Below are 55,293 nucleotides of genomic sequence, written 5' to 3' on the forward strand. Positions count from 1 at the left end.
GCGGCAAAAGGAAATCTTCGTGCGGCATTTCAACGCGCCGCGCATCGACCAGCATTTGCGGATCTCGGTCGGCACCGACGCCGAATGCGACATACTGCTCGACGCTTTGCGCGGCATTTTCAGCGCTTACGTCGGATAACGGAAACGCCGCCCCCAAAAGAAAACGGCGAAGGCCCGCAGGCCTTCGCCGTTTTCTTTTGCGCGTCTCCCGCGAACGTCAGGTGCCCTTGGCGGCCTGCAACGCGTGATATTTCGCCATCAAACCTTCGGGCGTTTCCAAGTGGTTCGGGTCACGCGGAATGCACTCGACCGGACACACCTGAACGCATTGCGGCTCGTCGAAATGACCGACGCACTCGGTGCACTTCTTCGGGTCGATCACATAGATTTCCGGGCCCATCGAAATCGCGTCGTTCGGGCACTCGGGCTCGCAGACGTCGCAATTGATGCACTCGTCGGTAATCATCAGGGCCATGCCGCCACCAACTTTGCTAGAGAAAACAATACATTATAGCTTTTTCGCCCCCGCACGGCCGTGCAATCCCACGCCAGGATCATGGACGGCTGCGCTTCTCGGCCAGGTAGCCTTCGTCGCAAACTGGTTGGCATATGCGCTGTTCAACGCCAACTGGATGCTGAACATGCCATTCGACACGCGGGAATTGCCGGGCTGTTTCGGCAACAAGGCCAGCAGTGCCTTCATCACGTACAGAATGATTAGCGCGCCGGCCAGATCACCCACAAACATCGTGAAGAAGCTTTCGAACCAGTTCTTCGTCGTACCGGCCAGCGCGAACCACAGGTGGTGAAACAGCGTATTTGCTCCCGAATAGGCGACAGCCAGAACAAGCAGCCGCTTCGGCGTCAGGTTCGTCAGCGATGCGCGCAGATCGAAATACTCGAGCGCAAACCTGTAGACCAGATACGGTGCCAGTGACCCAAGCAAAGCGCCTGCTATTGCACGCACCGGGTCATGCGGAAACCAGTACAGAAAGTCTGTAATCAGTCCGGCAAGCAGCAGGCCGAGTGCACCATCGAACCCAACCAGCAACGTGCTGAGAAGCCGAACACCAGACGGCAGGAAAATCCAGTTGACGCCTCGCACGAAAGACGTGTGCGTAAACACCTCCTGATTGATCCACAGCGACGCCAGGAACGCGATCAGGGTCCCAGCGATCGACCAAAAATGCAAACGTAAGCTAGACATTGCGGTGAGCCATCCTCGGTTGCTTTTGCCGAATGCATCATAGCGTGCCCGTATGGCGTTCCGCGAGCACAAGCAGCAGGCTTTCGGTCACAGATATCGTGACGCTCACGGAAAAAATTTCTCGAGGCCCTCAAGTTCTGCGCGACGCGACCGAAAACCCATGTATAGCTTTATGCCCGGCTCGACAAGCATGCAGAGCCGCGTCCATATTGATATGCTTTTTATAGCGATGAATCTGAGAGAACAGGCTGGAACGGAACGCGCTATCCGGACGAACCGGTGGCTATCGGCACGCCGACCAGTAGGCCGCCCGCCTGCTGCATGGCTCGCGTGCTATCCCGTCTTTCAAGATGCGTTGCTCGGCTGCGAAACAAGGTTGGGGGCGCTTCCTGACTTCGTCAGGCGCGCTGCTTTGGAAAGGCTGGGTGGCTCCAATTATTCGTGTGTGCCCACTTCAGTACTTGATGAAGTCCGCGCCTCTTACCTGGAACTTCGCAGCACATGCGTCGCAGAAGAAGTACGTCGATACCTGTCTGATACCGAGGACAGTCTGCTGGCGTCACACGAATCGTCGGACGCCCTTGAAACCCTGGCGGCGGGAATGCCGCGGATGCTGGTTCCGCCTGTCGCTCGCCCTCCGTGTCTGCTGAGTTCTGGCAACGGAATGTTTCTCGGGGGCTGGGCGCGGTTTGTTGCGTACTGGTGTCGGAAAGACCCAACGATTCCGCTACTCGCGGTAGATTGGCCGATCCTCTACGAGCACGTAGCGCCCTACAGCCTTCGCCACTTGATCGACGATCCTGGTTTTGCATCGACCGGTTGAATCCGCCTTCGGAAAGCAGCCAATCGTCCTCCAGCGACGGCTCGAGTTGATCACCCGCACGAACCTTGGCAACGCGCGACTGTATCGTTATAGTTTTTGTAACGGCCAAACCTGAGAGAAATGGTTCGCGTGGAACTCGATGTGCGTGAAGACTTCCTGGTTGATCCCGAGCGACAGCGCGAACGCGATGGCCGTGCCCGCGACCGGGAGCACACCCAAACGTAAGCTGGACATGGAGATAAAATAGAGAAGCCCGGTTGTCGCAGGGCATCAAGGTTCGCTTTCCGCGCTCGGGTGAGCGGCGTTTTCGTTGGAGCGATGGTCATGAGCCGCCCTGCTGATATCTATCTTCGATTTCTTCAATTGACCGAAGCACTGCGAGGTCTTCCCGCACTTCCCGCGCTCGATCCGCTCGAAGAAAAGATCCTGGAGTTCGTTGCTCGCATGAGGCAAAAGAACGAACGCCTGTCGGTTCGAGACATGATGGCCCAAAGTGCGCTGGGGTCGCCGGCTACCTTGCATGCCCGTATCACGTCAATGCGCGAAAAGGGCTGGCTCCTGCTCAACGACACCGAAGACGCTCGCCGCAAACAGGTCGAGCTGACGCCCGCGGCCCTCCGGCACTTCGACAAACTTGCCGAGGCGTTCACGAAAGCTGCGAAGGGAAGCTGACATTGTTCTGCTTCGGTTAAGCCGGCACTATCCGGTTAGGAAAAACTCCTCATTCCTCTTGCAATGCCCGTCTAGTTGCTCCGCTCCGGCAATTCCACGTATGCGGCACCTGTCACCCTGTTGAAATCCATCGTACCGTACTGGTGCGCTTCGTCAGTTCATACTCGGCGAATTGGACAAAGGTATATCGATTGCCCACGCCCGTGACGTTTTCCGGATAGGGTCCCGTAGGAACCTGACAAGCCGGCGTGACTATTGATGATCGCCCCGTTTGCAATGAAGAGACAATTCTTGTTCTTCGCATCATCATTGACATCGCAGCTTGCGCGAACCATCGAATACACCGATGCCCGTGCATAACGACAGGATTGACGTTCGCCGCCAATACGGCTCGCCAACATTACTTGGAACAGCCGACCGATGCACCTGGCGCCGATCACCGAGGCCTGGCCGGTCTTGATCCGTCAAAACCGGCATTCGCGCGACTCAGGCTCAGGTCCCCTGAGCGCCGTCCTGCGGATCCAGCGAAGCGACCTTCTCCTTCAGCCATTTTTCGACGGACGGGAACACGAACTTGCTGACGTCGCCGCCCAATTGCGCGATCTCGCGCACGATCGTGCCCGAGATGAACTGATACTGATCGGACGGCGTCATGAACATCGTCTCGACGTCGGGTAGCAGATAACGGTTCATGCCCGCCATCTGGAACTCGTACTCGAAGTCCGACACCGCGCGCAGCCCCCTGACGATCACCCGAGCGTTGTTGGTCCGCACGAAGTCCTTCAGCAGTCCCTTGAAGCTCATCACCTGGACGTTCGGATAGTGGCCGAGCACCTCATGCGCAATCGCGAGGCGCTCCTGGAGAGTGAAAAACGGCTTCTTGGCACGGCTGTCGGCCACACCCACCACCAGCGTGTCGAAAATGCTCGACGCGCGCCGAACGAGGTCTTCGTGACCGCGCGTCAGCGGGTCGAACGTGCCCGGGTACACGGCGACTACCATGAGACTTCTCCTCTCTTCAGACAAAAGGGCACGTCCGGGCGACGCATTTCGCACCGGCGCGGATGACGATAAACCGCCCGGCCCTTTTTTGGAACGCGCATTATTCCTTATTTTCGCGCTGCAGCAAATGAAAGTGCACAGCGCCCGCTTTGCCCTGCCGAACGAGTTCCCAGCCTGACAGCGGCTCGTGAGCGGCCGGTTCGAGCGCTTCGCCGGCCTCGACATAAAGATAGCCGCCGGCGCGCACGAGCGGCACGGCCACCGCGAGCGCCTTGCCGAGCAGGTCGGCATCGAACGGCGGATCGAGGAACACGACGTCGAATGAGCCTGGCGCGAGACTCGCCGCAAGACGCAGGCCGTCCGCCTCGGCGATTTCGATCATGCGTGCATCGAGCCGCTGCTGGTTTGCGCGCAACTGGCCGGCAGCGCGCGCATGACGCTCCACCATCAGTACGCGAGCGGCGCCGCGCGACGCGGCCTCGAAGCCGAGCGCCCCACTACCAGCGAACAGATCGAGGCAGTGCTGGCCGTCCAGACGCTGGCCGAGCCAGTTGAACAGCGTTTCGCGGACGCGGTCGGGCGTCGGGCGCAAGCCGTCCAGATCGAGCACGGGCAGCGGCGTGCGTTTCCAGTCGCCGCCGATGATGCGAATGGCATGCGGTTTGCTACTTTTGGACGAAGCGCCAGCGGCGCGTGAAGGTGCTAAACGAGGCATGCAGTATCGTGCAGTTTCAGCTAGGTGATGAACACGCCCGCGGCGTCGATGCGCGCGGGCCGGAGCGCTCACGTTACCACAGGGGTGGCGCGCGTCCAGCCTGGCCGAGCGGCCAATACGACGCGCCGCAGCACGCCTGATAAAATGTGCGGCTGCCAGCGCCCCGCCTTTTCGCATCCCGGCGCTGCCCACCGCTTCGCCGGTCCCGTGCCGGCTGCGCGCATCGGCGCGCTCTCCCATACGTCAGATCATGTTCAGCTTTTTCAAACGATTCAAGGGCTCGAAAGAGTCCGATACCGCCGCAGACGAATCGCTAGCGGCGCAAGACGGCGCGGCACCCGAGGCCGAGGCCGCGCCCGTTGCGCCCGCCGAACCGATCGAGCCTACCGCGCCCCCCGTTTCTGTGGCCACGACGATCATCGAGCCGCAGCCCGAGCCGCCAGACGCCATGCTCGACACCGTCGAAATCGTCCCGCCGCCCGTGCAGGATGCCGGCGCGAAGCGCTCGTGGCTTACGCGTCTGAAGAGCGGCCTCGCGAAAACCAGTTCGAACCTGACCGGCATTTTCGTCGGCACGAAGATCGACGAGGACCTGTACGAGGAACTCGAAACCGCGCTGCTGATGTCTGACGCCGGCGTCGAGGCGACCGAATTCCTGCTCGAAGCGCTGCGTGAGAAAGTGCGCAGCGAACGCCTGACGGCCCCCCAGCAGGTCAAAACCGCCTTGCGCACACTGCTCGTCGAGTTGCTCAAGCCGCTCGAAAAATCGCTGATGCTCGGCCGCGCGCAGCCGCTCGTGATGATGATCGCCGGCGTCAACGGCGCGGGCAAAACCACGAGCATCGGCAAGCTCGCGAAGCATCTGCAGAGCTTTGACCAATCGGTGCTGCTCGCCGCCGGCGACACGTTCCGCGCCGCCGCGCGCGAGCAACTCGCCGTGTGGGGCCAGCGCAACAACGTGACCGTGGTCGCGCAGGAAAGCGGCGACCCGGCCGCGGTGATCTTCGACGCGGTCGGCGCCGCGCGCGCGCGCAAGATCGACGTGATGATGGCCGACACGGCCGGCCGCCTGCCCACGCAACTGCATCTGATGGAAGAACTGCGCAAGGTGAAGCGCGTGATTGGCAAGGCGCAGGACGGCGCGCCGCACGAAGTGCTGCTCGTGATCGACGCGAACACCGGCCAGAACGCGCTCACACAGGTCAAGGCGTTCGACGACGCGCTCGGGCTCACCGGCCTGATCGTCACCAAGCTCGACGGCACCGCGAAGGGCGGCATCCTCGCGGCGATCGCGCGGCAGCGGCCGATTCCGGTGTATTTCATCGGCGTCGGCGAAAAGGTCGAGGACCTGCAGCCGTTCAGCGCGGAGGAGTTCTCGGACGCGCTACTGGGCGGCTGATCGCGTGATCGTTGCGGCGCTCGGCGCTCGCGGCGAACCAAAGGAAAAGGGCACTCCGCGGAGCGCCCTTTTTTTCGTTTCAAGCTGCCCTCGACGTGTCAGCGATCCCGGGCTCACTCCGCGTCCGGCTGCACGCCCGGCGCCGCGCGCGCGAACGCATCGAGTTGCATCGCGTGATCGTAGATGCGCTGGATCGTCGGAAACTTTGCGGTGTCGACCTTGAAGCGCTGCGCGTTGAATACCTGCGGAATCAGGCACGCGTCGGCGAGTGTCGGTGCGTCGCCGAAACACAGTTTGCCGGTGCGCGCGTCGCCGGCAAGATGCGTCTCCAGCGTCGCGAAGCCCGCGTCGATCCAGTGCCGGTACCACGCGTCCTTCGCGTCGTCGTCGACTCGCAACGTGTGCTTCAGATAGCGCAGCACGCGCAGATTGTTCAGGGGATGAATCTCGCACGCGACCTGCAGCGCCACCGAGCGCACATACGCGCGATCGAGCGGTGCCTTTGGTAGCAGCGGCGGCTCGGGATGCGTCTCCTCGAGATACTCGATGATCGCGAGCGACTGCGGCAGCAAATGACTGCCGTCGGCGAGCGTCGGCACGATGCAGTCGGGGTTGATCTTGCGATACGCGGGCTTCAGCTGCTCGCCGCCTTCGCGCACGAGGTGCACGGGTACGTAGTCGTACGACAGGTTCTTCACGTTCAGCGCGATGCGCACGCGATACGACGCCGAGCTACGGAAATAGCTGTAGAGCTTCATGTTGTCTGCCTCCTCCACCTGCACGCAAGCCGTCTCAGACGACGCGCACGCTGAACTCGCCGAGCCCGTCCACGCCGCCCTTCATCAGGTCACCCTTGACGACCGCGCCGACGCCTTCCGGCGTGCCGGTGAAAATCAGGTCGCCAGGCCGCAGTTCGAACAGCGTCGACAGATACGCGATCGTCTCGGCCACCGACCAGATCAGCTGCGACACATCCGCGCGCTGCTTGTCCTCGCCATTCACCGACAGCCAGATCTCTCCTTTGCCGATGTGACCAACCGTCGAAGCCGGATGGATCGGGCCGAGCGGCGCCGAGTGATCGAAGCCCTTGGCGGTATCCCACGGACGACCCATTTTCTTCGCTTCGCCTTGCAGGTCGCGGCGCGTCATGTCGAGACCGAGCGCGTAGCCGTAGACGTGATCGAGCGCGCGGTCGACGGGGATGTCTTTGCCGCCCTCGCCGATCGCCGCGACCATTTCCATTTCGAAATGGACGTTCCTGGTCTGCGACGGATACGGGAATTCGCCGGTCGTGCCCGGCGCGACGTACACGATCGCATCGGCCGGCTTCGTGAAGAAGAACGGCGGCTCGCGGTCCGGGTCGTGGCCCATTTCACGCGCGTGCGCCTCGTAGTTGCGCCCCACGCAGTAGATGCGGCGCACCGCGAACTGCTCGCCCGACCCCACGACCGGCACCGCGACCTGCGGTGCCGGTGCAAATACGTAACTCATCCCGTTCTCCGTTTTCCGATGTGCGCCGCCGAGGCGGCGAGAAACATCGAGTGTAACCCGCGGCACGGCGCGGAGGCGTGTCAGGCGGCCCGTCGCGCGCCACTGCGTGCCCGCTTCGTTGCTGTTCGCCCGCTCGCCATAGATGCGATACTCACACCGAACTGTTCCCCGAATGGCGTAGCGAACCGCCAGGCGCGGCACGCCACCCGCCTCTTGCGCACGATGACCGACTCCACCGATACCACTTCTTCCTTCCCCTGGGCCCGATTCATCAAGGAAATCGGCCGCGGCCCGAATGGCGCCCGCGCGCTGACCGCCGACGACACGCGCTCGCTCTACACCGCGATGCTCGACGGCCGCGTCGACGATCTCGAACTCGGCGCGGTGCTGCTCGCGTATCGCGTGAAAGGCGAAACCGCCGACGAACTCGCCGCGATGCTGGCCGCCGCGCATACGTCGTTCGAGCCGGTGCGGCTGCCGCACGGCGCGTTTCGGCCGGTGTCGATTCCGTCGTACAACGGCGCGCGCAAGCAGCCGAACCTCGTGCCGCTGCTCGCGCTGCTGCTCGCCCGCGAAGGCGTGCCGGTGCTGGTACACGGCGTCACCGAGGATCCGGGTCGGGTGACGAGCGCGGAAATCTTCACACATCTGCGCATCGCCCATGCGCAGTCGCACGCGCAGATCGAAGCTGGACTTGCGGAGCGCCGCGTCGCGTTCGCCTCGATCGACGTACTGGCGCCCAAGCTCGCGCGCCTGCTCGCGCTGCGCCGGCGCATGGGCGTGCGCAATTCGACGCATACGCTCGTGAAGCTGCTGCAGCCGTTCGCGCCCGCGGGATTGCGGCTCGTGAACTACACGCATCCGCCGTATCGCGACAGTCTCACTCAGTTGTTCGTCACGCATCCCGATGCGGCCGTCGGCGGTGCGCTGCTCGCGCGCGGCACCGAAGGCGAGGCGGTCGCCGATACGCGCCGCCAGGTGCAGGTCGACTGGCTGCATGACGGCATCTGCGAGACGCGGCTGCCGCACGAGCGCTCGTCGCCCGATGCGCCCGAAGTCGAGCTGCCCGAAGCGCGCGACGCGGCGACCACGGCCGCCTGGATCGACGCCGTGCTGCGCGGCGAAGCGCCGGTGCCTGGCGCGCTCGAGCGGCAGGTCGAGCTGATCGTCGATATCGCGAAGACGGCGGCCTGACGGCCGCGGGTTGACAGGCCAACGCACGCCGTCATACATTTGGCCTCATGCGTTCCCTTCCGAACACCCTCCGAATTATCTCCGGCCGCCTGGCGCGGCCCCTATCGCTACGCCTGGCGTAAGTCTCGCGTAGCGCCGCGCGCTGGCAGCTCCGGTTGCCGTCGGCGGTCCTCCCCGTAGTTCCCGCAGTTTCGCTTCACCCCCGTCGTAGTTCTCCACAACCTGTCGTCGTTTGCATTCGTCCGTTTACCGCGCGGACGATGCGAGAGGATCACATGTACGTTGCATGGGCAGCATCCGCAGCGTGCATGCGTGAACAGTCGGCCAACCGCTCGACGTCGCCACCCTCCGCCGACGACACCACGAATGAGGCACCTCACCATGTTGCGCAACCCCGCTGAAAAGTACCGCCCTTTTCCCGCCGTCCGGCTGACCGGCCGCAAATGGCCGAGTCGCACGGTCGACGCCGCACCCGTCTGGATGAGCACGGACCTGCGCGACGGCAATCAGGCGCTGATCGAACCGATGAACGCTGCCCAGAAGCTCGAGTACTTCGAGATGCTGGTCGCGATCGGTTTCAAGGAAATCGAAGTGGGCTTTCCGTCGGCGTCGCAGACCGATTTCGACTTCGCTCGCAAGCTGATCGACGAGCAACGCATTCCCGACGACGTCACGATCGAAGTCTTCGTGCCGTCGCGCGCGGAGCTGATCGCACGCACGTTCGACGCGCTCGAAGGCGCGCCGCGCGCGATCGTGCATCTGTACAACGCGATCTGCCCGTCGTTCCGGCGCATCGTGTTCCAGCAGTCGAAGGATGAGATCAAGGCGCTTGCCGTCGAAGGCACGGGCCTCATCAAGGAACACGCGCAGGCGCGGCCGGGCACGCGCTGGACCTTCCAGTACTCGCCCGAGACCTTCAACACGACCGAGCTGCCGTTCGCGCGCGAGGTGTGCGACGCGCTCGCGCAAACGTGGCGGCCTACGCGCGATCACAAGATGATCGTCAACCTGCCGGCAAGCGTCGAAGCGGCCACGCCGAACGTGTTCGCCGACCAGATCGAATGGATGCATCGCAACCTCGGTTACCGCGACAGCATCGTGCTGTCGGTGCATCCGCACAACGATCGCGGCACCGCCGTGGCCGCGGCGCAGCTCGCGCTGCTGGCGGGCGCGGATCGCATCGAAGGCTGTCTGTTCGGCAATGGCGAGCGCACCGGCAACGTCGATCTCGTCACAGTCGCGATGAATCTCGACGCGATGGGTATCGACAGCGGTCTGGATTTCTCGGATCTCGCGACGATCAGGCGCGTGGCGGAACGCTGCACGCGGCTTCCGGTTGCGGCGCGGCATCCGTATGCGGGAGAGGTAGCGATGCGCGGCACGCGCGAGGCGCGCGACGCGGATGCCGATGTAGACGAGCACGGCGCAAACAGCCGCGACAAAGCTGGCGAATGCGCGACCGCGTGAATTCGCGTTGGGCCTCGAGCCTGCTGCAGCGGAGTGCACACCCGCATTCCGCTGCCGCTGGAGACGCGCTCACGAGGCGCGCCCGCCCGATGAGAATCTCACTCGAGCGCGCAACGGGTCGCCTGCCACGCGATCAGTCGCCACTGCCCGTCTTCGTGCGTGTGAATCGCGGTATAGGCAATCGGAAACAGGAGCGCGCCGTTGTTGGCCTCCATCTCGATCAGCGCGCGGCCCGTGACGACGTAGGTCTCGCGCCCGGCCGGCAAGACATCCTGCGACTGCACCTCGATTTGCCGATAACGACGGCGCCCCGCGGTGATCCCGTCGATGAACTGCCGCTTCGTCTCGCGCTTGCCATTCGTATGGACGTAGCTCACGTTGTCCGCGAGCAGCGTGTCAAGCGACTGCCCATCGCCATCGACCATCGCGCGAAAACGCTCTCGCTCGAGCCCGCGAATCGCTTCGATCATCTTTGCCGCCATTGCAGAGCCCCTCGAACACCGCGAGCCGCAGGCGGCCACGGTCAGAAGTGATATTGCAAATATAGCTGGCTGAAATTTATACCAGGATTCGGCTCTTTGATACCGCCATTGGAGACATGCTGGAAGCGGTAGCCGGCGACATACTGCTCACGAGCGCCGAACTGCAACCCGACGCCCGCCATCTCGGCGAACTGGAACGAGGTGCCCAACGTGAAGTCGGAAGAAATGCGCGGGCTGGTCAGCAGCCGGACGCCGGCACCCACCTCGATGAATGGCCGCACCGAACCCGACGACCTGATGAAGCGGATTACCGGCGTCACGCCGATCTCGCCGATGTTGTCATGAACGTTTCCTTCACTGGTGTGCCACCACGCGACATGCGCCTCGCCGAGCAGCGCGAAATGCCAGTCGCCGATCTCCCACCAGGTCAGGTTTGGATCCCAGACCACGCCGAGATCGAGCGTCCTGACGTGATGGTCGCCGACGCCGGCGGCCACCTGCACGCCGAACTGCTCAGCTTGGGATGCGCCCGCCGCACCCAGCAGAACGGCAAACGTGCTTTTTAGAGTAAGCCCACGCACCACAAGATTCTGCCTGTTCATCCGCCCCCCATACTGCCGGGTATTAAGCGAGCGCCCCCTTTATTCCAAGCACGAATTCAAGAGCAAGTATTTCCCAGATAATGCCCCACGAACAGCAATTATTCTCTTAAAACGGGACGATATCAGTCAAACATGAGCCTGCAAGCGCTCCTGGCAGTACTTTGTACAGGTCCAACGCGCAAGGCAAATAGAGCGTATGATGGCTATCAGAAGTCAAAACTCAATAGGATTTTCGGGAACTCGGATGCCCCTGCGACCTCTAAGTATTAGCACTCGGTAGATCCGAGTGCTAACATCCATCGCTGGAGTCGTTTACTGAGTACGCTATTGTCTGATTCCAAAGGAGCTTCACACGTGAGCCATGCAATGACCCTTCCGAGTACTTTGAGCCCGTCGTCGGCTAAGGCCGCTCCGGCAGGTGCACTGGCGCTCTCGCATTCCTCGCTGCTGTCTGGTCACCTCGGCAACATCGACGCCTACATCCAGGCGGTCAACCGGATTCCGATGCTGACGCCGGCGGAGGAACGCCAGTTCGCCACCGAATTGCGCGAACACGACAATCTGGAGGCTGCGCGCCGCCTGGTGCTGTCGCACCTGCGACTCGTCGTGTCCATCGCGCGTAACTACCTCGGTTACGGGTTGCCGCACGCCGATCTGATCCAGGAAGGCAACATCGGCCTGATGAAAGCGGTCAAGCGCTTCGATCCCGAGCAAAACGTGCGCCTCGTGTCGTACGCGATGCACTGGATCAAGGCCGAGATCCACGAGTACATCCTGCGCAACTGGCGCATGGTGAAGGTCGCCACCACCAAGGCGCAGCGTAAGCTGTTCTTCAACCTGCGCAGCCACAAGCAGGGGCTTGGCGCGTTCACGCCGGACGAGATCGAAGGTCTCGCGACGGAGCTGAACGTGAAGCGCGAAGAGGTCGCGGAGATGGAGACGCGTCTGTCGGGCGGCGATATCGCGCTCGAAGGTCAGGTCGAAGACGGCGAGGAGTCGTACGCGCCAATCGCCTATCTGGCCGACTCGCATAGTGAGCCGACTGCCGTGCTGGCTTCGCGTCAGCGCGACCGGCTGCAAAGCGACGGCATCGCAAGCGCGCTCGACGCGCTCGATCCGCGCAGCCGCCGCATCATCGAAGCGCGCTGGCTGAAGGTGGCCGACGATGGCTCGGGCGGCTCCACGTTGCACGAGCTGGCCGACGAGTTCGGTGTGTCGGCCGAACGTATCCGCCAGATCGAAGCCAGCGCGATGAAGAAGATGCGCGGCGCGCTGACCGAATACGCGTAAAGCGTCGAAGCCATGCGCGCGTCAATTGTGTCCCGCCCATGACATAGGTAAAAACGACACGCGTTAATCGATCGCGCCATTTAGCGACCATCGCGCTCAAGTCCCGCCCTCGCAAGACGGCGGGGCTTTTTCATTCTTTTCGCCCTTTCTTGCGTCCCCGCGGCCGCGCATTCGCGACGGCCTATCCGCAAGCCGGCCTGTCGAGGCCGGTAAGCGTTTCTTGACGTATCGCAAGTCCGGTAGCAATACTGCACAGACGCGGCAAGTTTCGCGACGTGTTGCCGCATGGCTAAACCTGAGCGCGCGAGGTTCACCTCCTACAATCGGCATGCATTCGCCAGACTGCCTGACGGCCAGGGCGGTCTGGATCCAGCCGGACTCACCGGCGTGAAGTCGTCTTCGACCGATCATGACCATAGCCCTGAATCGCAGCAGCACTGTCCGGTCGCGCTTGCGCGGCCGGTTCACCAGGTGGGTGCGCGGTCCAACGCTGGCGCGCGATATCGCCATCATCCTCGCCATCAAGTTCGTCCTACTGATGGCGCTCAAGTACACATTCTTCAATCATCCACAGGCGCAGCACATGATGCTGCCGCCTGAGCAGGTCGCGCAGGCGCTGCTGTCGGTGCCCGCCCCGCATCCGTCTCGAGGTGATCAACATGCCCGTTAGCGAAGTCGTAGAACTGTCGCGGTTCCAGTTCGCCATCACGGCGCTTTATCACTTTCTGTTCGTGCCGCTCACGCTCGGTCTCGCCTGGTTGCTCGTCATCATGGAATCGGTCTACGTGATGACCGGCAAGCAGATCTACAAGGACATGACGCAGTTCTGGGGCAAGCTATTCGGCATCAACTTTGCAATGGGCGTCGCGACCGGCCTCACGCTCGAGTTTCAGTTCGGCACCAACTGGGCTTATTACTCGCATTACGTCGGCGACATTTTCGGCGTGCCGCTCGCCTTCGAAGGGCTGATGGCGTTCTTCCTCGAATCGACGTTCGTCGGTCTGTTCTTTTTCGGCTGGAACAGATTGTCAAAAATCCAGCATCTGATCGTCACGTTCTGTGTCGCGCTCGGTTCGAACCTGTCGGCGCTGTGGATTCTGATTGCCAACGGCTGGATGAACAATCCGGTCGGCGCGAAGTTCAACTATCAGACGATGCGCATGGAGCTCGACAGCATCGGCTCGGTGATCTTCAACCCGGTTGCACAGGTCAAGTTCGTGCACACGGTATCAGCTGGATACGTGACCGCGGCGATGTTCGTACTCGGCGTGTCGTCGTGGTATCTGTTGAAGCGCCGCGACACCGAGTTCGCGCTGCGCTCGTTCGCGATCGCCGCCGGCTTCGGCCTCGCGTCGGCGCTGTGCGTGATCGTGCTGGGCGACGAATCCGGCTATCGCACCGGTGAAGTCCAGCAGATCAAGCTCGCCGCGATCGAATCCGAATGGGAGACCGCGCCCGCGCCGGCACCGTTCACGATATTTGGCATCCCCAATCAGAAAGAGCAACGCACCGACTATGCGATCCGTGTGCCGTACGCGCTCGGCATTATCGCGACCCGCTCGCTCGACGAACCCGTGGTCGGCCTGCGCGACCTGATCGCCCAAAACGAAGGTCGCATCAAGGACGGCATGCTCGCCTATTCGGCGTTGCAGCGGTTAAAGGGCGGCGACTCCAGCGACGAGGCGCATGCGGAGTTCGACAAGTACAAGGACGATCTCGGCTACGCCCTGCTGCTCAAGCGGTTCACGCCGAACGTCATCGACGCGACGCCAGACCAGATCGCCGCGGCGGCACGAAGCACGGTTCCGCCGGTGTTGCCACTGTTCTTCTCGTTCCGCACGATGGTCGGCCTTGGCCTGCTGTTCCTCGCCACCTTCGTGCTCGCCTTCTGGTTCTGCGCGCAGCGCACGTTGCTGCTCGAAAAGCGTCGCTGGTTTCTGCGCTGGGCGGTCATCGCGATTCCGCTGCCGTGGCTCGCCGCCGAGCTCGGCTGGATCGTCGCGGAAATGGGCCGCCAGCCGTGGAGCATCGCGGGCATTCTGCCGACCAACCTGGCCGCGTCGACGCTGACGCCGCGCGATCTGTATCTGAGCATCGGCGGCTTCGTGCTGTTCTACACGGGGCTGTTCGTCATCGAGATCATGCTGATGTTCAAGTACGCGCGGCTCGGCCCTTCGTCGCTGCATACGGGCCGCTATCACCACGAGATCGGACAGCCGGTGACGCAGCCACTGTCGAACACGGCCGCATGACGCACCGCTGCACCGCCCCGGAGGAGGAACCCATATGGACTACGCAGCTCTCAGACTGATCTGGTGGGTGTTGATAGGTGTACTGCTGATCGTCTTCGCGCTCACCGACGGCTTCGACATGGGCGCAGCGATCCTGCTGCCGTTCATCGCCAACACTGACTCCGAGCGACGCATCGTCGTGAACACGGTCGGCGCGACGTGGGAAGGCAACCAGGTCTGGTTCGTGACCGCGGCCGCGGCGATGTTCGCCGCGTGGCCGCTCGCCTACGCGGCATCCTTCTCAGGCTTCTACTTCGCGATGCTGCTCGTGCTGTTCGCGCTGTTCTTCCGCCCGGTCGGCTTCGACTATCGCGGCAAGCGCGAGGATCCGCGCTGGCGCAACGCGTGGGACTGGGGCCTCTTTATCGGCGGCTTCGTGCCGGCGCTGGTGTTCGGTGTCGCGTTCGGCAATCTGCTGCAAGGCGTGCCGTTCTCGTTCGATACCGATCTGCGCGTCACCTATCACGGCAGCTTCTTCGGCCTGCTCAATCCGTTCGCGCTGCTGACGGGACTCGTCAGCGTGTCGATGCTGGCCGCGCACGGCGCCGCGTTCGTCAAGTGGAAGACCGATGGGGTGGTTCACGAGCGCGCGTCGAAGGCGCTGCGGCTCGCGGCGCTGTGCACGGTGGTGCTGTTTCTCGTCGCGGGTGCGTTCGTCGCGACGATGATCGGCGGCTATCAGATCGTCGACGCGCCGCCGCTCGACGCCGTCTCCAATCCGTTGATGAAGACCGTGATCGGCGCGCCGGGTTTGTGGCTGAACAACTACGCGCTCTACCCGTGGATGGCGATTGCGCCGCTCGCGGGTCTCCTCGGCGGGGTGCTCGCGGTGCTGCTCGCGCGTTCGCGCTTCGAGGCGACGGCGTTTCTGTCGACGTCGTTGATGATCGTCGGCTTGATCTTGACCGCGGGCTTCTCGATGTTCCCGTTCATCATGCCATCGTCACTCGACGGCCGCAGCAGCCTGACCATGTGGGATTCCACGTCGAGCCGCCTGACGCTCGAGATCATGCTGTTCGCCGTCATCGTGTTCCTGCCGATCATCCTGCTCTATACGGGCTGGGTGTATCGCGTGATGCGCGGCAAGGTGACCGCCGCGGCGATCAAGGAAAACCACCATTCGATGTATTGACCGGCACGACGCTTCAACAGCAAACAGGAGTTGGCGATGTGGTATTTCAGCTGGATTCTCGGCGTTGGCGTCGCTCTGGCGTTCGGTGTCGTCAATGTGATGTGGCTCGAATCGCGCGAGGTGGCGCGCTCGGCAAAGCGAGGGACTCGCTAGGGTCTGTTTACATATGGAACGCACGTGCGTTGCCGCGAGAAGGGCCGCTCGCAAGGACTGCGACGCCGCGAATACTCGACGTATTCGCAAGGAGCATGACGCAGCGAGCGGCCCTTCTCGCGGCAACCCCATTGCCTGAATTTCATTCCAGGGGAATGCCCGCTATCGGCCGCATGGCGGCGTCGTGCGTCGCTCACGTGGCGCGGCCACGCAGCGCTCCTTACTCCTTGCCCTGCGGCCGATAGCGGGCATTCGCACGTGCGTTCCATATGTAAACAGACCCTAGGCGCCACGCTCTGGTCGTAAACGCGAAAGCGGCACCTTGGGACCAGGTGCCGCTTTTTTATTGGCGTGCTGCGATCGCCGTGCAACTCAACAGCGCTCGACAGCCATCAACCGATCACGCCGGCACCGGCGCCGCGCCCGCGCCGCCGCCTTGCGACGACAGGCGCTCGGCCAGCTTCTGCGCATAGCGCTGCGCGGCCTCGCCGACGACGATATGGAACGTGTCGGTCGACACCCACGCGGTATCGAGCGTCGCGAGGCGCTGACGATCGACCGCCGACGGATCGCGCACGACTACCCGCAGACGCGTCGACGCGACCGCATCGAGCGACACCACGTTGCCCGCGCCGCCGAGCACGGCGAGCCAGCGCAGCGGATCGGGATCGAGCGGACCGCCTTGCGCGTCATCGGCGTGCCCAGCGTTTCGCGCGACCGGCGCGGCAGCGGTAGCCGCCGCGGCAGCAGCCGGCGCCGATACAGCAGCACCCGCCGCCTTCACCGCGTCGCCCTGACCCTGCGCGATCGCCGTACGCATCTCATCGGCGATGATGTCCGCCTCCGGTCCGATGATCACCTGCACGTTGTTCGTGCCGCGCTTGAGCACACCGCGCGCACCGATCGACTTCAGTTCGCTTTCCGAGACCTTCCCCGTATCGACCACAGACAGACGCAGACGCGTCGTGCACGCATCCACGACCGACAGATTCGCCGCGCCACCGAGCGCCGCGATATAGCGCTGTGCACGCGGCACGGCCGCACCAGCCGCCGGCGCGACGAAACCGCCCGCCGCGAACGACTCGACCTGCTCGTCGGCAGCGGCGGGCTCACGGCCCGGCGTCGCCATGTTGAACTTACGGATGAAGAAGCGGAACAGACCGTAGTACACGACCGAGTACACGATGCCGAGCGGAATCGCCCACCAGCCCTTCGTCGACAGACCGAAGTTCAGCACGTAGTCGATGAAGCCCGCCGAGAACGTGAAGCCGAGGTGAATCCCGAGTGCCGAGCAGATCGCGAGCGACAGACCCGTCAGAAGCGCGTGGATCGCATACAGCACCGGCGCGAGGAACATGAAGCTGAACTCGATCGGCTCGGTCACACCGGTCAGGAACGACGTGAGCGCCATCGAGAACAGCAGGCCGAACACCATCGCGCGACGCTCTTTCGGCGCCTCGTGATACATCGCGAGACATGCGGCCGGCAGGCCGAACATCATCACCGGGAAGAAGCCGGTCATGAAGGTGCCCGCGGTCGGATCGCCAGCGAAGAAGCGGTGCAGGTCGCCCGTGACGGGCGCACCGCCCGCCGGCGTGAAGGTGCCGAATACGAACCACGTCAGCGAGTTGAGGATGTGATGCAGGCCCGTGACGAGCAGCAGCCGGTTCAGCACGCCGAACACGAAGGCGCCGAGCGCGCCGGCCGTCGTGAGCCAGTGGCCGGCCACGTCGATCGCGTTCTGCACCGGCTCCCACACATGCCCGAATACGATGCCTAGCACCACGCAGACCACCCCTGTCACGATCGGCACGAAGCGTTTTCCACCGAAGAACGCCAGGTAGTCGGGCAGCTTGATGTCCTTGTAGCGGTTGTACAGCAGCCCCGCGACGATGCCCGCGATGATCCCCGACAGCACGCCCATGTTGAGCTTGTCGTTGATGTCCTTCATCACCGCGATCTGCACCAGATAGCCGATCGCGCCAGCCAGACCCGCGACGCCGTTGTTGTCTTTCGCGAAGCCGACCGCCACGCCGATCGCGAACAGGAGCGGCAGGTTGTCGAAGATCGCGCCGCCCGCATCGGCGATCATCTTGATGTTGAACACGTCGGGCTGGCCGAGCCGCAGCAACAGGCCGGCCACCGGTAGCACCGCGATCGGCAGCATCAGCGCGCGTCCCAGGCGCTGAATCTTCAGAAACGGATTTCCATCCATCGGTATCTCCAATTTTGTCTCGTAGGGGTAGGTCTTGGTTGAGTGGTGCAGCTATACGGAGAATCGCGCCGCGCGTGAAGGCAGACGTGCTGCCGGGCGCACGGCGTGCGGGTTCTCAAATTCGTTAGTGTTTCAATCGAGGGGCCACGTGGCGCGGCTTGCGGCTCTGACCGCCTGCGCCGAGTCGAGCGCTAGCGCATCGCGGGCGCGCTGGCGACACAGCTGATAGTCGAGCGTGCGCACGCGTGCCTTGATGCCTGGCACGGAGACCGGATCGACCGACAGCTCGGTCACACCGAGGCCCACCAGCAGCGGCATCGCGAGCGGGTCGCCGGCGAGCGCGCCGCACACGCCAACCCATTTGCCGTGCTTCGCGGCACCTTCGACGGTCGCCGCGATCAGGCGCAGCACCGCCGGATGCAGGCCGTCCGCCTGCGCCGCGAGATCGGGCTGGCAGCGGTCCATCGCGAGCGTGTATTGGGTCAGGTCGTTGGTGCCGATCGACAGGAAATCGGCGTGCTGCGCGAGCTGATCGGCGAGCAATGCAGCCGACGGCACTTCGATCATCACGCCAACTTCGACCGGCTCCGATCTACCCGCTTCGCGTGCAAGTTCGTCGATACGCTTGCGGATGCGGATCAGTTCGCCCGCATCGGTGACCATCGGCAGCAGGATGCGCACGGCGCCGACCGGACGCACCGCGAGCAGGCCACGCAGCTGGTCGTCGAGCAGATCGGGGCGCACCTGCGCGAGGCGCACGCCGCGCAGGCCGAGCGCGGGGTTCGCCTCGGGCGGCAGCGTCAGATAATCGACTTCCTTGTCCGCGCCGACGTCGAGCGTGCGGATGATCGCGGTGCGGCCGCGCAACGCATCGACGATCGCCTGATAGCTGTGGCGATGCTCGTCCGCGCTCGGCGCGGCCGGGCGGTGGATGAACAGCAGCTCGGTGCGCAGCAGGCCGACCGCGTCCGCGCCGTTGTCGACCGCGGCGTTCGCGTCGTCGAGTGTGGCGATGTTGGCGGCCACTTCGATCGCGCGGCCGTCGGAGGTCGCCGCTGCCTGCTGCGACGTGCGGCGATCCGCTTCGCGCACGTCGGCGAGGCGGGCGCGTTCGCGTCGCGCGCGTTCGACGTCGAGTTCGGTCGGCGCGAATTCGAGCCGGCCGGTGCTCGCGTTCACCACCACCTGAGTGCCCTCGGGTATCGCATGCAACGCGTCGCCGAGCGCGACCAGCGCCGGAATGCCCGCCTGACGCGCGAGAATCGCCGCGTGCGAGGTCGCGCCGCCGCGTGCCATCACGAGCGCGGTCACGCGCGTGCGATCGAGCGACGACAGATCCGACGGCGTGAATTCGTCGGCCGCGAGCACCGCCTCGTCCGGCAGGGTGCGAGCCGCGCTGCTCGTGTAGCCGAGCGCGCGCTGCACGCGCTTTTCGATGTCGCGCAGATCGGCGGCCCGCTCGGCGAGCAGTGCGTCCTCCACATTACTCAGGATGCCTACTTGCGCGCGGATCGCTTCGCGCCACGCAAAACCGGCACTCTTGCCGAGGCTGATCAGATCGCGCGCGGCGTCGAGCAGTGTCGGATCTTCGAGCAGCACGCGATGCACCGCGAAAATCCCCGCCTCGCCGACCGAGCCGCGTTGCGACGCATCGCGCACGATCGTGTCGAGATCGGCGTCGACGGTCGCGATCGCCTTGTCGAGCAGACGGCTTTCCGCCGCCGACGTGCCGCTCGCCTGCTCCGGCGGCTCGAGATCCGCGTCGTCCCAGCGCACCAGCTTGCCGAGCGCGATGCCCGGCGCGGCGCACACGCCCGCGAGCGTGTTCGGCGCGAGCGGCTCGCCCGCGGCGGGCGCCGCAACGACTGCCGCCGGTGCGGCCGCTGGCCGCGCCGCTTTCTGTTCGCGCTTCGGTTCGACCTCGCCGTGCGCTTCGCGCATCAGTTCGTCAGCGATTGCATCGACCGCCGCCTGCGCGTGCGGACCGACGCCGAGCAACTCGACGCTTGCGCCTTCGCCGGCACCGAGTCCAAGCAGACCCACCACGCTTTCGATCGGCGCCTTGCGCCCGTCGTAGCGCACCTCGACCCGTGCGTCGAAGCGGCGCGCCGCTTCGCGCGCCCGCGCCGCGGGCCGCGCATGCAGGCCGCCCGCATGCGTCAGCGTGATCTGCCGGCGCGCTTCGTCCATCACCTGCGCGGCGCTCGCCTCGCGCACCGCGTCGTGGCTGACGCCCTCGCGCGCGCGCAGTACCAGCAGCGGCGTTTCGCCGGCCTTGACATGCCCGTTCGGCGCCCGCTCGATGACCTCGAACGCATCCGAATTCGCAATCGCGATCACCGAGACGAGGCTCGGCGCATTCAGCGCGATCTGATCCAGATCGAACTCGATCAGCACGTCACCGGCGCGCACCTGCGCGCCCTGCTCGACCATCGGCGCAAAACCCTTGCCATTCAGTCCGACAGTGTCGATACCGATATGCAGCAGAATCTGCGCGCCCTCGGCGCTCTCGAGCGTTACCGCGTGGCCGGTGCGCGCGAGATGCGTGACGACGCCGTCGCATGGCGCGACGAGCCGACCCTCGAGCGGATCGACGCCGATGCCGTCGCCGAACATGCCGCCCGAAAACACCGGGTCCGGCACCTTCGCGAGCGGCACGACCGGGCCGGTCAGCGGTGCAAGCAAAACAATGTGATTCTCGGAATGGCTCATCAGGTTGGACTTCTCGACACGTCGCATCGTCATTCTCGTCAGTGAGTTTCGGTGACTTTGTTGAGATGGCGAGGCGCGTCGGGATTGCGCCCGCGCGCGGCGGCAAGATCCGCGGCCATCACGTAAAAGGACAGGATGGCGGCGATCGGATCGAGCGCTGCGTGTGCGGTGGCGACGAGCGGCAGCGAGGCTTGCGTGACGTCATCGGGCGCCGCGAGCAGCACGCGCGCGCCGCGCGCGCTCATGTCGTGCGCGAGTTGCAGCAGACCCGCCTGCTCCGGGCCACGCGGCGCGAACACGAGCAGCGGATAGTCGCGGTCGATCAGCTCCATCGGACCATGACGCACTTCCGCGCTCGAAAACGCTTCGGCCTGGATGCCGGAAGTTTCCTTCAGCTTCAGCGCGGCTTCCTGCGCGATCGCGAGGCCAAGACCGCGGCCAATCACGATCATCCGTTCGATACCGCGCAACTCGTTCACGGCCATCGACCAGTCGAGCCGGCCCGCGCGTTCCAGCGCGTCGGGCAGCGTATTCAGTCCATCGAGCAACGCGGCGTCGTTCTGCCAATGCGCAACCAGCTGCGCGGAGATCGACAGCATGGCGATATAGCTCTTGGTCGCCGCGACGCTCAGCTCGGGACCGGCTACGAGCGGCAGATGCCATTCGCACGCGTCGGCGAGCGGCGAGCTCGGTGCGTTCACGGCGGCGACCGTCAATGCGCCGGCCGCGCGCAACGCGTTCATCGTGCCGACGAGGTCGGGGCTCTTGCCCGATTGCGAAAACGCGAGCGCAAGCTGGTCGCGCACCTGCAGCGGCGCCTGCTGCAGCGTCGCGACCGACATCGGCAGCGACGCGACCGGCACGCCGAGGCGGCTCATCGTCAGGGATGCAAAGTAGCTGGCGGCATGGTCCGAGCTGCCGCGCGCGACGGTCAGCGCGACATGGCGCGGCTGTTGCGCGAGCTTCGCGGCGAGCGCCGCGACGCGCGAGGTGTCCTTGAGCTGCTCGGCTACTGTTGCGGCGGACTCGAGCGCTTCCTTAAGCATATTCGACAATGGCTTCTCCTTCGACGTAGGTCGCGCTCAGCGCCAGCTCGCGGTCGAATACGACCACGTCGGCCCACGCACCGCGCGCGATGCGGCCGCGGTCCTCGATGCCGAGATAGTCGGCGGCGTAGCGTGACAAACGGTGGGATACATCGGCGATCGGCAGGCCGATCGAGACGAGATTGCGCAGCGCCTGATCCATCGTCAGCGTGCTGCCCGCGAGCGTGCCGTCGGCCAGACGTACGCCGCCGAGGCACTTGGTTACGTGCTGGCTGCCGAGGCGGTATTCGCCGTCGGGCATGCCGGTGGCCGACGTGCTGTCCGTCACCACATAGAGGCGCGGAATCGCGCGCAGCGCGGTGCGGATCGCCCCCGGATGCACGTGCAGCAGGTCGGGAATGATTTCGGCGTATTCGGCGTGCGCAAGCGCAGCGCCCACGAGGCCAGGGTTGCGGTGATGCAGCGGCGACATCGCGTTGAACAGATGCGTGAAGCCGCACGCGCCGTGCTTGAGCGCGGCGACCGCGTCGTCGTAGGTGCCGAGCGAATGGCCGAGCTGCACGCGTACGCCGCGCGCCGCCATCTCCGAGATGATCTCCATGTGGCCGGCGATCTCGGGCGCCAGCGTGACGACGCGGATCGGCGCGATCGACAGATACCTGAGCACCTCGTCCAACACCGCCGATACCGCCGCGTCGGGCTGCGCGCCGAGCTTGCCGGGGTTGATGTACGGCCCTTCCAGATGCACGCCGAGCACGCGCGCGCAGCCCGGCGTGCGCACCCGCGTGACATTGCCGAGCCCGGCGACGACGTTCATCAGCTCGTCGCGCGGCGCGGTCATGGTCGTTGCGAGCAGGCTCGTGGTGCCGTAGCGCGCATGCGTGCGGGTGATCGTTTCGATCGCGTCGCCAGCTTCCATCACGTCGGCGCCGCCACCGCCATGCACGTGCAGATCGATGAAGCCGGGCAGGATGTACGGTGCGTCGTTCGTCGTCGGATCGACGCGCTCGCCGGACAGCGTCGTGATGCGGCCGTTTTCGTATTCGAGCGTGCCGTGGATCCACCCTTCGGTGGTAAGTATGTTTCCGGTCAGCATGAGTCTCTCTGGTGCGTGATACGTATGCGGCAAATGGCGTCCGCCGGACTTGCGGCCTGCGAGGGCCGCGCAGCTCAGGTGCGCAATTCAGCGACGAAGTCGTAGTAGTCGTCGCGGCAATAGGTGTCGGTCAGCTCGATTGCGCGTTGATCCGCGCAGTAGCCGATCCGGGTGATGACCAGCAGCGCGGTGCGCGGTTCGATGTCCATCAGCGCGGCGATTTCGCTCGACGCGTTGACTGCGCGGAAGTGCTGCAACGCGCGCACGACCGCCGCGCCGCGCTGCTCGAGATAGCTGTACAGCGAGTCGCCGATCACGAGCGGATCAGGCACGATCGCGACCGGCAGCGCCGAATGTTCGACCGCCATCACGATGCCGTCCGCGCGCCGCAGCCGCCGCAGGCTCGTGACGGCCGCGCCGGGTGACAAGCCGAGGCGCAGCAGCTCGTCGCGATTGGCGGCGCGCACGTCGCGTTCGAGCCAGACCGAATCGGGCCGGAAACCGCGCTGCTGCATCTTCTTCGTGAAGCCGGTGAGACGCGACAGCGGATCTTCGACGCGCGGCGTGATGAAGCTGCCCGCGCCGCGCGAGCGCCGGATCAGCCCCTGCTCGACCAGCAGTTCGATCGCCTTGCGCGCGGTGACGCGCGACACGCCGATCGCGTCGGACAGCGTACGCTCGGAAGGCAGCGCCTCGCCGGCCGACCAGACGCCGCAATGGATCGCCGTCGCCAGGTTGCGCGCGAGCTGCAGGTAGAGCGGCGTGACGTTGCGCACGTCAGGCATCAATGCGGACCAGCGAGTTTCCATGGGGCTCCAAGGACGCCGCGAGCAGTACAGCCCGGAAAATTGAGAGCCCATTATATAACCAACATAATACCAGTCAACGGACTGGTTCCATGCCGGTCCGGATCGCCGGAAAGCCTTGCTGAGTGCGGATCACAGCGGTATTCAACGGCTCCGTCGGAGGGATTTGCAGACCAGGGACTTTCCCGCATCGCACGCATTTGACGATACCAGCGAGTCGTTATCGGCTCCTGGTGGTATCAACAGCCCAAATAATCAATACCTATTTAATACCAGTTGGTGTCTCGCGGCGGTGGAGTGGCTTTGTAAATAAGGGTCGTGCCGATATAGTGCGCTGTACCGACCATAAAAAGTCCCGGGGAGCCGCCCTTGACAGATTCCGAGGCGCTGCGGCGCGCTCAGGCCGTCCGCCATTTCAATCGCTTCTATACCCAATGCATCGGTGCCCTGCACGAGCATCTGGCTCGAAGCGAGTTCTCGCTGACGGAAGTGCGCGTGCTGCACGAGCTATCGCGCGCCCGCGCGCAGACCGCGTCGGTGCTCGGGCGCGCGCTCGGGCTCGATAGCGGCTATCTGAGCCGCCTGCTGACCAGTTTCGAGCGACGCGAGCTGATCACGCGCCGTCCATCCGACACCGACGCACGCCAGTCGCTGATCGCGCTCACCGAGCACGGCCACGCGATCTACGCGCCGCTCGACGCCGCCGCCATCCATGAAGCACTCGGCCTGCTCGACAGACTCAGCGCGCTATCGCAGGAGCAGTTGATCGCCGCGATGAAGCTGATCGAGCGCCTGCTCGGCGACAAGCCGAAGCACGAGCTCGTGGTGCTGCGTCAGCCGCGCGCCGGCGAATGTGGCTGGCTCGTGCATCGTCAGGCGCAGTGGTTCGCCGCGCAGTACGGCTGGGATCACACGTTCGAGGGCTTGCTCGCGCGCGTCGTCGCCGAGTACGCGCAGCGCAACGATCCGCTGCGCGAGAAGTGCTGGATCGCCGAACAGGAGGGTCTGGTGGTCGGCTCGGTTTGCCTCGTCGGGGTCTCGACGACGGTCGCGGGCGTGCGCCTGCTGTGGGTCGAACCGGACGTGCGGAAGCTCGGCATCGGCACGCAGTTGCTCAGCGAATGCGTGCGCTTCGCGCGGCGCGCGGGCTACACGAAGCTCACGCTGACCACCGCGAGCGCATTGGCGGAGCCACGGCGGCTTTGCGAGCGCGCTGGGTTCGAGTTGGCCGGCAGCGCCGCGCAGCGCCGCTTCGGCCAGGATCTGACGATCGAAAGATGGGAGCTGGAACTATAAAAAAAGCACGCGCCTGTACGGCGCGTGCCTTTCCTGATGCCATGCGGCTGCGCTTGCGATCGCGCTGAACGCGTCGCTTAGAACGACGGCACCGTCGAACCCTTGAACTGCGTCTTGATGAACTGGCGCACGTCTTCCGACTGATACGCCGCGACCAGCTTCTTCACCCATGGCTGATCCTTGTCCTTCGCGCGCACGGCGATCAGGTTCGCGTACGGGCTGTGGATGTCTTCGAGCGCGATCGCGTCCTTGGTTGGCTGCAGGGCGGCGGCCAGCGCGAAGTTCGTATTGATGACGGCTGCGTCGACGTCGGCGAGCGAACGCGGCAGTTGCGCGGCGTCGAGCTCGACGAACCTGATCTTCTTCGGATTGTCGACGACATCGAGCGGCGTCGCGTTGTTGCCGCCCGTGGCCGCGCCGTCCTTCAGCTTGATCAGCCCTTGCGCCTGCAGCAACAGCAGCGCGCGATTTTCGTTCGACGGATCGTTCGGCACCGCGACCTTCGCGCCCTGCGGCAGGTCCTTCAACGACTTCAGCTTCTTCGAGTACGCGCCGAGCGGCGAGATGTACGTGAGGCCCGCGTTGACGAGCTTGTAGCCGCGCTGCTTGATCTGGCTATCGAGGTACGGCTGGTGCTGGAAGCTGTTGGCGTCGAGGTCGCCCGCGTCGAGCGCGGCGTTCGGCTGGATGTAGTCGTTGAACTCGACGACCTTCACGTTCAGGCCTTCGCGCTTCGCGACCTTGGTGACGACTTCCCAGATCTGCGCGTCCGGGCCGCCGATCGTGCCGACCTTGATGACCTTGTCGTCGGCGTGCGCGCCGAAGCTGGTCAGGATCGCCGCACCGGCGACGACTGCGGTGAGGGCTTTGAGGATATTTCTGCGCTGCATGTGATTCTCGCTGTTGCGGTTCGACGTTTGAGTCGATGGCTCCGATCGATGTCGGAGTCGGATGAAATGGGCGGCGCTCCGGTTCGTGCTGGCGCGCCGTCGGCCAAGCCCAAAATTGTTTCATATGGGCGGCAAGTTGGGAAATACCCTTACCGCATATGGTTATGCGGAGCGCAAGCGCAATGGCTAGCGCAACGCAAAACCCGCGGCTGACCGATAATCCAGAGCCGTAGCCGCGCACGGCCCACTCACCCGCCCCTGAGAACGACCATGTACGTGATCAACCTGATCTACACCGCCCCGCTCGATCGTATCGACGACGCGCTCGACGCGCATCGCGCGTTTCTCGCGGAGCAGTTCGACGCGGGCATCTTCGTCGCGGCCGGGCCGAAAGTGCCGCGCGACGGCGGCATCATCCTCGCGGTTCGTATCGAGCGCGACAGGCTGGATCGCATTCTCGCGAGCGATCCGTTCGCCCTGCAACAGCTCGCGCGCTACGAGGTGACGGAGTTCAAGACGACGCGTCTCGCGCCGGGGCTGAATTTGCCGATTCCGGTCTGAGCGCGAGTTGCGAAGAGGGGAGGGATGCGGGGAGGCGTGAGCGGCGCCGCTTTAAAAAGCCGCCTGCGATGCGCGTCAATCAAGCAGCAGCTTGATGTCATGGACCCATGGTGTCGCGCCTTGGCCATCGCGCGCGAACAGACGCAGCTTGCCGTCCGTGTCGAACACATAGCTCGCGGCCGTGTGGTCCATCGTGTAGCTGTCGGGTGTCTTGCCCGGGACCTTCGCGTAGTACACGCGGAAGTCTTTCGCGACCTTCGCGAGCTGCTCTTCGCTGGCGGGACGCAAGCCCACGAAGCTCGGATTGAACGCCGGCACGTATTGCGCGAGCAACTGCGGCGTATCGCGCTCGGGGTCGACGGTGACGAACAGCACCTGCACGCGCTTCGCGTCCTCCGGACCGAGTTGCTGTAACGCCTGTGACAGCTCGGCCATCGTCGTCGGGCAGACGTCCGGGCAATGCGTATAGCCGAAGAACAGCACGACGACCTTGCCTTTGTAGTCGGCAAGCGTGCGGATCTTGCCGGACGTGTCGGGCAACGAGAAATCGCTGGCGAATTGCGTATTGCCGGTGATGTCGAGATTCGTAAAAGCCGGCGGCTGCTTGCCGCAACCCGTCATCAGCAGTGTGCCGCCCAGCGTCGCGCCGAGCGCGCAAGCCATCACAGCGGCGCGCGCAATGCGCGCAAAGCGATTGTTGAGCATGGTGTTACGCGCCTATCACGACGCGCGCGTAGTGGTCGATCAGCAGCGCGGCGAACAGCAGCGACAGATAGACGATCGAATAACGGAAGGTTTTGCGCGCGAGCTCGTCCGAATACTCCCGGTAGATCTTCCACGCATAAGCGAGAAACACGGCGCCGAGCAGCACCGCCGACGCGAGATACACGGCGCCGCTCATGCCGGAGATGAACGGCATCAGCGTGACCGCGAACAGGATGATCGTGTAGAGAAGGATATGCAGGCGCGTGTACTTTTCGCCGTGCGTGTTCGGCAGCATCGGCAGGCCGGCGTTTTCGTAGTCCTTGCGGCGATACAGCGCGAGCGCCCAGAAATGCGGCGGGGTCCACACGAAGATGATCAGCACGAGGATCCACGCGTCAGCGGGCACGTGGCCCGTTACCGCGGCCCAGCCGAGCGCGGGCGGCATCGCGCCCGACGCGCCGCCGATCACGATGTTCTGCGGCGTGGCTGGCTTCAGCAGCAGCGTATAGATAACCGCATAACCGACGAACGTGGCGAGCGTGAGCCACATGGTCAGCGCATTGGCGAACGTGTACAGCGTCCACATGCCGAGGCCGCCGAGCACGGCCGAGAACAGCAGGATCTGCGGGGTGGTGATTTCGCCGCGCGCGGACGGACGCCACGACGTGCGGCGCATTTTGGCGTCGATCTGCTGCTCGACGAGGCAGTTGATCGCGAACGCGGCGCCGGCCAGCAGCCAGATGCCGACCGTGCCGCCGATCAGTACGGTCCATGGCACCATGCCCGGCGTGGACAGGAACATGCCGATGACCGCGCAGAACACCGCAAGCTGCGTAACACGCGGCTTGGTCAGTGCGAGATATTGGGAGACCCGGCTGCCGGGCGTTTGGGAGAGTGTTGTGCTGTCCATGTGAGTCACGCTGGCGCGGCTTCGCGCGCAGGGAGCGCGGCGCGGCCGGGACGGCTATAAGCGACCCGAAAGTTTAACATAACGAGCAGCAGCAGCAGGATCGCGGCCCCGCCGTTATGGGCGACCGCAATCGGTAACGGCCATTGCAGCACGATGTTCGACAAGCCGGTGACGAACTGGATCAGCACCACCAGCAGCACGCCGTTGGCGGGTCGCCGCAGTGACTCGAAGCGGCGCATCTTCAACGCGAACCACACCAGATAGGCGATCACAGCGAACGCGAACGTGCGATGCGTCCAGTGAATCGCGACCAGCGCATCCTGCGTGATCATGTCTCCGTCGCCGGTCATGCCGAGCGCGCGCCACAGGTGGAAGCCGTGCGCGAAGTCCATCGGCGGAATCCATTGGCCGTTGCAGGTCGGGAAGTCGGTGCACGCGAGCACCGCGTAGTTCGTGCTGACCCAGCCACCGAGCGCGATTTGCAGTACCAGCAGCGCGAGACCCGCGAGCGCGGCCACGCGCCAGCGCGCGGCCTCGGGCTCGTAGGCCGGCAGCGGCGTCAAGCGCGCCGCGAGCCAGCCGAGCGTGCCGAGCAGCGCCAGGCCGAGCAGCAGATGCGTGGTCACGATGATCGGCTGCAGCCTCATGGTCACGGTCCACGCGCCGAACACGCCCTGCACGACGATCAGCAGCAGCAGCGAAGTCGGCCACCACGGCGACACATGCAGCGGACGACGCTTGATACGCGCCGTCCAGGCAATGATCGTCTGCGCGATGATCAGCACGCCGATCGCCATCGCGAAGTAGCGATGGATCATTTCGATCCACGCCTTCGTCATGCTGACGGGGCCGCTCGGCATCGCCTGATAGGCCGCGGAGATCGCCGCGTGCGCGATGAACGGCGACGACGTGCCGTAGCAGCCGGGCCAATCCGGGCAGCCGAGGCCCGAATCGGTGAGGCGCGTGAAGCCGCCGAACATCACGAGATCGAGCGTCAGGAAGGTGGTGAGCCAGACCAGCTTGCGGAATTTGTTGTCGTCGGCCTTGACCCACACGTAGGACAACGGCAGCAACGCGATACACAAGCCGATCAGGCCCAGTTGCAATACGAACATCTCATTTACCCAGGTTGCGGCGTCAGCCGATGGTCGACCATTTGAGCAGCTTGGTCAGGTCGCCTTTGATCTTGCTCGGGTTCGCGTCTTTCGGAAAACGCATCATCAGATTGCCGTTCGGATCGACCAGATAGATGTGGTCGGTGATCCGCGTGCCGGTGTCGGCGGGCAGCCACGCGGCGAGCTGCGCCGGATCGGCGATCAGCATGTCGGTGTTGGGGTAGGCGGTTTGTATCACGTCCGCGACCTTGTCTGCATCGGTGCGCAGCCACACTTCCATGACGCGATCGCGTTCCGGGCCCTGAGCTGCGCGGATTTGTCGCATGAAGTAGAGCTTCGTCACGCAGGCTTGGTCGCACGCGCTGTTGTCCACCGAGATCATGAGCCAGCGGCCATGCAGCGAGGCGAGCTTCAGCGGCTTGCCGTCCGCGCCGGTGACCATGAGCGAGTCCGGGATCGGCCGTTGCGGCTCGATCAGCGCGCCGTAGTTCGTGCTGCCGCCGGTCGGCTTCACGACGAAGTACATGAAGTACGAGATCGCGATCGGCGCCGCGCAGATCACCGCGAGCAGCAGCAGCACCCAGCGGCCGCGCCGCCACGAGCCCGGGCCGTTCGGTTGGCCGGGCATCGCTTTGGCCGCGGCGGGTTTGCCGCTGGATTTGCCAGCTTCCGGCGAACGGGGAGTTTGAGTCGACACTACAGAACCTCTTTCAATGTTTGGACGGCGGCGAGCCGTGCCTTGCGTTCCTCACGCGCCCGGCGCGTGCTCTTTTTTGCCCGCGCGGCGCGCCGCATACAGACCGAAGGCGAGCGCGGCGGCGGCCATGCCCCACCACTGCAGCATGTAGCCGTAGTTGCGCTCGACGCCGGTGGTCGGTGCGGGCCAGTCGCGCACCAGGCCGTCGCCGGCATCGCCGGTCTGCTGGATCACGAACGATTGCAGCGGCAGCCCGGTCTCCGCGGCGTACGAGCCGACATCGAGATTCTGCCGGATCAGGCGATGCGCGGCCGATCCGCCCTCGCCGAGCTCGAACGCGCGCGACGCGTCGGCACGCGCAATCCCTTCGATCTCGACCTCGCCCGGCGGCGTCGTGTACGGCGCGATGGTCTCGCGATTGCTCAGGTTGCGCGGCAGCCAGCCGCGATTGACGAGCACGTAACCGCCGTCGGCGAGTTTAAAAGGCATCACGACGTAAAAGCCCGGCTGATCGTTATACGGACGATTATCGAGGTACACGACCTTGTTCGTGACGAAAGTGCCGCGCGCTTTCACGCGATGAAACTCGACGTCCTTCAGCGCGAGCGGCGCCGCGCTGACCGGCAACGCGGGCGCGTTCTCGAACTGCGTGATGCGCGCCTCGAGCGCTTCCTTCTGATGCGCGCGATCGCGCTGCCAGAAACCGAGCCGCATCGTCACGACGACGACCAGCAGGATCAGCAGCGCGGGAATCAGGCGAAACTTCATTGCTGGCGCTCCGGCATCGCGCTCAGGGCCGCCGGGAACCTGCGGCAGACGCCCGTTCGCGGTGCGATAATGAATGTCTTGCCACTGCGCTTTCCGGTTTCAGTTGGTTCCATGCACATTATCGTTCCCATCGCCTTTGCTCTCATCATCGCCAGCATGGTGTCGGCGCTGTATTTCATGATGCACGACAAAGGCAAGACCAAGCGGATGGTCTGGTCACTCGCCACGCGGGTGGGCCTGTCGATCTCGCTGTTCCTGTTCATCCTGTTCGCACACTGGATGGGCTGGATTCAGTCGACTGGGATTCCGTACGGGCGCTGACGCTCGCGGATAGGTCGCCGCCGCATCCCTTCAGCGGCAAATTTTTCTCGCCGCCAAACAAAACGCCGCCCTGAGAGGTCGAGGGCGGCGCTGCATTCAGCCTTGCATACTGCTCGTGCGCGCCGCCTGAACGGCGTTGCGCGCACGGATCTGGCCGCATTACAGCCAGTACACGACGACGTACAGCCCGAGCCACACGACGTCGACGAAGTGCCAGTACCAGGCCGCGCCTTCGAACGCGAAGTGATGTTCCGGCGTGAAGTGGCCGCGAATCAGGCGCACCAGCACAACGGAGAGCATCGTGCCGCCGAGGAACACGTGAAAGCCGTGGAAGCCGGTCAGCAGGAAGAACGTCGAACCGTAGATGCCCGAAGCCAGCGTCAGGTTCAGCTCGTTGTACGCGTGGAAGTATTCGAAGCCCTGCAGGAACAGGAAGCTCACGCCCAGCACGATTGTCGCCGCGAGCCACGCAATCGCCTTCTTGCGATGGTTGTCGCGCAGCGCGTGGTGCGACACCGTCAGCGTCGCACCCGACGACAGCAGCAGCGCCGTGTTGATGGTCGGCACCGGCCACGGCTGCATCGACTTGTAGGTGCCCACGAGTTCGGCCGGGCCGTTGTTCGGCCACACCGCCGTGAAATCCGGCCAGATCAGTTTGTAGTCGAGGCTGCCGAGTTGATGCAGCGCGATTTCGCGGGCATAGAACAGCGCGCCGAAGAATGCGCCGAAGAACATCACTTCGGAGAATATGAACCAGCTCATGCTCCAGCGGTACGACCGGTCGACGTTCTTGCCGTACATGCCGCCTTCCGACTCGGCGATCGCGTCGCCGAACCAATGCCACAGCGTAAAGAGCAGCCACAGCAGACCGATGAGCACGCCAAGCGGCGCCCAGGTATGGTCGTTGATCCAGGCCGCAAGCGATCCGAGCATGACCAGCAACCCCGTAGCGGCGCTGATCGGATGCCGCGACGGATGCGGTACGAAATAGTACGGGCTCTCGTTTTGACCGCTCATTCTTGATTCTCCACTTCAGTCCAGTTGTTCCGGAATCTCCGGCTGTATCTTCGGCGGCGCGTCGATACCGCACCGCTTCTCTCTAATTCGTGGGCTCTTCTCTGCTGTGCTGTGCCCTGCTACTGCCTCAACCGACCACGAGGTGCACGACCAGAATCAGCACCCCGATCAGAACCGCCGCGCCGATCAGCGCCGCCACGATCACATGCAGCGGGTTCAGTTGCGTCGCGTCCGCCTCGAGATCGCGGCGCTTGCGCACGCCGAAAAACGACCAGAACACCGCGCGCATCGATTGACCGAAACTGCTCTTGCGCGGACTGCCGCCGTTATCGTTCATCTCGCTTCGTTTTCCTTCGTTCGTCCGCGGCTCGCGCCGTCAAATCTGCTTCAGGCCGGCTTCGCGGGAGTGGCTGCCGCGCTGGTCACTGCATCGTTCACTGCATTCGCCTTCGGCGCCGCATCATCCGCGCTAGCCGCCGCCGGCGTGTTCAACTCGAAAAACGTGTACGACAGCGTGATCGTCTTCACGTCCTTCGGCAACTTCGGGTCGACGACGAACACCACCGGCATCCGCTTCGTCTCGTTCGCGTTCAACGTCTGCTGCGTGAAGCAGAAACACTCGATCTTCCTGAAGTACTCGGTCGCCTGCTTCGGCGCGTAGCTCGGAATGGCCTGCGCACGGATCGTGCGCGACTGCTCGTTGCTGACGTCGTACATGACCGTCGTTATTTCGCCCGGATGCACGTCGAGACTGCGCTGCTCCGGCTTGAAACCCAACAGGCCCCGCGCGTTCGCATCGAATTCGATCGAAATCGTGCGGCTCATGTCGACCTGCGTATTCTTCGCCTCGCGCGCTGAAACGTCGCGCTGCACGAGGTTGTTCACGCCGGTGATCTGGCAGATCGCGCGATACATCGGCACCAGCGCGAAACCGAAACCGAACATCATCAACGCGACGACGAACAGCTTGATCAGCATCGAACGGTTGAAAGAGCGGTCGGCCTCGGCCGGCGGTTGCGTCGACATCTGAATCCTCAACAAACCTGCATACGGACTGCGAATGCGGCGTTAGCTGAACCAGCACTGCTTCAGAATCGCGCTCGCGAAAAACACCGCGGCGATCGCGAACATCACCAACCCTATCCGCCTGTTGCCCGCGCGAATCTGCTCCGGCGTACGTCTTTCCTGTGGATTGCGCGTCATGCTCGACTTTCCGAGTACGGTTCTTGACTGGCGAGGCCGCCGCGCGAAGCGCCGGAGTCCGGTGGCGGCATGTCGCGCCGCCGGAACCCGGCACCTCGCCGGGATAGGCTTACTCGACGGTCGGCGGATGCTCGAACGTGTGGAACGGAGCCGGGCTCGGCACGGTCCACTCGAGGCCCGTTGCGCCGTCCCACGGCTTGTCGCCCGCCTCGACGAGCTCACCACCGCCACGGTAGGCCGGCAGCGCCACCGCGAACAGGAAGTACACCTGTGACAGACCAAAGCCGAACGCGCCGATCGAGATCACCTGGTTCCAGTCGGTGAACTGCGCCGGGTAGTCGGCATAACGACGCGGCATGCCAGCGAGACCGACGAAGTGCATCGGCAGGAACGCGAGGTTGAAGAAGAACATCGACGCCCAGAAGTGGATCTTGCCGCGCGTTTCGTTGTACATCCAGCCGGTCCACTTCGGCGACCAGTAGTACCAGCCGGCGAACAGCGCGAACAGCGACCCCGCCACCAGCACGTAGTGGAAGTGCGCGACCACGAAATAAGTGCCGTGATACTGGATGTCGAGCGGCGCCATGGCGAGCATCAGACCCGACAGGCCACCGAACGTGAACACGATCAGGAAGCCGACCGCGAACAGCATCGGCGTTTCGAACGACAGCGAACCGCGCCACATCGTCGCGACCCAGTTGAACACCTTCACGCCGGTCGGCACCGCGATCAGCATCGTCGCGTACATGAAGAACAGCTGCCCCGTGACCGGCATGCCGGTCACGAACATGTGGTGCGCCCAGACCATGAACGACAGGATCGCGATCGATGCCGTTGCGTACACCATCGAGCTATAGCCGAACAGCGGCTTGCGCGAGAACGCCGGGATCACCTGCGAGACGATCCCGAACGCCGGCAAGATCATGATGTACACCTCGGGGTGCCCGAAGAACCAGAAGATGTGCTGGTACATGACCGGGTCGCCGCCGCCTGCCGCATTGAAGAACGACGTGCCGAAGTGACGGTCGAACAGCACCATCGTGATCGCGCCCGCCAGAACTGGCATCACGGCGATCAGCAGGTACGCGGTGATCAGCCAGGTCCAGACGAACATCGGCATCTTCATCAGCGTGAGGCCCGGCGCGCGCATGTTCAGGATCGTCACGACGATGTTGATACCGCCCATGATCGACGACGCACCCATCAGGTGGAGCGCGAAAATCGCGAAGTCCATGCCTGGACCCATCTGCGTGGAGAGCGGCGTGTACAGCGTCCAGCCCGCGGCGGTCGCGCCGCCCGGTGCGAAGAACGAGCCGACCAGCAGCACAGCGGCGACCGGCAGCAGCCAGAAGCTGAAGTTGTTCATCCGCGCGAAAGCCATGTCCGATGCGCCGATTTGCAGCGGCACCATCCAGTTCGCGAAGCCGACGAACGCCGGCATGATCGCGCCGAACACCATGATCAGCCCGTGCATGGTGGTCAACTGGTTGAAGAACTCGGGACGCATGATCTGCAGACCCGGCTCGAACAGCTCGGCACGGATCATCAGCGCCATCACGCCCCCGGACAGGAACATGGTGAACGAGAAGATCAGATACAGCGTACCGATGTCCTTGTGGTTGGTTGCGAACAGCCAACGACGCCAGCCATGCGGCGTTTCGTGGGCATGGTCGCCGTGCACGTGCTCGTGGCCCGCGACTACATCGTGTCCGATGCTAGACATGACAATCTCCTAAAGCGAATTCTGCGGTGCTGACCATGAACACGTCAGGCTGCCGGGCTGATCTGAACGCGCCGGGCTTCCTTCGCGTCGGTGCCGCCGGTGATCGTTTCCGGCTTCTTCAAAAGAATATGATCGTCGGCAATGCCGGCGGCTTTCAGCGCGTCGCGAACGGCTTCGGCACGACTCTTCGCGAGCTTCGCGTTGACGTCGGCGGAGCCGGTTGCGTCGGTGAAGCCCGACAGCGTGAATTTCGCGTCCGGATGCGCCTTCGCGTAGGCCGCGGCCGCGTCGACCGCCGCTTTCGCGTCGGCCGGCAGCGTGCTCTTGCCGGTCTCGAAGTAGATGCTCGCCGGCAGCGCGGCCTCTGCGCTGTTCGAAGCAGCCGCGCCAGCCTCGTTGCCCGATGCGGCCGGTGCGGACGCCGCTTCTGCGCCCGACGCTGCTTGCGCGCCCGATGCCGCAACGGCGCCGCTCGCGGCAGCACCGGCGTTGGCCAGATGATCGCCGCCTTCCGGCAGCTTGCCGTTGCGCGCGTCGGCGACCTGCTTCGGCTGCAGGATGTCGCCCGTGTGGTTGCCCCACGAGTTACGTTCGTACGTGATCACCGCGGCGATTTCGACGTCGTCCAGCGTCGGCGCCCACGAAGGCATCGCGTTCTTGCCCTTCAACACGAGACTCACGTGCTGCCCGATCGGACCGTTGGCGATCTTGCTGCCGTCGAGCGCCGGGAATGCGCCCGCGCCCTTGCCGGTCGGCTGGTGGCAGACCGCGCAGTTCGACGCGTAGACCTTGCCGCCGCGTTCCATCAGCTCGGCCATCGTGTAGGTCTTGTTCGGATCGTCCTGGCCGGCGGCCATTTTCTTCTTCTCCTCATCGACCCACTTCGCGTAGTCGTCGGCAGACAGCACCTCGACGACGACCGGCATGAACGCGTGTTCCTTGCCGCACAGTTCGGTACAGAAGCCGCGGAACGTACCGGTGCGGTTGGCCTTGAACCACGTGTCGCGCACGAAGCCGGGAATCGCGTCCTGCTTGACGCCGAAGGCCGGCACGTACCAGGAGTGGACCACGTCGTTCGCGGTGGTGATGATGCGGATTTTCTTGTCGACCGGCACCACGAGCGGGTTGTCGACTTCCTGCAGATACAGCGTGGAGATCGGCTCACGGCCCTCGGTTTGCGCGCGCGGCGTGGCGAGCGTGGACAGGAAGCCGATGCCCTCGCCCGGACCCTTCACGTAGTCGTAGCCCCACTTCCACTGGTAGCCGGTGACCTTGATCGTGAGGTCGGCGTTCGAGGTGTCCTTCATCGCGACGACGGCCTTGGTGGCGGGCAGCGCCATCAGCACGACGATGACGAACGGCACGATTGTCCAGATGATTTCGACGGTGGTGCTTTCGTGGAAATTGGCTGCGTTGTGGCCTTTCGATTTGCGGTGCGCGAAGATCGAATAGAACATCACGCCGAACACACCGATGAAGATCACGGTGCACAGTCCCAGCATGAACATGTGGAGGCTGAACAGCTCCTCAGCGATTCTCGTTGCAGGCGGCTGGAGATTGATCGCGTTGACGGCAGGGCCGCCCGGAGCATCGCCCACTGCCAGGGCGGCACCGGCGAAAAGCAGTCCGCTCGTCGCCAGCACGCTCATGAGCGCTCGCTTGATTGTTTTCATAGCTTCCTTACCCAAATTTTCCATTCAAACCCCTCGACCCCGCTGGCAGCGTGTCGCGCCCCCTTGAACGCCGCGCGTCCGGCACCATCTAACAACGTGCCAGCCACATACGTAGTTCGCCTGCGAACTGCGCGCGCCGATTCTGCGCGAGGTGTTGCCCGATCATGATCGTCTGCCCGCGCGAGACCAGCTTGATCTGATCGCGCGGCGTTGCGCCCGGCTCTATCCGCACCCAGCGCGGATTGAATTCGAATTGCGTAATCTGCTCGGCGCTGACCTGCTCGATCACGAGCCGGTTCGGAAACAACCGGATGCGCTCGTAATCGACAGCATGACGCGCATATATTGCAAACGCGATACCTACGGCCAGCAATTCGATTCCGGTGAACGGCAACACCAGCCAGGCGCCGACCAGAACCAGCATGAATGCAATTGCCAACGAAAACAACGCAAGCGACACGTACAGACAGACGAACTGCCGCGGCGATATCGAACAGTTGCGCTTCATGGTCCAGTCCCTGAGGACCGGTTCTGAATCCGCCAGCAGATGATCTGATGCGCCCATCGCTGCCTCCTGCGAATCGTCGAGTCCGGCCTGCCTTCTTTTACTTCCGGATGCATCTCGCGGCCGCCGTTCGAGTCACTGTTTCCAGCATCACTCGCGAGCGCGCCAACCCCTACCGCATCACTTCATTTTGCAGCCCCGCGCCTCGGGCTTGCCACCCCAAATGTGGGAACCTCGGGTGACAAACTGACGCATTATAGGCGTGATCCATAGCATCGACAAGCAAGCCCCAATCGGCCCACAAGCCAGGCGCGACAAGCCTTCGCGCCATTTTGCCCAGCATTTTGCGGCTCTTTTGAAGGGCAAATCCCAGGCATAACGGATGTCCTCTTTACCGCTTTTGCAACACGTCAACCGCACCGTCGGCAAGCAGTTGATGACAGCACCGCAATCTGCTATCCACGCTTGCCCGGACCTCGTCCGATGTCCTCGAGCCGCACGATGCCATGTCCTTCCGCCGTGGTGCGCGGCACGGCTTTCCATGCGTGGCCGTAGATCACCTCGAAGGTCAGCGCGATCGTGCCGTCGGCGCGCCGGCGCGCTTCGAGCGCGGCGAGCAGGGCTTTGTGCAACCGACGCGTGAGCACGCCGTCATGCGCATCGCGCTCGAACGGGTACGCGCCCCAGCGACGCACGTCCGCGAGCAGCGACTCGGGCGACTTATAGGTGATCGTCAGCGTCTCCTGGTCCATCACCGGAATCTCGAAGCCGGCCTCGACGAGCATGTCGCCGAGGTCGTGCATGTCGACGAAGTCGATCACATGCTTGCGAGACCCGACGCCGTGCGCGGCCTCGATCTCGGCGTAGGCACCGCGCAACTCCTTCAGCGTATCGGGGCCGAGCGTGCTGAACATTAGCAGGCCGTTGACCTTCAGCACGCGCTGCCATTCGGGAAAGACCAGATCGGGCCGCGAGTGCCAGTGCAGCGCGAGGTTGGACCAGATGAATTCGAATGCGCCGGACGTGAACGGCAGCGCGGAGAAATCGGTTTGCGCGAAGCGCGGGCCACGCGCGCCGAGCGCCTTGCCGAGCGAGGCGGGAAGAAAGCGCCGCCAACTGGTGTCGCCGGCATCGTGACGCAGCGCGCGGCGGAGCATGCCGTGCGACAGATCAGCGCCGAACACCGGCGCCTCGGGAAAGCGTTCGCGCAATGCGGGGAGGTCTTCGCCCGCGCCGCAACCGGCGTCGAGCACGCTCGAGGGCGCCACCTTGATGTAATCGAGACGCTCGCGCATGCGCTGCGCAATCTCTCGCGGCAGGAACGCAACCTCGTCGAAGGTGGCAGCGCGACGGTCGAAAATACGCCTGAGGCGCCGTGAATCGTAGGCCGGACGGCCAGATTGAGCGGATGTTGGGGACATGTGTGTCGTGCTGGCGTGAGCTCGAAGTATACTCGGTCGTTCCCCTCCATTCAGCGAGAACGGCTTTCACCGGCGCTCACTCGTGCGATTCCAGTCATTTTCTTCGTCGTGTCGAAATCAGGTGGCGCGTTTTGCGCGCGGTCTGCATTCGGCATGGCCGCGGGCCTTGAACGCTGCGCTGCCGAACCTGTGCGCGTTGTGCGGCAATTTGTCGCATAAGACGTTGTGCGACGGTTGCGACGCGGCCTACTGGAACGAGAGCCGGCTGCGCTGCACCGTTTGCGCGGTGCCGTTGCCGGCGTCACGCTGGGTCGCTCAGGCGCGGTATCGCTGCGCGGATTGCGTGGCCGAGCCGCCGCCGTTCGACGCGAGCTTCGCGCTCGCCGACTATCGCGCGCCGCTCGATACGCTCGCGGTCGGCCTGAAGTTCCGCGCCCGGCTGATGCTCGCGCGAGACTTCGCGCAACGCCTCGCGCGGCTCGCTGAAGCCAATTGGCACGACGCGGCCGAGCGGCCCGACGTGATCGCGCCAGTGCCGCTCGCCGGTCGCCGTCTGGTCGAGCGCGGCTACAACCAGGCCTGGCAGATCGCGCGGCCGCTCGCCCGGGCGCTCGGCGTGCGCGGCGACCCCACGCTGCTCGAACGAACGCTCGACACCGTGCCGCAATCGCGCCTCGATCTCGATGCGCGCCGGCAGAACGTCGGCCGAGCGTTTCGCGTCGCGCGCCCAGTGCGCGGCCTGCACGTCGGCATCGTCGACGATGTGATGACGAGCGGCGCGACGCTCGAAGCGCTCGCGCATACGCTGAAGGCCGCCGGCGCGCGGCGGGTTACGAACTTCGTCGCGCTGCGCACTCCGAAAAACTAGCTTTTACGTGGTCTTCTTATGTTCAACGTCGTTCTCGTAGAACCCGAAATTCCGCCCAACACCGGCAACGTGATTCGCCTGTGCGCGAACACCGGCGCCCGGCTGCACCTGATCGAGCCGCTCGGCTTCCCTCTCGACGACACCAAGATGCGGCGCGCCGGCCTCGACTATCACGAGTACGCGGAAATGAACGTGCATGCCGATTGGGACGCGTTCATCGCGAAAGAAACGCCCGACGCGTCGCGCATGTTCGCATTTACGACGCGCGGCTCGGGGCGCTTTCACGACCACGCGTTTCAACCGGGCGACTGGTTCGTGTTCGGCGCCGAAACGCGCGGCCTGCCCGGCACGGTGCTCGAGCGCTTTGCGAACGAACAGCGCGTGCGTCTGCCGATGCGTCCCGGCAATCGCAGTCTGAATCTGTCGAATACGGTGGCGATCGTGGTGTTCGAAGCGTGGCGTCAGGCCGGCTTCGAAGGCGGCGCCTGACGGCGTTCGAGCTCGGCCTCGTAGCGTGCGAACATCGCGTCGTCGAAGCACGCGAACGTCACGTGCTTCATGTGTGGTGTGCGCGGCAACGTGTCGAGTACGGTCGCGACCGCGATGCTGACCGCATCGTCGGCGGGGAAACGGTAGATACCGCAGCTGATCGCTGGAAACGCGATGCTCGTGCACTGAGTTTCGCGCGCGACTTCGAGTGAGCGCTGATAGCACGATGCGAGCAGGTCGGCTTCGCCATGCGCGCCGCCACGCCACACTGGACCGACCGCGTGAATAACATGCTTCGCGGGCAGACGATAGCCGGCGGTGATTTTGGCGTCGCCGGTCGCGCAGCCGCCGAGCGTTTCGCATTCGCGCAGCAACTCCTTGCCGGCCGCGCGATGAATCGCGCCATCCACACCGCCGCCACCGAGCAGCGAAGTATTCGCGGCATTGACGATCGCATCGACGGCGAGCGTCGTGATATCGACCACGCGCGCTTCGAGCGTGCACGTGCCAAGCCTGAGATTGAAGGTGGGCATAGGAACCTCGCTGACCCGAGTCTCGCTCACGAAGTGGACAACTAGGCGAGGCAGCCGTTCATTCCGCTAAACGGCTGATAGAAAAGGCTTTATTCCGCCTTCGAATCGCGCCGCAGCAGCGCGCTAACCGCATCGCGCGGCGCCACGCCGTCGAACAGCACCGCGCAGACCGCCTGCGTGATCGGCATTTCGATTGCATGAGCACGTGCGATCGAGAGTACCGCCTGCGCGCAGCGCACGCCTTCGGCCACGTGACCGAGACCGCCGAGGATGTCGTCGAGCGTGCGGCCCGTGGCGAGTTGCAGGCCCACGGTGCGGTTGCGCGACAGATCGCCGGTAGCAGTCAGAATCAGATCACCGAGGCCGGTCAACCCGGTAAAGGTTTCCGCGCGCCCACCGAGCGTCACGCCAAGGCGCGACATTTCGGCGAGGCCGCGGGTGATCAGCGCCGCGCGTGCATTGAGGCCGAGGCCGAGGCCATCGGCGATGCCCGTGGCGATGGCGAGCACGTTTTTCACCGCGCCGCCCACTTCGACGCCGACGACGTCGTCGCCGGTATAGATGCGCATCGCGCCGTGATGGAACGCCGCGACCGTGCGTTCGCGGCACGCCGCCGACGGGCTCGCGATCGTCAACGCAACCGGCAGCCCCTGCCCGACTTCGCGCGCGAAGCTCGGTCCGGACAACACGCCGTTGCTCGCATGCTCGGGCAATTCCGCCGCGACCGCCTGATGCGGCAACAACTGCGAATCCGCTTCGAACCCCTTGCACAGCCACACGATATGCGCGGGCACCTTGCCCGCATCGCGCATCGCGCGCAACAGGCCGCGCAGGCCAGCCACGGGCGTCGCGACCACGCACAGCGCATCGTCGTCGAGCGCGTGATCGAGCGCCACTCCGAGATCCGCTTCAAAGCGAAGCGCGGGCGGCAACGCGACGCCCGCCAGATAGCGGGCGTTTTCATGCGAAGTGGAAAGCTCGGCGATGAGCGCGGACTCGCGCGCCCACAATACCGTGTCGTGCCTTAAGGCCAGATGGCCGGCGAGGGCGGTGCCCCAGGCGCCAGCGCCGAGAACGGCGACTTTCATAGCCGGCACTGCGCGCGGCGCCTTAATGCGTGACGCCTTTTTGCGCCGCGCCGTCCTGCTGGGCCGCGCTCATCTGGGCGAGACGCTGCTCGTACAGCGCCTGGAAGTTGATCTCGGCGAGGTGGATCGGCGGGAAGCCGGCGCGGGTGATCGCATCGGCGATGTTCGAGCGCAGGTACGGGAACAGGATGGTCGGGCAGGCAATGCCGACGAGCGGATCGATCTGCTCGGCAGGAATGTTGCGAATGTCAAAAATGCCGGCCTGTTTCGCTTCGATCAGGAACGCGACCTTGTCCGACACCTTGGCCGTGACCGTGCCCGTCACGAGAATTTCGAACACGGATTCGGCGAGGCGCTCGGCCTTCACGTCGACTTCGACTTCGACCGACGGCATTTCCTGCTCGAGGAAGATACCCGGCGAATTCGGCTGCTCGAGCGACATGTCCTTCAGATAGATGCGCTGGATGTTGAAGAACGGCTGGTTATTCTCGTCGGACATGATGGTGATTCCTGATAGGTGTGCGTGGCGGCGGCCGATGCACGCATGGGCCGCCAGATTATTGCGCCGGCTCGCCGGCTCCACGAGGAGCGCGTGCGCCGGCTTATCGAGTGGTCCGCCCGTTCGCGCGGCGCGAAACGCGCGAACTCAGGCTGCTTCGAGCAGCGGCGTCAGACCGCCCGCGCGATCGAGCGCGGAAAGGTCATCATAGCCGCCCACATGCGTCTCGCCGATGAACACCTGCGGCACCGTGCGACGACCGGTCCGGGTCATCATCTCCTCACGACGGCCCGGGTCCTTGTCGATCAGTACTTTCTCAACGAGCTCGACGCCGCGCGACTTTAAAAGACGTTCGGCCATCTGGCAATACGGGCACACCTGGGTGCTGTACATGATCACTTTGTTCACTTGGCTGCTCCTTGTTTCACAACCGGCATACCGGCTTTCTGCCAGGCGTCGACGCCGCCCTCGAGAACATGGACTTCCGCGTATCCCGCTTCCTGCACGATACGCGCGGCCTTGTTCGACTGCTGGCCGGTCTGGCACACCAGCAGCACCGGGTTGCTCTTGTTCTTCGCGAGTTGCGTGACTTTCGCCTGCAACTCTGCGAATTCGAAATGCCGTGCCAAGGGCAGGTGCCCCTTGGCGTAATCGGCGGACGGCCGCAGATCGATGACCGCCGCGTTGCGCCGGTTGATCAGTTGGGTGGCTTCAGCGGCCGACAGGCCGCCACGTCCACGCCGACTAATGGTCGGCCACAGCAGCAACCCACCAGAGATAAGGACGATTGCGATCAGGACAAGGTTTGTGTATTCGGTGAAAAACTTCACGGAAGATCCGCCGGAAAGAGAGAAATCGAAAAGGTCAACCCGAGCATTATAAAATAACCGTTCGACGCGATGGCGATGCGCCGCCCGAGGCGCCGCACAGAGCGAGACCGCTTCCTCACTACCGACCGGCAACTCTCATGTACAAACTCGTTCTCATCCGCCACGGCGAATCGACTTGGAACAAGGAAAACCGCTTCACCGGCTGGGTCGACGTCGACCTCACCGAGCAGGGCAACCTCGAGGCGCAGCAGGCGGGCGGGCTGCTCAAGGAATCGGGCTATACGTTCGACATCGCCTACACGTCGGTGCTCAAGCGCGCGATCCGCACGCTGTGGCATGTGCAGGACCAGATGGATCTGATGTACCTGCCCGTCGTGCATTCGTGGCGCCTGAACGAACGCCACTACGGCGCGCTGTCGGGTCTGAACAAAGCCGAAACCGCCGCCAAGTTCGGCGACGAGCAGGTGCTGGTCTGGCGCCGCAGCTACGACACGCCGCCGCCCGCGCTCGAGCCCACCGACGAGCGCGCGCCGTACACCGATCCGCGCTACGCCAAGGTGCCGCGCGAGCAACTGCCGCTGACCGAGTGCCTGAAAGACACGGTCGCGCGCGTGTTGCCGCTGTGGAACGAGTCGATTGCGCCGGCCATCAAGTCGGGGCGCAGCATCCTGATCGCCGCGCACGGCAACTCGATCCGCGCGCTGGTCAAGTATCTCGACAACATCTCGGACAGCGACATCGTCGGCCTCAACATCCCGAACGGCGTGCCGCTCGTCTATGAACTCGACGAGAACCTGAAGCCGATCAAGCACTACTATCTCGGCGACCAGGACGCGATCGCCAAGGCGCAAGCCGCGGTCGCGAGCCAGGGCAAGGCGGGCTGATCCGGCATTTCCGGGCGCGGCCCCACGCCACGAAAACGCGCGGGGCCGCACGCAGACAACCGGGCCGACAAGAAATTCTGTATTGCGCCCGGCGGTCAGATTCAGAGGCCCGCTGCAGGGTTCACCGTAGCGGCGAGCGCATCCGCTGGCCTTGCGCGGCAACTCTCAGTTCCGACCCGCCGAGTGCCATGTCGTACGGCTCGCCATCCGCGGCTCGGGTCGCAAGAACCAGGACCTTCCCGTACTGTCGAAGCACGATTGCCTGCACCGCGCCCTGAGCAGGCGGGTGTGCAGTTATACTTGTCCGTCCAATCTTTATCGACGCTGCCACGCGCTTCCGACCGCAACAGACTCTATGCGAAAGAACCTGAAAAATATCGGCCTGATTGCCGCGGGCCTTGCTACCGGTGTCTTTGCCACCCTGCAATACTCCGCCTCGGCCCAGCAACCCGCTAGCGCTGCGGTCGCCCCGCTGCCGCTAGACCAGCTCAGGCTTTTCGCCGAAGTGTTCGGGCAGATCAAGCACGAATACGTCGAACCGGTCGACGACAAGAAGCTGCTCACCGCCGCGATCAAGGGCATGGTGTCCAGCCTCGACCCGCACTCGTCGTACCTCGACAAGACCGACTACGAAGAGCTGCAGGAGCAGACCAAGGGCCGCTTCGCGGGCCTCGGCATCGAAATTTCGTCGGAAGACGGCCTGATCAAGGTAATTTCGCCAATCGAAGACACGCCCGCGTTCCGCGCCGGCATCCGTCCTGGCGACCTGATCACGCGCATCAACGACAAGCCCGTGCGCGGCATGACGCTCGACCAGGCGGTCAAGCAAATGCGCGGCGACCCGGGCACCAAGGTCACGCTGACCATCTTCCGCAAGACCGACGACCGCACGTTCCCGCTCACCGTCACGCGCGCGATCATCAAGGTGCAGTCGGTGAAGGGCAAGATCGTCGCGCCGGGCTTCGCGTACGTGCGCATCACGAGCTTCCAGGAACGCACCACGCCCGACCTCGCGGCCAAGCTGCAGGATCTCGCGCGCCAGGAGCCGAACCTGAAGGGCCTCATCCTCGACCTGCGCAACAACGGCGGCGGTCTGCTGCAAAGCGCGGTCGGCGTCGCGGGTGCGTTCCTGCCGCCGAATTCGGTGGTGGTGTCGACCAACGGCCAGATTCCGGATTCGAAGCAGATCTATCGCGACACCTACGATAACTACCGTCTGCAATCGTTCGACAGCGATCCGCTCAAGGACGTCCCGGCCATCTTCAAGACCGTGCCGATGATCGTGCTGACCAACGCGTATTCGGCGTCGGCGTCGGAAATCGTCGCGGGCGCGCTGCAGGATCAGCACCGCGCGCTGATTCTCGGCAAGACCACGTTCGGCAAGGGTTCGGTGCAAACCGTGCGCCCCCTGACGGCCGACACCGCACTGCGCCTGACCACCGCGTATTACTACACGCCGAGCGGCCGTTCGATCCAGAACAAGGGCATCCGCCCCGACCTTCCGGTCGACCAATACGCGGACGGCGATCCGGACGACGCGCTCGTGACCCGCGAAGTCGACTACTCGAATCACCTCGCGAACACGCAGGACCCGAACGAGAAGAAGGAAGCGGAGCAGCGCGAGCAGGAGCGCATGGAGCAACTGCGTCAGCTCGAAGAGCAGAACGACAAGAAGACGCCGGAACAGCGCCAGAAGGAGCGCGAACGCAAGCCGGTCGAGTTCGGTTCGGCCGACGACTTCATGCTGCAACAGGCGGTCGACAAACTCGAAGGCAAGCCGGTTCAGGAATCGAAGTCGTTGATGGAACGCCGTCTCGCGCAGAACAAGCCGGGCACGTCGGCCTCCGCGCCGGTCGCGGTGAAGCCGACGCAACCGGTGCCGGGCGCATCGGGACCGGCGCCGGCTTCGGCACCGGCTCCCGCTGGCAAGTAAGCTGACCAACAGGCAGCGAACCCCGCGCGTGTCTTCGCAGCACGATAGTCTGCGAAGACACGCCGCAACAGTTTCAGCAAAAGCCGCCGCCTAACCGGTGGCGCATCACGGCAAGCCGCAACCGCCACCCTCCCCGCGCGATTAAAATAACAGCCACGAATGCGCGCCGCGGCCCCTCGGCCTGCCTCTCCTTGCGCGACACAGCGACATAGCGACACACCCCACGCGCCCCGCCATGAATGACGATCAACTCCTTCGCTACTCCCGCCACATCCTCGTCGATGAAATCGGCATCGAGGCGCAGCAGCGTTTTATCGACGCCCACGCGATCATCGTCGGCGCGGGCGGACTCGGTTCGCCAGCCGCGCTGTATCTCGCGGCGGCGGGCGTCGGCCGTCTGACGCTCGTCGATGCCGATACCGTCGACCTGACTAATCTACAACGACAGATCCTGCACGTGAGCGCGTCGGTTGGACGTAGGAAGGTCGAGTCCGCGCGCGACATGCTCGCGCGGATCAATCCCGAGGTCGTCGTCAACGCGGTGGCCGAGCGCGTCGACGATGCGTGGCTCGAACGCGAGGTGCCGCACGCGAGTGTCGTGCTCGATTGCACCGACAACTTCGCGACGCGTCACGCGATCAACCGCGCGTGCGTCAAGCATCGCGTGCCGCTCGTGTCGGGCGCGGCGCTGCGCTTCGACGGCCAGATCAGCACTTTCGATTTCCGCGATGACGCGTCGCCGTGCTACGCGTGCGTGTTTCCCGAAGACCAGCCGTTCGAAGAAGTCGCATGCTCGACGATGGGCGTGTTCGCGCCGACGGTCGGCATCATCGGTTCGATGCAGGCTGCCGAAGCGCTGAAGGTGATCGGCGCAATCGGCACGCCGCTCGTGGGCCGCCTGACGATGCTCGATTCGCTGCGGATGGAATGGAACACGATGCGCATCGGACGTCAGCCGGATTGTCCGGTGTGCGGCCACGCGCACGGGTCTTGAGGCGGTTCTGCACTGCCCGTTCGCGTGACGCCGAAATAGCAGAACGCCGCACATGTGCGGCGTTTTTTCGTTCAACGAGGCAAGACGATGCGCGTCAGATTCAAACCAGCGCGACCCGCTTGAGCGCCGCCTGCACCTCCTCCGGCTCGAACGAAGCCAGCACGTCGGCAACGGGCTTTTCGAGCGTCTTCAGATGCGAGCGCAGCACTTCCTGCTTGACCTCGAGGAGTTGGCTCGGATGCATCGAAAACTCGGTCAGGCCCATGCCGAGCAGCAGACGCGTCAACGCCGGATCGCCCGCCATCTCACCGCACACCGACACGGGCACGCCCGCGCGTTTCGCCTCGCGCAGCGTGAACGCGATCAGATGCAGCACGGCCGGATGCAGCGGGTCGTACAGATGCGCGACCGCGTTGTCCGCGCGATCGATCGCGAGCGTGTACTGAATCAGATCGTTGGTGCCGATCGACAGGAAATCGAGCCGCTTCAGAAACAGCGGCAACGCGATCGCGGCGGCCGGGATCTCGATCATCGCGCCCACCTGCACGTTCGGATCGTAAGCGATACCCGCGTCGTCGAGTTGACGCTTCGCTTCGCGGATCAGATCGAGCGTCTGGTCGATTTCCTGCGCGTGCGCGAGCATCGGGATCAGGATCTTCACCCTGCCGAACGCCGACGCGCGCAGGATCGCGCGCAACTGCGTGAGGAACATCTGCGGCTCGGACAGGCTCCAGCGAATCGCGCGCAAACCGAGCGCCGGATTCGCGGCGGTCTCGTAGCCGTCGCCGCCCATCGAATCGAGCGGCTTGTCGGCGCCGACGTCGATCGTGCGGATCGTGACCGGCAAGCCGTTCATCAGTTCGACCGCGCGACGATACGCGCTGAACTGCGCCTCCTCTTCGGGCATCCGGTGCTTGTGATTCATGAACAGAAACTCGGTGCGGAACAGACCCACGCCGGTCGCGCCCGCTTCGACCGCCGCGCGCGCGTCGTCCGGCAACTCGATGTTCGCGCACAGTTCGATGCGCGTGCCGCACAGCGTTTGCGTCGGCGAGAACTTGAGCCGTTGCAGCTTGCGCTGCTCGAGCTCCTTCTCGCTTTGCCGGTACGAGTATTCCTCGAGCACGATCGGCGCGGGATCGACGATCACGATGCCGTGGTCGCCATCGACGATGATCAGATCATCCTGGCGGATCAGCGCGCTCGCATGCTGCACGCCGACCGCGGCCGGAATGCCGAGGCTGCGCGCGACGATCGCGGTATGCGACGTGCGTCCGCCCAGATCGGTGACGAAGCCCTGGAACGTCTGCGTCTTGAACTGCATCATGTCGGCCGGCGCGATGTCGTGCGCGACCACGATCATCTCGTCGCAAGCGCCATGCACGTTGCCGACGATGCCCGGCGCGCCCGCGAGCGCCTTCAGCACGCGCTCGACGACCTGCTCGATATCGGCCTTGCGCTCGCGCAGGTATTCGTCTTCGATAGTGTCGAAATGGCGCGACAGTCTTTCGAGCTGCTCGGTCAGCGCCCATTCCACGTTGTAGCGGCGCGTGCGGATCAGGTCGATGGTTTCCTGAACGAGCATGACGTCGTTCAGGATCATCGTGTGAACGTCGATGAACGCGCCCATTTCGCTCGGGGCATCCGCGGCAAGATCGGCGCGCAATACGTTGAGTTCTTCATGCACGCGTTGCTGAGCCGCGCGAAAACGCCCGACCTCCCCTTCGATCTGGGGCGGTTCGATCAGATAGTGGTCTACGTCGAGTGCTGCCGGGGCGATCAGATAGGCCCGCCCGATGGCGATACCGCGTGACACGGGAATTCCATGCAGCGTGAATGACACGCGCACCTCCTCTAGTTGTGTAATGCCGCGGCAAACCGCTGCAATGCTCTCAGACTGTACTGGGCATTATAAATTCCGCGCCTTTTTGAAGTGTGTCGGCGGTGTGTGCAGCGCAGCACGGATTATCGCAATGAGGTGCCCTCGTACCCGGCGAAGCTTCGCTTTATACACGTCGCGCAAAACATATGGTTTAAACATTGAAAACGCATGTCGTCTTACGCACTCTTCCCGATGGCTTTCGCGCCGCTTCTAGATCCCTTTAATCTCGATTAACGGCGCGCCTCTTCTGATATTCAGATGTCGGCGGCGATAAAAAAACCGCGGACTGAGCCGCGGCATTTTCGGGTTTGTCGAACGCAAAGCGCGCGGCTTTATTGACCTTCGCCAAATTTATCGGCGATCAGTTTCAAGAGCGCGTCCATCGCGTCCTGTTCGTCGGTGCCTTCCGTTTCGATCAGCACGGTACTGCCGATGCCCGCGGCCAGCATCATCACGCCCATGATGCTCTTCGCGTTGATACGACGGCCATTGCGGCTCATCCAGATTTCCGCCTGGTAGTTGCCCGCGAGTTGCGTCAACTTGGCCGACGCGCGCGCGTGCAGCCCCAGCTTGTTCACAATTGTCGTTTCCTGTTGCAGCATGTGATGGTCCGAAGCGCGGGTGAATGAAATGGTGAAAAGTGTTACTGCAAAGCGGCTTCAATGCGATCGGCATCGTTGTGAAACCGCTTGAATCCGTCGAAGCTTGCCTGCGAACCAGCCCGGCTTACAGGCCGGTCGCGTCCGTCTTTTGCGTCAGATCGGCATCGGCCGGCAAAGCGGGAACACAGTCGGCGGCCGCCGCGTCAGGCGGCAGCGCCGGCAGGCACTCGGCAGCGCACACTGGCGGCGTGACCGGTGTCGGCATCGCCGGTCCGATCGCGTGCACGCCCTTGGTCGCGCCGGCGAGCGCCTTGTCGACGAGCGTGTCGAGCGGCGTCGCGCGATAGCAGACCGCGCGCACCAGCATCGGCAGATTGACGCCGCACAGCACACGCACGTCCGGCACGGTGGCGAGCCGGCCCGCGATGTTGGCCGGCGTCGCGCCGAACATGTCGGTCAGCACGAGCGCGCCGTTCTCTTCCTTCAGCCGCACGACTTCCGAATTCGCGAACGCGACGACCTGCGCAGGATCGCAATCCGGCGACACGTCGATCACGCCGATACGCGCCGGCAAACCGCCATAGATGTGGGAAATGCAATCGCGCAACGCGGTGGCGAATGGAGCGTGCGCAATGATCAGAATGCCTGCCATGTCAGCCTTACTGCAAAAGAACGGCCCCAAACCGTGGACCGGGACTCGAGCCCGGTTCGCCATCGCCGCGGACCGGCCGTGGGTCGCGAGGGCGGGAATGCATCGTCGGGCGAGCGGGCATTGTAGCAGCCTCATTTTCGCGCCAATTCCGACGCCACGCCTGATGCGGATTTACTACACAGATTGGGGGTGCAGCCGGGCAATCAAGGCCGCTGCGTCGGCGCGCCACGCGAGCGCCACGCGTCAGCCGACCGCGCGCTCCAGCGCGTCGACGAACATCGCGGCGACGTCGAAGCCGGTCTGGTCCATGATCTCGCGGAAACACGTCGGGCTCGTGACGTTGACTTCGGTGAGCCAGTCGCCGATCGCATCGAGTCCGACCAGCAGCAGGCCGCGCGCCGCCAGCACCGGCGCGAGCGTATCGGCGATCTTGCGATCCTGCTCGCTGAGCGGCCGCGCGACGCCCAGTCCGCCGGCCGCCAGATTGCCGCGCACCTCATTACCCTGAGGAATGCGCGCGAGCGAGTACGGCACCGCTTCGCCGCCGATCAGCAGGATGCGCTTGTCACCTTCCTTGATCTCGGGGATGAATTTCTGCGCCATCACCGAGCGCGCGCCGTCGTGGCTCAGCATTTCGACGATCGAGCCGAGGTTCATGCCGTCCACCTTCACGCGGAATACGCCCATGCCGCCCATGCCGTCGAGCGGCTTCAGGATCACGTCGCCGTGCTGTTCGTGGAACGCGCGCAGACGCGCCGGGTCGCGAGTGACCAGCGTCGGCGCGACGAACTGCGCGAACTCGCCGATTGCGAGCTTCTCCGAATGATCGCGGATCGCCTGCGGTTTGTTGAAGATGCGTGCGCCGCCACGCTCGGCCAGTTCGAGCAGCCAGGTCGACGTCACGTATTCCATGTCGAACGGCGGGTCCTTGCGCATCACGACCGCGCCGAAGCTCGCGAGCGCGCGCGGCGTGGCGGCATCGGCGGCAAACCAGACATCACGATGCAGATCCGTGGTATCGCCGACGATCGCAATGCGCTGCACGTTCGCCTCGACATCGCCGCCCGTCCACGCCAGATGCTTCGGCTCGCAGGTGTACACCGTGTGACCGCGCCGCGCCGCTTCGGCCATCATCGCGTAGGTGGTGTCTTTGTAGATCTTGAAATGGCTGAGCGGATCGGCGATGAAAAGAATGTCCATGAAAGTCCCGGTGCGCCCTGAGGGGCGTGACATTGTTCGTCAAGTCAATATAGTCTTTGAAGACGGCGATGGCGGCACGCATGCCGCCATCCTGCCGCGCGAGGCGGCTTAGACCTGGATCGCTTCAGGATCGGTCTTTTCGAGTTCGACCGATGCGGCCAGCAAGCCGAGCCGCGCCACGACGCCATACATATAGAAGCGGTTCGGCGGCGCCGCGCCGGGCTTCGCGTGCGCATCGGGCAGCGCCGTGTGTTCGAAGCCGAGCGGCACGAAGTGCATGCCCGGCGCGTTCAGGTTCTGGTCGCGCTCGCGGCTGCCGTGCACGCGATAGAAGCCGCCCACCACATAGCGGTCGATCATGTAGACGACCGGCTCGGCGACTTCCTCGCCGATGCGCTCGAACGTGTAGACGCCTTCCTGCACGATCACGTCGTGCACTTCGAGCCCGTCTTTGGTCGCGGCCATGCGCGTGCGTTCGCGCTTCGTCAGCGCGGCGACTTCCGACGCGTCGTGCACGGTCATCACGCCCATGCCGTAGGTGCCCGCATCGGACTTGATCACGACATACGGTTTTTCGGAGATGCCGTACTCGCGATACTTGCGCGCGATCTTCTTCAGCACGCCGTCGATCGCATCGGCAAGGGCTTCCTCGCCGGTGCGCTGCTGGAAGTCGACGCCCTCGACGTGCGCGAAATACGGATTGATCATCCACGGATCGATCTCGACCATCTTCGCGAACTTCTTCGCGACGTCGTCATAGCACGAGAAATGCGTCGACTTGCGACGCACCGCCCAGCCCGCATGCAGCGGCGGCAGCAGGTACTGCTCGTGCAGGTTTTCGAGCACGGGCGGAATACCGCCGGACAGATCGTTGTTCAGCAGGATCGAGCACGGGTCGAAGTTCTTCAGACCAAGGCGCCGCTGCGAGCGCTCGAGCGGTTCGAGCACCAGCTTCTGGCCGTCCGACAGCGCAATCGTGACCGGGCCGTTGATGGTTTCGTCGAGCGTGCCGAAGCGTACGTTCAGACCCGCCTGGCGCATGATCGACGCAAGCCGGGCGACATTTTCGAGGTAGAACGCATTGCGGGTGTGACGCTCGGGAATGACGAGCAGATTCTTCGCGTCCGGGCAGATCTTTTCGATCGAGGCCATCGCGGCCTGCACCGCGAGCGGCAGCACTTCCTGCGGCAGATTGTTGAACGCGCCGGGAAACAGATTGGTGTCGACCGGCGCGAGCTTGAAACCCGCGTTACGCAGATCGACGGAACAGTAGAACGGTGGCGTGTGCTCCTGCCATTCGAGCCGGAACCAGCGTTCGATAGCGGGCGTGGCGTCGAGGATCTTCCGCTCGAGGTCGAGCAGCGGGCCGTTTAACGCCGTAACTAGGTGCGGAACCATTGATCACTCGCAGACTGGAGAAAAAAGATTGTAGAGCAAATGCTTTGTCCATTTGGGGACGGTTTCTCCATTCGCAAGCAGACTCGAATGCATTCTCCCTATCTCGATGATAGGCGCGGAAAATCACCGTTCGCAACCCGATCAGCAAGAAAAAAGCCCGCCATGAAGGCGGGCGAAATTGCTGCGCTTGCTTAACCATTTTTTCTTACTGACGAGCCCGCGAGCGCGGGCCGAACCGGGGCAGGTTCCCCGTTATTCGACTTTCTCGCCGTGCAGGCTCACGTCGAGGCCTTCGCGCTCCTGCTCTTCGGTCACGCGGATGCCCATCACCAGGTCGATGATCTTCAGCAGCACGAAGCTCACCACGCCGCTGTAGATCAGCGTCGTCAGCACGCCCTTCGCCTGCAGGATCACGCTGCCGTCCGAGCCGCCGATGTCCTTGACCGCGAACACGCCGGTCAGCAGCGCACCGATGATCCCGCCGATGCAGTGCACGCCGAACGCGTCGAGCGAATCGTCGTACCCGAACTTGTGCTTGAGCCACGTGGCCGCCCAGAAGCAGACCACACCCGCGACGATACCGATCACGAGCGCCCCGAGCGTGCCGACGAAGCCCGACGCCGGCGTAATCGCCACCAGACCCGCGACCGCGCCCGACACGATACCGAGCACCGACGGCTTACCCTTGGCTGCCCATTCGGCGAACATCCACGCGAGCGCCGCCGCGGCGGTCGCCACCTGCGTCGCGAACATCGCGAAGCCGGCACGGCCATCCGCTGCCACGGCCGAACCCGCGTTGAAGCCGAACCAGCCGACCCACAGCATCGCGCCACCGATCAGCGTGAGCGTCAGGTTGTGCGGCGCCATCGCTTCCTTGCCATAGCCGACGCGCTTGCCGAGCACCAGACAGCAGACCAGGCCCGCGATACCGGCGTTGATGTGCACCACCGTGCCGCCCGCGAAGTCGAGGATGCCCGCGCTAGCCAGCCAGCCGCTCGGCTCCCACACCATGTGCGCGATCGGCGAGTAGACGATGATCGACCACAGCGTCATGAACACCAGCATCGCCGAGAACTTCATGCGGTCCGCGAACGCACCGGTGATCAGCGCCGGCGTGATGATCGCGAAGGTCATCTGGTAGACGAAGTAGACCGTCTCGGGGATCGTCGGCGCGAGGTGGCTGACGGTCAGCGTCGTGGCCTTGTCGCCCTTGATGTAGTTCATGCCCGTCATGAACACGCGCGAGAAGCCGCCGATGAACGAGCTGCCAGGCGTGAACGCGAGGCTGTAGCCCACCACGGTCCAGACGATCGTCACGACACAGGTGATCGCGAAGCTTTGCATCAGCGTCGCGAGCACGTTCTTCTTGCGGACCATGCCGCCGTAGAACAGCGCGAGACCCGGGATCGTCATGAACAGCACGAGCGCGGTGGAGGTCAGCATCCACGCGGTGTCGCCGGAGTTGATCTTCGATGAATCGACCGAGAACGGTGCGGTCGGGGTGGCCGGCGCGGCCGCGGCGGCGGCCGATGCATCGGCGGCGGCCGGTGCGCTTGCGGCCGGCGCGGCGGACGCATCGGCGGCGGGAGCCGAGGCCGCCGGGGCAGCGGCTGCGGCGGAGGCGTCCGGTGCGGGCGCGCTCGCCGTCGTATCGGGAGCGGAGGCGGCTGCGGGAGCGGACGCATCGTCCGCGAGGGCGGTGCCGACACCGCCCGCGAGCAGCGAGCCGGCCATCAGCAGGGACATCATTAGTTTGCGCATCTTGGTTTTCCTCTTGTCGCTATCCGTGTCGCTATGTTCTGGTCTTTTACAGTGCGTCCGCGCCGGTCTCGCCGGTGCGGATCCGAACCACCTGCTCGATCGGCGTGACGAAGATCTTGCCGTCGCCGATCTTGCCGGTACGCGCGGCGCGCTCGAGCGCCTCGATCGCCTGATCGACGATGTCGTCGGATACCGCCGCTTCGATCTTCACCTTCGGCAGAAAGTCGACGACGTATTCGGCGCCCCGATACAGCTCGGTGTGGCCCTTCTGCCGTCCGAAGCCTTTGACTTCGGTCACCGTGATGCCCGACACGCCGATCGCCGACAGGGCTTCGCGCGCTTCATCCAGCTTGAACGGCTTGATGATTGCGGTAATGAGTTTCATGAAATCCTCGCTAGTTGTTGCTGATCCGTTATGCCCCGTGGCGTATCCGTGACGGCGGTCTCCTGCGCTACCGGGAAAAGCGCCCTGGCAGTGCGCGCGCGGGGCAGTAACAGCAACTCCTATGCCATGTTGTGTCGGAGCGCGCCTCGCGCGCGTGGCGCAGCGCGCCCGAGCGGCCTTGTCCGAACGGCCAGCGGCACGGCGGGCGGTGGCGCGGCGGGGGGATCGTTGCTAGAGTGTTCGAACGTTCTGAACGCGAGGGCGCGCACCAAACACGCTCACGCGGCCGCGGCAACCAATACGTCGCGCGCACCAGGATCGCTCGTTCGCCGTAACGGGGCACGGGCGCAATGAAACATGCACTTTTTTTGTGCACCAAGGGGAACACGATGAAACAACCGAACGACGTTTTTAACGACTTCCAGGCTCGCGTCAGCGATCTGTTCAAGAATTCGCCGGCCAAGGATGTCGAACGCAACGTCAAGGCAATGCTGTCGCAGGGCTTCTCGAAGCTCGATCTGGTCACGCGCGAGGAATTCGATACGCAGACCCAGGTGCTCGTGCGTACGCGCGCGCGCCTCGAAGAACTCGAGCGCCGCGTCGCCGAGCTCGAGCAGAAATTGCCGCTCACGCAGACGCCGTAAGCGCTGCTCGCAGCCTTCGCGCTGCGCAGTGCCGCCCATCACAGGCAAGCG

At 64.2% G+C, this 55,293-nt stretch carries 58 protein-coding genes and 1 pseudogene (1 of these 59 running past the window's edge); 20 read left to right on the forward strand and 39 right to left on the reverse strand.

All coding sequences use genetic code 11. From position 1 onward, the window contains the following. On the forward strand, positions 1-139 hold the 3' end of the coding sequence (hisC, locus tag HDG34_RS23445) for a histidinol-phosphate transaminase (RefSeq protein WP_184062489.1). It extends 941 nt beyond the left edge of the window; only the last 139 of its 1,080 coding nucleotides appear in the window; its start codon lies off the left edge, out of view; it ends in the stop codon at positions 137-139. A 78-nt stretch (positions 140-217) separates the two neighbouring features. On the opposite strand, the gene HDG34_RS23450 is transcribed toward hisC, so the two are convergent. Next, complete coding sequence (locus HDG34_RS23450) at positions 218-475, reverse strand: YfhL family 4Fe-4S dicluster ferredoxin (protein ID WP_184062491.1); 258 nt, start codon at positions 473-475, stop codon at positions 218-220. Positions 476-508: 33 nt separating this feature from the next. Beyond that, complete coding sequence (locus HDG34_RS23455; protein ID WP_260321299.1) at positions 509-1,279, reverse strand: hypothetical protein; 771 nt, start codon at positions 1,277-1,279, stop codon at positions 509-511. 88 nt (positions 1,280-1,367) lie between these two features. Between HDG34_RS23455 and HDG34_RS23460 the strand changes: the two genes are divergently transcribed. Both HDG34_RS23460 and HDG34_RS23465 read left to right on the forward strand, forming a co-directional pair. Further along, the gene (locus HDG34_RS23460; protein WP_184062493.1) at positions 1,368-2,030 is read left to right on the forward strand and encodes a hypothetical protein; all 663 of its coding nucleotides are present in this window, start codon (positions 1,368-1,370) and stop codon (positions 2,028-2,030) included. Positions 2,031-2,354: 324 nt separating this feature from the next. Beyond that, complete coding sequence (locus tag HDG34_RS23465; RefSeq protein WP_184062495.1) at positions 2,355-2,702, forward strand: winged helix-turn-helix domain-containing protein; 348 nt, start codon at positions 2,355-2,357, stop codon at positions 2,700-2,702. A gap of 492 nt (positions 2,703-3,194) precedes the next feature. On the opposite strand, the gene coaD is transcribed toward HDG34_RS23465, so the two are convergent. Both coaD and rsmD read right to left on the reverse strand, forming a co-directional pair. Continuing rightward, positions 3,195-3,704, reverse strand: a complete 510-nt coding sequence (gene coaD, locus HDG34_RS23470; RefSeq protein WP_062125937.1) for a pantetheine-phosphate adenylyltransferase — start codon at positions 3,702-3,704, stop codon at positions 3,195-3,197. 100 nt (positions 3,705-3,804) lie between these two features. Then, positions 3,805-4,419 (reverse strand): 16S rRNA (guanine(966)-N(2))-methyltransferase RsmD, encoded by a 615-nt coding sequence (rsmD, locus tag HDG34_RS23475; RefSeq protein WP_184062497.1) that lies wholly within the window; start codon positions 4,417-4,419, stop codon positions 3,805-3,807. A gap of 250 nt (positions 4,420-4,669) precedes the next feature. Here rsmD and ftsY point away from each other — a divergent pair, with 250 nt between their 5' ends. Next, positions 4,670-5,818, forward strand: coding sequence for a signal recognition particle-docking protein FtsY (ftsY, locus tag HDG34_RS23480; RefSeq protein WP_184062499.1), 1,149 nt, complete (start codon positions 4,670-4,672; stop codon positions 5,816-5,818). 113 nt (positions 5,819-5,931) lie between these two features. Here ftsY and maiA read toward each other — a convergent pair whose 3' ends face one another. Together maiA and HDG34_RS23490 are read right to left on the reverse strand one after the other, a co-directional pair. Beyond that, positions 5,932-6,576, reverse strand: coding sequence for a maleylacetoacetate isomerase (gene maiA, locus HDG34_RS23485; protein WP_184062501.1), 645 nt, complete (start codon positions 6,574-6,576; stop codon positions 5,932-5,934). A 34-nt stretch (positions 6,577-6,610) separates the two neighbouring features. After that, on the reverse strand, positions 6,611-7,309 hold the full coding sequence (locus HDG34_RS23490) for a fumarylacetoacetate hydrolase family protein (protein ID WP_090802924.1): 699 nt from the start codon (positions 7,307-7,309) through the stop codon (positions 6,611-6,613). Between the two features lie 222 nt (positions 7,310-7,531). Here HDG34_RS23490 and ybiB point away from each other — a divergent pair, with 222 nt between their 5' ends. Next, positions 7,532-8,503 carry a DNA-binding protein YbiB gene (ybiB, locus tag HDG34_RS23495; RefSeq protein WP_184062503.1) on the forward strand — a complete coding sequence of 324 codons (972 nt, stop codon included), beginning with the start codon at positions 7,532-7,534 and terminating at the stop codon, positions 8,501-8,503. A gap of 381 nt (positions 8,504-8,884) precedes the next feature. After that, positions 8,885-9,871: pseudogene (locus HDG34_RS23500) on the forward strand (2-isopropylmalate synthase); the annotation flags it as partial. A 197-nt stretch (positions 9,872-10,068) separates the two neighbouring features. Here the strand turns inward: HDG34_RS23500 and HDG34_RS23505 are convergent. Both HDG34_RS23505 and HDG34_RS23510 read right to left on the reverse strand, forming a co-directional pair. Then, entirely contained in the window at positions 10,069-10,452 is a 384-nt protein-coding gene (locus tag HDG34_RS23505; protein ID WP_008921685.1) for a nuclear transport factor 2 family protein, read from the reverse strand. Positions 10,453-10,493: 41 nt separating this feature from the next. After that, complete coding sequence (locus tag HDG34_RS23510) at positions 10,494-11,054, reverse strand: acyloxyacyl hydrolase (RefSeq protein ID WP_184062507.1); 561 nt, start codon at positions 11,052-11,054, stop codon at positions 10,494-10,496. Between the two features lie 354 nt (positions 11,055-11,408). Between HDG34_RS23510 and rpoH the strand changes: the two genes are divergently transcribed. From rpoH to cydX, 5 genes are all read left to right on the forward strand, one after another. Beyond that, positions 11,409-12,344 carry an RNA polymerase sigma factor RpoH gene (gene rpoH, locus HDG34_RS23515; RefSeq protein ID WP_184062509.1) on the forward strand — a complete coding sequence of 312 codons (936 nt, stop codon included), beginning with the start codon at positions 11,409-11,411 and terminating at the stop codon, positions 12,342-12,344. 409 nt (positions 12,345-12,753) lie between these two features. Continuing rightward, positions 12,754-13,014, forward strand: coding sequence for a cytochrome oxidase putative small subunit CydP (cydP, locus tag HDG34_RS23520; RefSeq protein WP_018419327.1), 261 nt, complete (start codon positions 12,754-12,756; stop codon positions 13,012-13,014). After that, the gene (locus HDG34_RS23525) at positions 13,004-14,596 is read left to right on the forward strand and encodes a cytochrome ubiquinol oxidase subunit I (RefSeq protein ID WP_184062511.1); all 1,593 of its coding nucleotides are present in this window, start codon (positions 13,004-13,006) and stop codon (positions 14,594-14,596) included. The genes cydP and HDG34_RS23525 overlap by 11 nt, the downstream gene beginning before the upstream one ends. Positions 14,597-14,630: 34 nt before the next feature. After that, a complete protein-coding gene (gene cydB / locus HDG34_RS23530; RefSeq protein WP_184062513.1) occupies positions 14,631-15,767 on the forward strand; it encodes a cytochrome d ubiquinol oxidase subunit II in 1,137 nt (378 codons plus the stop codon). A gap of 36 nt (positions 15,768-15,803) precedes the next feature. Further along, the gene (cydX, locus tag HDG34_RS23535) at positions 15,804-15,920 is read left to right on the forward strand and encodes a cytochrome bd-I oxidase subunit CydX (protein ID WP_184062516.1); all 117 of its coding nucleotides are present in this window, start codon (positions 15,804-15,806) and stop codon (positions 15,918-15,920) included. A 400-nt stretch (positions 15,921-16,320) separates the two neighbouring features. Here cydX and nagE read toward each other — a convergent pair whose 3' ends face one another. The 5 genes from nagE to HDG34_RS23560 all read right to left on the reverse strand — a co-directional run bounded on the left by nagE (position 16,321) and on the right by HDG34_RS23560 (position 23,798). Next, positions 16,321-18,135, reverse strand: coding sequence for an N-acetylglucosamine-specific PTS transporter subunit IIBC (gene nagE, locus HDG34_RS23540; RefSeq protein ID WP_184062518.1), 1,815 nt, complete (start codon positions 18,133-18,135; stop codon positions 16,321-16,323). A 132-nt stretch (positions 18,136-18,267) separates the two neighbouring features. Then, positions 18,268-20,847, reverse strand: coding sequence for a phosphoenolpyruvate--protein phosphotransferase (gene ptsP, locus HDG34_RS23545; RefSeq protein WP_184062765.1), 2,580 nt, complete (start codon positions 20,845-20,847; stop codon positions 18,268-18,270). 38 nt (positions 20,848-20,885) lie between these two features. Beyond that, entirely contained in the window at positions 20,886-21,902 is a 1,017-nt protein-coding gene (locus HDG34_RS23550) for an SIS domain-containing protein (RefSeq protein ID WP_184062520.1), read from the reverse strand. Further along, positions 21,886-22,989 (reverse strand): N-acetylglucosamine-6-phosphate deacetylase, encoded by a 1,104-nt coding sequence (gene nagA / locus HDG34_RS23555; protein ID WP_090802908.1) that lies wholly within the window; start codon positions 22,987-22,989, stop codon positions 21,886-21,888. The genes HDG34_RS23550 and nagA overlap by 17 nt, the downstream gene beginning before the upstream one ends. A gap of 74 nt (positions 22,990-23,063) precedes the next feature. Continuing rightward, on the reverse strand, positions 23,064-23,798 hold the full coding sequence (locus tag HDG34_RS23560; RefSeq protein WP_090802906.1) for a GntR family transcriptional regulator: 735 nt from the start codon (positions 23,796-23,798) through the stop codon (positions 23,064-23,066). Positions 23,799-24,164: 366 nt separating this feature from the next. On the opposite strand from HDG34_RS23560, the gene HDG34_RS23565 reads away from it, so the two are divergent. Further along, entirely contained in the window at positions 24,165-25,091 is a 927-nt protein-coding gene (locus tag HDG34_RS23565) for a bifunctional helix-turn-helix transcriptional regulator/GNAT family N-acetyltransferase (RefSeq protein WP_184062522.1), read from the forward strand. Positions 25,092-25,168: 77 nt separating this feature from the next. Here the strand turns inward: HDG34_RS23565 and HDG34_RS23570 are convergent, their stop codons facing one another. Beyond that, a complete protein-coding gene (locus HDG34_RS23570) occupies positions 25,169-25,981 on the reverse strand; it encodes a MetQ/NlpA family ABC transporter substrate-binding protein (RefSeq protein ID WP_184062524.1) in 813 nt (270 codons plus the stop codon). 270 nt (positions 25,982-26,251) lie between these two features. On the opposite strand from HDG34_RS23570, the gene HDG34_RS23575 reads away from it, so the two are divergent. Further along, positions 26,252-26,542: a YciI family protein gene (locus tag HDG34_RS23575; RefSeq protein WP_018419317.1), complete on the forward strand. Its 291-nt coding sequence runs from the start codon at positions 26,252-26,254 to the stop codon at positions 26,540-26,542. A 75-nt stretch (positions 26,543-26,617) separates the two neighbouring features. On the opposite strand, the gene HDG34_RS23580 is transcribed toward HDG34_RS23575, so the two are convergent. Genes HDG34_RS23580 through HDG34_RS23600 form a run of 5 tightly spaced genes read right to left on the reverse strand, consistent with a single transcriptional unit; the run spans position 26,618 to position 30,737 of the window. After that, positions 26,618-27,247: an SCO family protein gene (locus tag HDG34_RS23580; RefSeq protein WP_184062526.1), complete on the reverse strand. Its 630-nt coding sequence runs from the start codon at positions 27,245-27,247 to the stop codon at positions 26,618-26,620. A gap of 4 nt (positions 27,248-27,251) precedes the next feature. Continuing rightward, positions 27,252-28,157 (reverse strand): heme o synthase, encoded by a 906-nt coding sequence (cyoE, locus tag HDG34_RS23585; protein WP_184062528.1) that lies wholly within the window; start codon positions 28,155-28,157, stop codon positions 27,252-27,254. Between the two features lie 5 nt (positions 28,158-28,162). Beyond that, the gene (locus tag HDG34_RS23590; RefSeq protein WP_184062530.1) at positions 28,163-29,272 is read right to left on the reverse strand and encodes a heme A synthase; all 1,110 of its coding nucleotides are present in this window, start codon (positions 29,270-29,272) and stop codon (positions 28,163-28,165) included. 22 nt (positions 29,273-29,294) lie between these two features. After that, positions 29,295-29,969 (reverse strand): cytochrome C oxidase subunit I, encoded by a 675-nt coding sequence (locus HDG34_RS23595; RefSeq protein ID WP_184062532.1) that lies wholly within the window; start codon positions 29,967-29,969, stop codon positions 29,295-29,297. Positions 29,970-30,020: 51 nt separating this feature from the next. After that, complete coding sequence (locus HDG34_RS23600; protein WP_184062534.1) at positions 30,021-30,737, reverse strand: SURF1 family protein; 717 nt, start codon at positions 30,735-30,737, stop codon at positions 30,021-30,023. Positions 30,738-30,848: 111 nt separating this feature from the next. On the opposite strand from HDG34_RS23600, the gene HDG34_RS23605 reads away from it, so the two are divergent. After that, positions 30,849-31,058 carry a twin transmembrane helix small protein gene (locus HDG34_RS23605; RefSeq protein ID WP_008921867.1) on the forward strand — a complete coding sequence of 70 codons (210 nt, stop codon included), beginning with the start codon at positions 30,849-30,851 and terminating at the stop codon, positions 31,056-31,058. 159 nt (positions 31,059-31,217) lie between these two features. On the opposite strand, the gene HDG34_RS23610 is transcribed toward HDG34_RS23605, so the two are convergent. The 8 genes from HDG34_RS23610 to HDG34_RS23640 all read right to left on the reverse strand — a co-directional run bounded on the left by HDG34_RS23610 (position 31,218) and on the right by HDG34_RS23640 (position 38,600). Next, positions 31,218-32,075 carry a cytochrome c oxidase subunit 3 gene (locus tag HDG34_RS23610; protein ID WP_184054018.1) on the reverse strand — a complete coding sequence of 286 codons (858 nt, stop codon included), beginning with the start codon at positions 32,073-32,075 and terminating at the stop codon, positions 31,218-31,220. A gap of 127 nt (positions 32,076-32,202) precedes the next feature. Next, positions 32,203-32,412, reverse strand: a complete 210-nt coding sequence (locus HDG34_RS23615) for a DUF2970 domain-containing protein (protein ID WP_184062536.1) — start codon at positions 32,410-32,412, stop codon at positions 32,203-32,205. 50 nt (positions 32,413-32,462) lie between these two features. Continuing rightward, the gene (locus HDG34_RS23620) at positions 32,463-33,101 is read right to left on the reverse strand and encodes a cytochrome c oxidase assembly protein (RefSeq protein WP_184062538.1); all 639 of its coding nucleotides are present in this window, start codon (positions 33,099-33,101) and stop codon (positions 32,463-32,465) included. Between the two features lie 42 nt (positions 33,102-33,143). After that, positions 33,144-33,278, reverse strand: a complete 135-nt coding sequence (locus HDG34_RS38660) for a cytochrome oxidase small assembly protein (protein WP_018419308.1) — start codon at positions 33,276-33,278, stop codon at positions 33,144-33,146. A 109-nt stretch (positions 33,279-33,387) separates the two neighbouring features. Further along, positions 33,388-35,001 carry a cytochrome c oxidase subunit I gene (gene ctaD / locus HDG34_RS23625; RefSeq protein WP_184062540.1) on the reverse strand — a complete coding sequence of 538 codons (1,614 nt, stop codon included), beginning with the start codon at positions 34,999-35,001 and terminating at the stop codon, positions 33,388-33,390. 44 nt (positions 35,002-35,045) lie between these two features. Then, positions 35,046-36,698 carry a cytochrome c oxidase subunit II gene (gene coxB, locus HDG34_RS23630; protein ID WP_184062542.1) on the reverse strand — a complete coding sequence of 551 codons (1,653 nt, stop codon included), beginning with the start codon at positions 36,696-36,698 and terminating at the stop codon, positions 35,046-35,048. A 64-nt stretch (positions 36,699-36,762) separates the two neighbouring features. Next, positions 36,763-37,239 (reverse strand): DUF2244 domain-containing protein, encoded by a 477-nt coding sequence (locus HDG34_RS23635; protein WP_184026596.1) that lies wholly within the window; start codon positions 37,237-37,239, stop codon positions 36,763-36,765. 395 nt (positions 37,240-37,634) lie between these two features. Further along, the gene (locus HDG34_RS23640; RefSeq protein ID WP_184062544.1) at positions 37,635-38,600 is read right to left on the reverse strand and encodes a methyltransferase domain-containing protein; all 966 of its coding nucleotides are present in this window, start codon (positions 38,598-38,600) and stop codon (positions 37,635-37,637) included. A 121-nt stretch (positions 38,601-38,721) separates the two neighbouring features. On the opposite strand from HDG34_RS23640, the gene HDG34_RS23645 reads away from it, so the two are divergent. Both HDG34_RS23645 and trmL read left to right on the forward strand, forming a co-directional pair. Continuing rightward, positions 38,722-39,468 carry a phosphoribosyltransferase family protein gene (locus HDG34_RS23645; RefSeq protein WP_409259524.1) on the forward strand — a complete coding sequence of 249 codons (747 nt, stop codon included), beginning with the start codon at positions 38,722-38,724 and terminating at the stop codon, positions 39,466-39,468. 18 nt (positions 39,469-39,486) lie between these two features. Further along, positions 39,487-39,957, forward strand: a complete 471-nt coding sequence (trmL, locus tag HDG34_RS23650) for a tRNA (uridine(34)/cytosine(34)/5-carboxymethylaminomethyluridine(34)-2'-O)-methyltransferase TrmL (RefSeq protein WP_090802877.1) — start codon at positions 39,487-39,489, stop codon at positions 39,955-39,957. Here trmL and HDG34_RS23655 read toward each other — a convergent pair. The 5 genes from HDG34_RS23655 to HDG34_RS23675 form a co-directional block, all read right to left on the reverse strand. Continuing rightward, positions 39,930-40,490 carry an O-acetyl-ADP-ribose deacetylase gene (locus HDG34_RS23655; RefSeq protein WP_184062548.1) on the reverse strand — a complete coding sequence of 187 codons (561 nt, stop codon included), beginning with the start codon at positions 40,488-40,490 and terminating at the stop codon, positions 39,930-39,932. The two genes, trmL and HDG34_RS23655, sit on opposite strands and share 28 nt — an antisense overlap. 89 nt (positions 40,491-40,579) lie before the next feature. Continuing rightward, the gene (locus HDG34_RS23660; protein WP_184062550.1) at positions 40,580-41,578 is read right to left on the reverse strand and encodes an NAD(P)H-dependent glycerol-3-phosphate dehydrogenase; all 999 of its coding nucleotides are present in this window, start codon (positions 41,576-41,578) and stop codon (positions 40,580-40,582) included. 22 nt (positions 41,579-41,600) lie between these two features. Next, positions 41,601-42,077, reverse strand: coding sequence for a protein-export chaperone SecB (gene secB, locus HDG34_RS23665; protein ID WP_018419299.1), 477 nt, complete (start codon positions 42,075-42,077; stop codon positions 41,601-41,603). A 147-nt stretch (positions 42,078-42,224) separates the two neighbouring features. Further along, complete coding sequence (grxC, locus tag HDG34_RS23670) at positions 42,225-42,485, reverse strand: glutaredoxin 3 (RefSeq protein WP_184062552.1); 261 nt, start codon at positions 42,483-42,485, stop codon at positions 42,225-42,227. Further along, entirely contained in the window at positions 42,482-42,907 is a 426-nt protein-coding gene (locus HDG34_RS23675; protein ID WP_090802869.1) for a rhodanese-like domain-containing protein, read from the reverse strand. Before HDG34_RS23675 ends, grxC begins: the two co-directional genes overlap by 4 nt. Before the next feature lie 137 nt (positions 42,908-43,044). On the opposite strand from HDG34_RS23675, the gene gpmA reads away from it, so the two are divergent. From gpmA to HDG34_RS23690, 3 genes are all read left to right on the forward strand, one after another. Next, positions 43,045-43,791, forward strand: coding sequence for a 2,3-diphosphoglycerate-dependent phosphoglycerate mutase (gene gpmA / locus HDG34_RS23680; protein WP_184062554.1), 747 nt, complete (start codon positions 43,045-43,047; stop codon positions 43,789-43,791). 355 nt (positions 43,792-44,146) lie between these two features. After that, a complete protein-coding gene (locus tag HDG34_RS23685) occupies positions 44,147-45,724 on the forward strand; it encodes a S41 family peptidase (RefSeq protein ID WP_184062556.1) in 1,578 nt (525 codons plus the stop codon). 235 nt (positions 45,725-45,959) lie between these two features. Then, on the forward strand, positions 45,960-46,718 hold the full coding sequence (locus HDG34_RS23690; protein WP_184062558.1) for a molybdopterin-synthase adenylyltransferase MoeB: 759 nt from the start codon (positions 45,960-45,962) through the stop codon (positions 46,716-46,718). A 100-nt stretch (positions 46,719-46,818) separates the two neighbouring features. On the opposite strand, the gene ptsP (HDG34_RS23695) is transcribed toward HDG34_RS23690, so the two are convergent. From ptsP (HDG34_RS23695) to HDG34_RS23725, 7 genes are all read right to left on the reverse strand, one after another. After that, positions 46,819-48,561: a phosphoenolpyruvate--protein phosphotransferase gene (ptsP, locus tag HDG34_RS23695; protein ID WP_184062560.1), complete on the reverse strand. Its 1,743-nt coding sequence runs from the start codon at positions 48,559-48,561 to the stop codon at positions 46,819-46,821. Between the two features lie 371 nt (positions 48,562-48,932). Further along, on the reverse strand, positions 48,933-49,202 hold the full coding sequence (locus tag HDG34_RS23700; protein ID WP_018419292.1) for an HPr family phosphocarrier protein: 270 nt from the start codon (positions 49,200-49,202) through the stop codon (positions 48,933-48,935). A 124-nt stretch (positions 49,203-49,326) separates the two neighbouring features. Further along, positions 49,327-49,854, reverse strand: coding sequence for a PTS sugar transporter subunit IIA (locus HDG34_RS23705; protein WP_184062563.1), 528 nt, complete (start codon positions 49,852-49,854; stop codon positions 49,327-49,329). A gap of 243 nt (positions 49,855-50,097) precedes the next feature. Continuing rightward, on the reverse strand, positions 50,098-51,054 hold the full coding sequence (gene gshB / locus HDG34_RS23710) for a glutathione synthase (RefSeq protein WP_184062565.1): 957 nt from the start codon (positions 51,052-51,054) through the stop codon (positions 50,098-50,100). 108 nt (positions 51,055-51,162) lie between these two features. Next, entirely contained in the window at positions 51,163-52,452 is a 1,290-nt protein-coding gene (gene gshA / locus HDG34_RS23715) for a glutamate--cysteine ligase (RefSeq protein WP_018434736.1), read from the reverse strand. A gap of 252 nt (positions 52,453-52,704) precedes the next feature. Further along, positions 52,705-54,213, reverse strand: a complete 1,509-nt coding sequence (locus tag HDG34_RS23720) for an ammonium transporter (protein WP_184062567.1) — start codon at positions 54,211-54,213, stop codon at positions 52,705-52,707. Between the two features lie 46 nt (positions 54,214-54,259). Then, the gene (locus HDG34_RS23725) at positions 54,260-54,598 is read right to left on the reverse strand and encodes a P-II family nitrogen regulator (RefSeq protein ID WP_013088261.1); all 339 of its coding nucleotides are present in this window, start codon (positions 54,596-54,598) and stop codon (positions 54,260-54,262) included. Between the two features lie 389 nt (positions 54,599-54,987). On the opposite strand from HDG34_RS23725, the gene HDG34_RS23730 reads away from it, so the two are divergent. Continuing rightward, on the forward strand, positions 54,988-55,242 hold the full coding sequence (locus HDG34_RS23730; protein ID WP_026228952.1) for an accessory factor UbiK family protein: 255 nt from the start codon (positions 54,988-54,990) through the stop codon (positions 55,240-55,242). Positions 55,243-55,293: the final 51 nt, after the last annotated feature.

Origin of the sequence: Paraburkholderia sp. HC6.4b, assembly GCF_014200875.1 — a bacterium.
GTDB lineage: Bacteria > Pseudomonadota > Gammaproteobacteria > Burkholderiales > Burkholderiaceae > Paraburkholderia > Paraburkholderia tuberum.

What these genes read in the sequence shown, in the direction of transcription:
- HDG34_RS23615 (WP_184062536.1), bottom strand. Translation starts at nt 32,412, where the DNA reads ATGAACGATAACGGCGGCAGTCCGCGCAAGAGCAGTTTCGGTCAATCG.
- HDG34_RS23450 (WP_184062491.1), bottom strand. Translation starts at nt 475, where the DNA reads ATGGCCCTGATGATTACCGACGAGTGCATCAATTGCGACGTCTGCGAG.
- rsmD (WP_184062497.1), bottom strand. Translation starts at nt 4,419, where the DNA reads ATGCCTCGTTTAGCACCTTCACGCGCCGCTGGCGCTTCGTCCAAAAGT.
- cydX (WP_184062516.1), top strand. Translation starts at nt 15,804, where the DNA reads ATGTGGTATTTCAGCTGGATTCTCGGCGTTGGCGTCGCTCTGGCGTTC.
- HDG34_RS23655 (WP_184062548.1), bottom strand. Translation starts at nt 40,490, where the DNA reads ATGCCCACCTTCAATCTCAGGCTTGGCACGTGCACGCTCGAAGCGCGC.
- HDG34_RS23730 (WP_026228952.1), top strand. Translation starts at nt 54,988, where the DNA reads ATGAAACAACCGAACGACGTTTTTAACGACTTCCAGGCTCGCGTCAGC.
- HDG34_RS23725 (WP_013088261.1), bottom strand. Translation starts at nt 54,598, where the DNA reads ATGAAACTCATTACCGCAATCATCAAGCCGTTCAAGCTGGATGAAGCG.
- coaD (WP_062125937.1), bottom strand. Translation starts at nt 3,704, where the DNA reads ATGGTAGTCGCCGTGTACCCGGGCACGTTCGACCCGCTGACGCGCGGT.
- coxB (WP_184062542.1), bottom strand. Translation starts at nt 36,698, where the DNA reads ATGGAAAATTTGGGTAAGGAAGCTATGAAAACAATCAAGCGAGCGCTC.
- HDG34_RS23635 (WP_184026596.1), bottom strand. Translation starts at nt 37,239, where the DNA reads ATGGGCGCATCAGATCATCTGCTGGCGGATTCAGAACCGGTCCTCAGG.
- HDG34_RS23575 (WP_018419317.1), top strand. Translation starts at nt 26,252, where the DNA reads ATGTACGTGATCAACCTGATCTACACCGCCCCGCTCGATCGTATCGAC.
- HDG34_RS23720 (WP_184062567.1), bottom strand. Translation starts at nt 54,213, where the DNA reads ATGCGCAAACTAATGATGTCCCTGCTGATGGCCGGCTCGCTGCTCGCG.
- ybiB (WP_184062503.1), top strand. Translation starts at nt 7,532, where the DNA reads ATGACCGACTCCACCGATACCACTTCTTCCTTCCCCTGGGCCCGATTC.
- nagA (WP_090802908.1), bottom strand. Translation starts at nt 22,989, where the DNA reads ATGCTGACCGGAAACATACTTACCACCGAAGGGTGGATCCACGGCACG.
- HDG34_RS23600 (WP_184062534.1), bottom strand. Translation starts at nt 30,737, where the DNA reads ATGAAGTTTCGCCTGATTCCCGCGCTGCTGATCCTGCTGGTCGTCGTC.
- HDG34_RS23490 (WP_090802924.1), bottom strand. Translation starts at nt 7,309, where the DNA reads ATGAGTTACGTATTTGCACCGGCACCGCAGGTCGCGGTGCCGGTCGTG.
- maiA (WP_184062501.1), bottom strand. Translation starts at nt 6,576, where the DNA reads ATGAAGCTCTACAGCTATTTCCGTAGCTCGGCGTCGTATCGCGTGCGC.
- HDG34_RS23640 (WP_184062544.1), bottom strand. Translation starts at nt 38,600, where the DNA reads ATGTCCCCAACATCCGCTCAATCTGGCCGTCCGGCCTACGATTCACGG.
- HDG34_RS23690 (WP_184062558.1), top strand. Translation starts at nt 45,960, where the DNA reads ATGAATGACGATCAACTCCTTCGCTACTCCCGCCACATCCTCGTCGAT.
- trmL (WP_090802877.1), top strand. Translation starts at nt 39,487, where the DNA reads ATGTTCAACGTCGTTCTCGTAGAACCCGAAATTCCGCCCAACACCGGC.
- HDG34_RS23505 (WP_008921685.1), bottom strand. Translation starts at nt 10,452, where the DNA reads ATGGCGGCAAAGATGATCGAAGCGATTCGCGGGCTCGAGCGAGAGCGT.
- HDG34_RS23700 (WP_018419292.1), bottom strand. Translation starts at nt 49,202, where the DNA reads ATGCTGCAACAGGAAACGACAATTGTGAACAAGCTGGGGCTGCACGCG.
- ptsP (WP_184062765.1), bottom strand. Translation starts at nt 20,847, where the DNA reads ATGAGCCATTCCGAGAATCACATTGTTTTGCTTGCACCGCTGACCGGC.
- gpmA (WP_184062554.1), top strand. Translation starts at nt 43,045, where the DNA reads ATGTACAAACTCGTTCTCATCCGCCACGGCGAATCGACTTGGAACAAG.
- gshA (WP_018434736.1), bottom strand. Translation starts at nt 52,452, where the DNA reads ATGGTTCCGCACCTAGTTACGGCGTTAAACGGCCCGCTGCTCGACCTC.
- ctaD (WP_184062540.1), bottom strand. Translation starts at nt 35,001, where the DNA reads ATGTCTAGCATCGGACACGATGTAGTCGCGGGCCACGAGCACGTGCAC.
- HDG34_RS23620 (WP_184062538.1), bottom strand. Translation starts at nt 33,101, where the DNA reads ATGTCGACGCAACCGCCGGCCGAGGCCGACCGCTCTTTCAACCGTTCG.
- HDG34_RS23465 (WP_184062495.1), top strand. Translation starts at nt 2,355, where the DNA reads ATGAGCCGCCCTGCTGATATCTATCTTCGATTTCTTCAATTGACCGAA.
- HDG34_RS23580 (WP_184062526.1), bottom strand. Translation starts at nt 27,247, where the DNA reads ATGCTCAACAATCGCTTTGCGCGCATTGCGCGCGCCGCTGTGATGGCT.
- HDG34_RS23460 (WP_184062493.1), top strand. Translation starts at nt 1,368, where the DNA reads ATGTATAGCTTTATGCCCGGCTCGACAAGCATGCAGAGCCGCGTCCAT.
- nagE (WP_184062518.1), bottom strand. Translation starts at nt 18,135, where the DNA reads ATGGATGGAAATCCGTTTCTGAAGATTCAGCGCCTGGGACGCGCGCTG.
- HDG34_RS23590 (WP_184062530.1), bottom strand. Translation starts at nt 29,272, where the DNA reads ATGTTCGTATTGCAACTGGGCCTGATCGGCTTGTGTATCGCGTTGCTG.
- HDG34_RS23610 (WP_184054018.1), bottom strand. Translation starts at nt 32,075, where the DNA reads ATGAGCGGTCAAAACGAGAGCCCGTACTATTTCGTACCGCATCCGTCG.
- HDG34_RS23560 (WP_090802906.1), bottom strand. Translation starts at nt 23,798, where the DNA reads ATGGAAACTCGCTGGTCCGCATTGATGCCTGACGTGCGCAACGTCACG.
- HDG34_RS23570 (WP_184062524.1), bottom strand. Translation starts at nt 25,981, where the DNA reads ATGCAGCGCAGAAATATCCTCAAAGCCCTCACCGCAGTCGTCGCCGGT.
- HDG34_RS23660 (WP_184062550.1), bottom strand. Translation starts at nt 41,578, where the DNA reads ATGAAAGTCGCCGTTCTCGGCGCTGGCGCCTGGGGCACCGCCCTCGCC.
- gshB (WP_184062565.1), bottom strand. Translation starts at nt 51,054, where the DNA reads ATGGACATTCTTTTCATCGCCGATCCGCTCAGCCATTTCAAGATCTAC.
- HDG34_RS23705 (WP_184062563.1), bottom strand. Translation starts at nt 49,854, where the DNA reads ATGGCAGGCATTCTGATCATTGCGCACGCTCCATTCGCCACCGCGTTG.
- ftsY (WP_184062499.1), top strand. Translation starts at nt 4,670, where the DNA reads ATGTTCAGCTTTTTCAAACGATTCAAGGGCTCGAAAGAGTCCGATACC.
- HDG34_RS23685 (WP_184062556.1), top strand. Translation starts at nt 44,147, where the DNA reads ATGCGAAAGAACCTGAAAAATATCGGCCTGATTGCCGCGGGCCTTGCT.
- HDG34_RS23525 (WP_184062511.1), top strand. Translation starts at nt 13,004, where the DNA reads ATGCCCGTTAGCGAAGTCGTAGAACTGTCGCGGTTCCAGTTCGCCATC.
- HDG34_RS23605 (WP_008921867.1), top strand. Translation starts at nt 30,849, where the DNA reads ATGCACATTATCGTTCCCATCGCCTTTGCTCTCATCATCGCCAGCATG.
- cyoE (WP_184062528.1), bottom strand. Translation starts at nt 28,157, where the DNA reads ATGGACAGCACAACACTCTCCCAAACGCCCGGCAGCCGGGTCTCCCAA.
- secB (WP_018419299.1), bottom strand. Translation starts at nt 42,077, where the DNA reads ATGTCCGACGAGAATAACCAGCCGTTCTTCAACATCCAGCGCATCTAT.
- cydB (WP_184062513.1), top strand. Translation starts at nt 14,631, where the DNA reads ATGGACTACGCAGCTCTCAGACTGATCTGGTGGGTGTTGATAGGTGTA.
- HDG34_RS23510 (WP_184062507.1), bottom strand. Translation starts at nt 11,054, where the DNA reads ATGAACAGGCAGAATCTTGTGGTGCGTGGGCTTACTCTAAAAAGCACG.
- HDG34_RS38660 (WP_018419308.1), bottom strand. Translation starts at nt 33,278, where the DNA reads ATGACGCGCAATCCACAGGAAAGACGTACGCCGGAGCAGATTCGCGCG.
- cydP (WP_018419327.1), top strand. Translation starts at nt 12,754, where the DNA reads ATGACCATAGCCCTGAATCGCAGCAGCACTGTCCGGTCGCGCTTGCGC.